The organism is Pseudoflavonifractor sp. BSD2780061688st1 E11 (genome assembly GCF_005844125.1).
Classification (GTDB): domain Bacteria; phylum Bacillota; class Clostridia; order Lachnospirales; family Lachnospiraceae; genus Sellimonas; species Sellimonas catena.
In genome coordinates this window covers 1-54,278 of sequence record NZ_SPHM01000025.1, presented here as the reverse complement: position 1 = coordinate 54,278, position 54,278 = coordinate 1, and the positions used below count along the sequence as shown (strand labels likewise).

Here is a 54,278-nt window from a genome sequence, read left to right as displayed (position 1 = left end):
AAAAACACATAAAAAGAAACCCCCAATTCCCCCATGAATGGGGGCTAGGGGGCTGAAGTGTCGAAGACACTTTTTTAGTGGAAATGCTGAACTTATAGAACTTATCGAAAAAATGTATAGAAAGATTGAATAAAAAAACTTGATAATTGTAAGACAAAATCATATAATAGGGATAAAGAACAAGAAAAAAGATAACAAAGTTTTTTTTTGACTTAAAGTTATCGCGATTACAAAGAAGGAGGGATTTACCTATGAAATTGGAATTAGGGAAGATTAAGATCGACGATATCCAATTTGCAGAAAAGACATATGTGAAAGACCATGTGCTCTATGTCAATAAGGAAGAAGTGGAAGCGCTTGTTCTGGAAGATGACAAATTGATCGGCTGCAGCCTTGACATCGCCCGTCCGGGTGACAGCACACGTATTACACCGGTGAAGGATGTAATCGAACCTAGAGTAAAAGTATCAGGCGGAGAGATTTTCCCTGGAGTTGTAGGGAAAGTAACACCGACAGTAGGCGAAGGAAGAACACATGCGCTGGACGGATGCTGCGTAGTTACCGTTGGACGGATTGTTGGTTTCCAGGAAGGTGTTATCGACATGAGCGGACCGGCAGCAGATTACTGTCCGTTTTCCAAGACTGTAAATCTCTGTGTTGTAATCGAACCTCAGGAAGGGCTTGAGACCCACGTATATGAAAAAGCGGGAAGAATGGCAGGACTGAAAGTTGCAGCTTACCTTGGAGAAGCAGGAAGAAACATTGAACCGGATACACTGGAAACATATGAGACGAAGCCGATTTTTGAGCAGGCCGCAATGTATCCTGATCTTCCGAAAGTAGGATATATCCACATGCTTCAGTCACAGGGACTCCTCCACGATACATATTACTATGGAGTTGACGCAAAACAGTTCGTACCGACATTCATGTATCCGACAGAGATCATGGACGGCGCGATCGTATCCGGAAACTGTGTAGCTCCGTGTGACAAGGTTACGACCTATCACCACTTCCACAACCCGGTTATCGAGGACTGCTATAAGCATCACGGAAAAGACATCAACTTTATGGGTGTCATCCTTACGAATGAAAACGTATTCCTTGCTGATAAAGAGAGACATTCTGACATGGTTGCAAAACTGGCAGAATGGATGGGACTTGATGGCGTACTGATCACAGAGGAAGGATACGGAAATCCGGATACCGACCTGATGATGAACTGCCGTAAAGTAGAACGCAAAGGCGTGAAAGTAGTTCTGATCACAGACGAATTCCCGGGAAAAGACGGAAAATCCCAGTCTCTGGCAGATACATGCGATGAGGCGGATGCACTTTCCTCCTGTGGACAGGGAAATGCGACATTACAGTTCCCGGCTATGGACAAAGTGATCGGTACTATGGATTACATCGAAAGCCAGATCGGCGGATGGGCAGGATGTGTCAATGAAGACGGTTCCTTTGAGGCAGAGCTTCAGATCATCATTGCATCTACGATCGCAAACGGCTTTAACCACCTTGCAGCAAGGGGATATTAAGATTTGGAAGGAGGATCCAAAATGGCAAAATATAAAATTGTTCATTATATTAACCAGTTCTTTGCCGGTATCGGCGGTGAGGAAAAGGCAGATTACAAACCGGAAGTAAGAGAAGAGGCTCTTGGACCAGGAGCAGCTCTTGCACAGGCTCTTGGTGAAGATTATGAAATCGTAGCTACAGTAATCTGCGGTGACAACTATTTCGGAGAAAATCTGGATGAAGCAACCGATACGATTATCGACATGGTAAAGAAATATGAACCGGACGTCTTCTTTGCAGGACCGGCATTCAACGCAGGACGTTACGGCGTTGCATGTGGAACGATCTGTAAAGCAGTGGAAGAAAGACTCGGTATTCCGGTGCTGACAGCAGCCTATGAGGAGAACCCTGGTGTTGATATGTTCCGCAAGGACGTGATCATAGTAAAGACAGGAAACTCCGCAGCTACAATGAGAAAAGTACTTCCGTCCATCGTAAATCTGATCAAGAAGATGGCAACAGGCGAAGAGATTCTTGGACCGAATGAAGAAAATTATCACGAAAGAGGAATCCGTGTCAACTACTTCGCGGAAGAAAGAGGATCCGAACGTGCCATCAAGATGCTTGTAAAGAAGATGAAAGGCGAGCCGTTTGAGACAGACCTTCCGATGCCGAAATTTGACAGGGTACCGCCTGCACCGGCAATCAAGGATATCAAACATGCGAAGATCGCGGTTGTTACTTCCGGTGGTGTTGTTCCGGTTGGAAACCCGGATCATATCGAATCTTCCAATGCAACGAAGTTCGGAATCTACTCCATCGAAGGAAAAGATTCTATGAGCCCGGAAGAGTTTACAACAATCCATGGTGGATATGACCGTCAGTTCGTTATGGCAAATCCGAACCTGGTAGTTCCGCTTGATGTACTTCGTGAAATGGAAAGAGACGGAGAGTTCGGTGAACTCGTAAACTTCTTCTGTACAACAACAGGTACAGGAACTGCGACAGGATCTGCAGCAAAATTTGGTGATGAGATCGGTAAGATCCTCACAGAACAGGAGCATGTTGACGGGGTTATCCTCGTCAGCACATGAGGTACCTGTACTCGTTGCGGTGCAACGATGGTTAAAGGAATCGAAAAATATGGGGTTCCGGTAGTACATATGGCAACGGTAGTTCCGATTTCCCTGACAATCGGCGCCAACAGAATTATCCCAGGTGTTGGTATTCCGTATCCGCTTGGTGATCCAACCCAGGGCGAAGTGGATTCCAAGAAGATCCGTAAGAGAATGGTACGCCGGGCGCTCAAAGCACTTCAGACTGAAGTAACCGAGCAGACCGTATTTGAAAAAGACAATTTCTAAAGAAAGATAACTAAAAAATAATAACAGAATCCGGGTACAGTACAGATCTGTACTGTACCCGTTTTTTAATTTTTGATGGATAGGAGGGGACTCTATGGGCAAAGAGAACGGCGCAGTGAACTGGAAGAGAGTTCTGATTCTGGCAGGAGCGGTAATCGCGTTTACCATCGGATCCGGATTTGCGACAGGCCAGGAGATCATTCAATACTATACAGCATATGGCTGGCAGTCAATTCTGGTTATTCTTGGCTTTGCGGTCATGTTTCTGTATTACAATTTTAACTTTGCGAAAGCAGGCGCTGAACAGAAGTTTGAACACGGAAATGATGTTTACAAATATTTTTGCGGAAAATATGTAGGAACATTTTGTGACTATTATTCTACGATTTTCTGCTATATGTCATTTTGGGTTATGATCGGCGGTGCGGCATCTACATTGAATCAGGAGTACGGACTTCCGAACTGGGCAGGTGCAGTCATCCTTACAATCCTTACGACAATTACAGTAGTCGGCGGACTGAATTCTCTCGTTGATGCCATTGGTGTCGTAGGGCCGATTATCGTTGTACTTTGTATTTTTATCGGTCTTGTTACGGTGATTCAGGATGCAGGCAATATTCCGGCAGGACTGGAAGTTATCCGGACAGGTGCCTATGCAGGAGCAGCAGAGGGAGAAACGATCAAAAATGCAGGTGCGAACTGGTTTATTTCAGCAGCTTCCTATGCAGGATTTGTTCTTCTGTGGTTTGCAAGTTTTACGGCAGCGCTGGGATCCAAGAACAAGAAAAAAGATCTTAACTATGGTATCGTAGGCGGCACGGTTGCTGTGTGTGTTGCAATTGCTTTGATCTCTTTCGGCCAGATTGCCAATATCAATACTCCGCTTGAGGACGGAAGCGCTTATGTATGGAATGCAGATATTCCGAACCTGATTCTTGCCATGAAGATCTGGAAACCGTTTTCTGCTATTTTTGCAATTGTTGTATTTGCAGGTATTTATACGACAGCTGTTCCGCTGCTCTATAATCCGGCATCCCGTTTCGCAAAAGAAGGAACTTCCCGTTTTAAAATTTTGACAGTTGTTCTTGCGGTTGTAGGGCTGATCGTCGGGCTGTTCCTTCCATTCAGAACACTCGTTAATGTTATTTATGTTCTGAATGGTTATGTCGGAGCAGTGTTAATTCTGTTTATGATTAAGAAAAATATTACAGATTTCCTTGCTAAAAGGAAAAAAGCATAGCTATTTGCAGAAATTATCTGTCTGTAAAAAACAGCAATCGAAACGGTTGCTGTTTTTTGTGTGGAGTGCGGGCAGGCTCAACCACAATTGTAAGAAATTTGTAAAAGAAGAGGAATTCTTTTAGAAAAGGGATGAAAAATCGATTATTATTTGCTAGAATAGGAAAGTGCTTAAGAAAGAAAAAAGAAAGTGGAGTGAGGTAGAAGGATGGACTACAACAGAATTATTGAAGGCATCCTGGATATCGGAGAAGAGATGCTGAAAAGCGGAGCGGAAAATTTCCGGTTGGAGGATGCCCTTTACAGAATGCTGAAAAGTTATGGATTTGTCAGATATGATGTATTTGTTATTCCAAGCAACATTCAGGTGACAGCGAAGACGCCGGAAGGAGAGTTTATCACTCAGGTAAGGCATATCGAGACATCGGAGAATGATTTTGACCGGCTGGACTATCTGAACAATCTTTCCAGATATGTCTGTGCCCATAAGCCGGATGCGGATCAGCTGAAGATCAAGTTTGAGGAAGTGATGAACCGGCCGGAACAGCCGGAAATTCTCCGGTATGTGGCGGGAGTCATGGGAGGTGCCGGATTTGCCGTATTCTTCGGGTGCGGATTTATGGATGCGATTGTTGCTGCGGTTGTTTCACTGATGATTGTATTTGTTGGAAAATGGCTGAGCACAAGGGAAGGAAATCTGATGATTTATAATCTGATCCTTGCCTTTTTATCTGAGATCATTATTATCCTGGCGACCAGAAATGGAATCGGAACACATCCCGACAGAATCATGATCGGGATTGTCATGCTGCTGATCAGTGGACTTGGTACAACCAATGGATTCCGCGAGTTACTGCAGCGGGACTTTATATCCGGGTCCATTAATATTTTAAATTCCATTCTCGGGGCAACAGGAATTGCTCTTGGGATCGCGCTTGCCATGATGGTCTTTCATGCAAGATCCATGGAAGGATTTATGCTGACACCAAGTGTTCCGATGCAGCTTGTTTCCTGTACGATTGCCTGTATCGGTTTTGCCATATGGTTTAAAGTCCGGGGACGTCAGGTATTCTACTCGGGAGTTGGTGCGTTTATTACATGGGGAATTTATGCTCTCGTATTTGCCATTGAACCGAGCAACTTTCTTGCTACATTGATTGCAGCGGTATTTGTCGGATTTTATGCATTTATCATGTCCAGAGTCAATAAGGCACCATCGACGATTTTCCTGACAGCATCTGTATTTCCTTTGATTCCGGGACCAAATCTGTACTATATGATGTACGGTTTTGTAAGCAATGATTCCGCGCTCATTTCCAGTGAAGGAATCCTTCTAGCCACCACATGTCTTGCGATTGCCTTTGGATTCAATATCGTGGATGTAGCATCCAGAGTCATTATGAGCGCGCTGAAACGGGAATACCGCGTCGGCAAGAGTTCTTAAAAAGATAGAAAAGCATTGATTTTTATAACAATGTCTAGTAGAATTACTGATAGAATGCAGGAGGTAGAAGCATGGCAGAATACACGAAAGTGGCGCTCGACGCCATGGGAGGGGATAATGCCCCGGTGGAAATCATTAAAGGCGCTGTTGACGCAGTAAATAAGCGCAGGGATATTCAGGTATTGATTGTCGGGAAAGAAGACATCATAAAAGAAGAGCTTGCCAAATATACTTACGACAAAGAGCAGATTGAGATCAAGGGCGCCAGTGAAGTGATTGAGACCGCGGAGCCGCCGGTAATGGCAATCCGCAGAAAAAAGGATTCTTCGATTGTCGTAGCGATGAATATGGTTAAAAAAGGAGAGGCCGACGCGTTTGTATCGGCAGGAAGCTCCGGAGCCATTCTCGTTGGAGGACAGGTCATTGTAGGGAGAATCAAAGGAGTGGAGAGGCCGCCCCTTGCGCCGCTTTTACCGACCAAAAAGGGATTTTCGCTTTTGATCGACTGCGGAGCAAACGTAGATGCCAGACCGTCCCATCTGGTGCAGTTTGCAAAAATGGGCTCGATCTATATGGAGCATGTCATGGGCGTGAAGAATCCGAAAGTGGCGATTGTCAATATCGGTGCTGAGGAGGAGAAGGGCAACGCCCTTGTGAAAGAGACGTTCCCGATGCTGAAGGCATGCCCGGATATTAATTTTACCGGGAGCATCGAGGCGCGCAATATTCCGTATGGTGACGCGGATGTCATTGTCTGCGAGGCTTTCGCGGGCAATATTATCCTGAAACTTTATGAGGGCGTCGGAGGGGTGCTGGTTGATAAGATCAAGGAAGGCATGATGAAGAGCCTCAGGACAAAAATCGGAGCACTGCTTGTAAAACCGGCGCTGAAGGAGACGATGAAGGGATTTGACGCAAGCGAGTACGGCGGAGCACCGCTGCTTGGTCTCAATGGCCTGGTTGTAAAGACACACGGCAACTCAAAGGCACGTGAGGTCTGCAACTCCATTATTCAGTGCGTGACCTTCAAAGAGCAGAAGATTAATGAGAAAATCAGAGAATGCATTCAGAAAGAGAAAGAATAAACTTTTAAGGAAGGAATGTAACTATGGAATTTGAAAAATTACAGGGGATTATCGCAGATGTATTAAATGTGGATGCCTCAGACATCACAATGGAGACTACATTTGTAGACGATTTGGGAGCAGATTCTTTGGACATTTTCCAGATTATCATGGGAATCGAGGAAGAATTCGATATCGAGATTGATAATGATGATGCGGAAAAAATCGTGACAGTGGGAGACGCAGTAGAGCAGATCAGAACGGCAACAAATAATTAAAACATAAATGCGGAAAAGCCCGTCAGGGCTTTTTCGTGCTAATTGGGGGTTTTATGAGAAAGATCAAAGAACTAGAAAGAACAATTGATTATCAGTTCCGGAATCCGGAACTTCTGCGTCATGCTTTGAGACACAGCTCCTATGTGAACGAAAAGCACATGAAGAAATATGAATGTAATGAGCGGCTGGAGTTTCTGGGCGATGCAGTACTTGAAGTTGTATCCAGCGAATTTCTTTTTTTTGAGTATGAGACAATGCCGGAAGGTGAACTGACCAAAAAGAGGGCAAGTATGGTATGTGAACCGGCGCTTGCTTTTTGTGCCAGAGATATCAAACTGGGGGAATATCTGATGCTCGGAAAAGGTGAAGAGGCAACGGGCGGAAGAAAACGGGATTCGGTTACATCTGACGCGATGGAAGCGCTGATTGGAGCGATTTATCTGGACGGTGGGTTTGCTAGCGCAAAAGAGTTCATTCACCGGTTTATCCTCAATGACCTGGAAAACAAGAAGCTCTTTTTTGATAGCAAGACTATCCTGCAGGAAATTGTACAGGGAAATTCTGATGATCAGGTTTCCTATGAACTGATCCGGGAGGAAGGACCGGACCACAATAAAAGTTTCTGTACGGAAGTCAGGATCGGAGAACAGATCTACGGGGAAGGCGAAGGAAGGACCAAAAAAGCATCTGAACAGCAGGCTGCATATCAGGCGATTTTGAAATTACAGGAGAAACGATAGGAGAGCTATGTATTTAAAAAGCATTGAAGTACAGGGATTTAAATCTTTTGCAAATAAAATCGTCTTTCAGTTTCATAATGGAATCACCGGCATTGTAGGGCCGAATGGAAGTGGAAAGAGCAACGTCGCGGACGCGGTCCGGTGGGTATTAGGAGAGCAGAGGGCGAAGCAGCTTCGCGGAGGCAACATGCAGGATGTCATTTTTTCAGGAACTGAGAACCGAAAGCCTCTAAGCTACGCCTCGGTCGGGATCACGCTGGACAACTCCGACCACAAGCTGCCGATTGATTTTGAGGAAGTCACTGTGACAAGAAAGCTTTATCGCTCCGGTGAGTCAGAGTACCTGATTAATGGAAGCAGCTGCAGATTGAAAGATATCAACGAGCTGTTTTATGATACCGGAATCGGGAAAGAGGGATATTCAATCATCGGACAGGGTCAGATCGATAAGATCTTAAGCGGAAAACCCGAAGACCGGAGGGAGTTGTTCGATGAGGCTGCGGGAATTGTCAAATTCAAGCGGAGAAAAAATACATCCTTGAAGAAGCTGGAAGAAGAGCAGCAGAATCTGGTACGTGTAACAGACATCCTTTCGGAGCTGGAAAAGCAGTACGGACCGCTTAAAAAGCAGTCTGAGACGGCGAGAGAGTATCTGAAGAAACGGGAAGAAATGAAAAAGCTGGACGTCAATCTGTTCCTCGTTCAGACAGAAAAGTTAAAAGCGGAAGAAAAGGAAACAGAAGAGGCTCTGGCACGTGCGCAGGAAGAGCTTGATGAATCGAGAAAGCGGTATGACGCCATGAAAGAGGAGTATGCCGAAGTAGAAAACCGGATCGGGGAGATTGACCTTCAGACGGAGACCGCGAGAAAGCAGCTGAATGATACAAGACTGATCCGGCAGCAGTATGAGAACAGCATTGACCTTCTCAAAGAGCAGATCAACAGCGTGCGGATGAACGACGCCCATTATCTGGAGCGGAAAAAGACTGTTGAGGAAGAGATCCGGAAACGGGAGACCGAGCTTGAAGAACTGAAAAGCCGGCGCGCAGATCTGGAAGCCCAGATGAGGGAGAAGGAAGCGCAGAGCGAGAAAGAAAAAGAGAATCTGACGAGCCTTCAGGAGGAGATGGCCAGGATCAGTCTTTCCAGCGAGGAAAAGAAAAACGAGATTATGAAGATTCTTTCCGTGCGGGCTTCGACAAAGGCTGAACTGCAGCGTTTTCATACGATGAAAGAGCAGATCAGGGTTCAGAAGACAGGACTTGCGCAGCAGCTCTTAACGATTACCCAGGAAACGGAAGTATACCGGACAGAATATGAAAAGTATGAAAGTGAATGGAAAGAGCTTTCCGCCCAGATCCGTACTTGTTCGGAAACGATTGCGCAGTATGAAAGTGAAATTGTAAGACTTCAGGAAGAAATTACAAAAGAAAATGGACTGATTCAGACTGGACAGAGTGCGTATCACAGAGAGCAGTCCAGACTGGAATCTTTGAAAAATATGACCGAGCGCTACGAAGGATACGGTAACAGTATCCGGAGAGTCATGGAGCAGAAAAACCGGGAGCAGGGCATCCTTGGAGTTGTGGCGGATCTGATCCGTGTAGAGAAAAAGTACGAGACTGCGGTGGAGACTGCACTCGGCGGAAGCATCCAGAATATCGTAACGAGGGATGAAGAGACCGCGAAAAGAATGATTACTTATCTGAAACAGCATAAATTCGGGCGGGCAACGTTCCTTCCTCTGACCAGCGTGAAGGGTTCCGAGTTCCCAAAGCCGGAAGTGCTCAGAGAAGACGGCGTCATCGGACTTGCCCATACGCTTGTGGAGACAGATGAAGAATTCAAAAGTCTTATGAAGAACCTTCTTGGCCGTACCGTGGTAGTGGAAAATATTGACGTGGGTATCCGTCTTGCAAGGAAATACCGCCAAACTGTCCGGATGGTGACACCGGAGGGAGAGCTTCTCAATCCGGGTGGATCCATGACAGGAGGGGCTTTTAAAAATTCCAGCAGTCTGTTAAGCAGACGGCGTGAGATTGAGGAATTTGAAAAGACCGTACAGATGCTCAAAAAGGACCTGGAGCAGACGAGGGAGTCTTTGGAGCGTCATAAAGAAGAGCGTGCCGGATATTATGCGAAAATGGACAGCCTCAAAGATGAGATGCAGAAGATATACGTCCGGCAGAATACCGCAAAGATGAATCTTTCTCAGGTACAAAGCAGGCAGAAGTCGATCCTTGACCGAAAGGCAGAGCTTTTAAAAGAAAACGAAAGCTATGAAAACCAGCTCCGGGAACTTCAGGAGAATCAGGAATCCATTGAAATCGAACTGGGAACTTCCGAAGAACTGGAAGAAAGGCTGAAAAAGGAGACGGAAGAAGAACAGAAAGAGCTGGAGAAAAAGAAGGAAGAGGAACAGATTTTACAGAAACGTGCCGAGGACGCACATCTTGTTTTTGCGGAACTTGGACAAAAAGAAATCTTCCTGAATGAAAATCAGGAACGTATCTGGCAGGAGTATACGAAGTATACACAGGAAAAGAAACTGCTGGAGGAAAACCAGGGAGACAATAAGAAAGCGATTGCTGAAAAAGAGCAGGAGATGGAACGGGCCGGACAAAAGATCCGGGAAGCCGGAGAACTGATCGAAGAGATCGAACAGGAGATCGGGCAGTATGCCGGGGAAAAGGAAACACTTTCCCGCAGACATAAGGAATTCCTTGGAAAGCGCGATGCCATCTCGGAACAGATTTCCGATCTTGATAAAGAAACCTTCCGGCTTGGCGGAAAGAAGGACGGGCTGGAGGAGACGATGGAAAAGCAAATGAATTATATGTGGGAAGAATACGAGATCACCTATAATCATGCGCAGCAGTACCGGGATGAAAGTATTGGAGATCTGGGTTTCATGAAGAAAGAGATTCAGCGGCTTCGCTCAGAGATTCGCAGCCTTGGCAATGTCAATGTCAATGCCATTGAAGATTTTAAAAATCTGGAAGAACGGTATCTCTTTTTGAAAAACCAGCATGAAGACCTGATTGAAGCGGAGGCAACCTTAAAACAGATTATTGAAGAACTGGATACCGCCATGAGAAGGCAGTTTGAGGAACAGTTCGCAAGGATAAAAGAAGAGTTCCATAATGTTTTCCGCCAGCTCTTTGGAGGCGGAAAAGGGACACTCGAGCTTCTGGAGGACGAGGATATTCTGGAAGCGGGAATCCGGATCATTGCACAGCCGCCGGGAAAGAAGCTTCAGAATATGATGCAGCTCTCCGGTGGAGAAAAAGCGCTGACGGCGATCGCGCTTCTCTTTGCGATTCAGAATCTGAAACCGTCGCCGTTCTGTCTGCTGGACGAGATCGAAGCAGCCCTGGACGATTCCAATGTTACAAGGTTTGCGCAGTATCTTCACAGACTGACGAAAAATACGCAGTTTATTGTTATTACCCACCGGAGAGGAACAATGACAGCAGCGGACAGACTGTATGGAATTACGATGCAGGAGAAGGGAGTTTCTACGCTGGTTTCAGTAGATCTGCTTGAAAACCAGCTCAGCAAATAAAAAATAAAGGAGTAGAAGAGACTATGGCAGAGGAAAAAAAGGGATTTTTCCGGCGGCTTGTGTCAGGCCTGACAAAAACAAGGCAGAATATAGTTTCCGGCCTTGACAGCCTGTTCAGCGGGTTTTCCAAAATTGATGAAGACTTTTATGAAGAGCTGGAAGAGATCCTGATTATGGGAGATCTCGGCGTCAAGGCGACCTATTCGATCCTTGATGACCTTAGAGAAAAGGTGAAAGAACAGCATATCAAGGATCCGGCTGACTGCAAACAGCTTCTGATTGACAGTATCAAGGAGCAGATGCAGATCGGGGAGACAGCATATGAGTTTGAAAATCAGAAATCCGTAGTACTGGTGATTGGAGTTAACGGGGTAGGAAAAACGACGACCATCGGTAAGCTTGCAGGGAAGCTTCGCGGTGAAGGGAAAAAAGTTGTGATCGCAGCGGCGGACACATTCCGTGCCGCGGCGGGAGAACAGCTGAAAGAATGGGCAGACCGGGCAAATGCAGAGTTTATCGGGGGACAGGAAGGCTCTGATCCGGCAGCTGTCGTGTACGATGCGGTTGCGGCCGCAAAGGCAAGGAAGGCGGATGTTCTGCTGTGTGATACGGCGGGGCGTCTTCATAATAAAAAGAATCTGATGGAAGAGCTGAAAAAGATCAATCGTGTCATTGAGAGAGAGTACGCTGACGCGTACAGAGAAACCCTGGTGGTTCTGGATGGAACAACAGGGCAGAACGCACTTTCGCAGGCAAAACAGTTTGCGGAGGCGGCAGACATTACGGGAATCGTTCTGACAAAAATGGATGGAACCGCAAAAGGGGGAATTGTGGTAGCAATTCAGTCGGAACTTGGCATTCCGGTCAAATATATCGGAGTCGGAGAAAGTATCGATGATCTGCAGAAATTTGATTCCGATGATTTTGTCAATGCCCTGTTTACGACAGAGGAGCATCCGGAGGAAGAAACAGAATAAACATGACACAGAGGAAAGAAGGTTACAGACATGATGACATTGGAAAAATTTGAAGAAGCAAGTGAGCTTGTAAAAAAAGTCACAAATCCGACAAAACTGGTCTACAGTGAATACCTGAGCGAGGAAACAGGAGGAAAGATTTATCTGAAGCCGGAAAACATGCAGCATACGGGCGCGTACAAAATCCGCGGCGCTTATTATAAGATCAGTACGCTGTCCGAGGAGGAAAAGCAGAAAGGACTGATCACGGCTTCCGCAGGAAATCATGCCCAGGGCGTTGCCTACGCGGCAAAGATGTTCGGATGCAAGGCAACAATCGTTATGCCGACCGTTACGCCGCTGATCAAGGTAAACCGAACAAAGAATCTGGGAGCGGATGTCGTTCTTTACGGAGATGTTTATGATGATGCCTGTGACAAGGCCTACGAGCTTGCCGAAGAGCATGGATACACATTCGTCCATCCGTTCGACGACCTGGATGTAGCGACGGGCCAGGGAAGTATCGCCATGGAGATCGTTCAGGAGCTTCCGACTGTTGATTATATCTTTGTCCCGGTAGGCGGAGGCGGACTGATTGCAGGTGTAGCAACCCTTGCAAAGATGCTTAATCCGAAGATCAAAGTCATCGGCGTGGAGCCTTCAGAAGCAGCCAGTATGAAAGCAGCTCTGAAAGCAGGAGAACCGGTAACCCTTCCAAGCGCCAATACGATTGCGGACGGTACTGCGGTAAAACGCGTGGGAAGCCAGACCTTTGAGTATGTACAGAAAAATGTGGATCAGATACTGACAGTCGATGATGATGACCTGATCGGCGTTTTCCTGGATATGGTAGAGAATCACAAGATGGTTGTGGAAAATTCCGGTCTGCTTTCTGTAGCAGCGCTCAGACAGATGAATCTGGAAGGGAAAAAGGCAGTCTGCATCCTGAGCGGAGGAAACATGGATGTGATCACCATGGCTTCCATCGTACAGCACGGACTGATCCAGAGAGACCGGATCTTTTCTGTTTCTGTTCTGCTTCCGGATAAGCCGGGCGAACTGGTACGCGTGGCAAAGACTATTGCGGACGCACAGGGCAATGTCATCAAGCTGGAACACAACCAGTTTGTAAGCACAAACAGAAATGCGGCTGTAGAGCTGAGAGTAACCATGGAAGCATTTGGAACAGAGCACAAGCATGAAATTCTGCAGGCTCTGGAAAACAACGGATTCCGTCCGAAACTGGTTACAACAAAACTGTATTAAAGAAAAGGAGGGAGCAGATTGCCGGGAAAACTGCCTGAAACAGGTTTCTTATACACCGATCAGCAGGGCACGATCTACCGTTTCATCGGCACGTCCAGACACTGGCAGACGATGGAAGAGCTTTTGATTTTTCAAGAGGAGGAAGAGAAGACCCTCTATGCTGTTCCGGTTCCTGATTTTACAAAAGAATTCCAAAAAGCAGAAAACGGGCATACATCGGATCTGCTTCTCCGATTTCTGGAGGCAGATTCCAATGAAGAAAAGCTCTCGATTCTTCAGAAAAACCGTCCGGAAGTAACAGAAGACCTGCTGGAGGCTGCCGCCCAGAGCATGGACTACGCCCTGAGCGGAGAAAGTGAAGAAATGCAGTTTCTGGATTTTGAGAACTATCTTCGGACAAAAATCAAATATGAACGTAAGAGAAGGTAACTACTTTTAAACTGGAAAGAGATCCTGCATGGCGCAGGATCCTTTTTGTTTATCAGAAAACTTCGCTGGTTATAAAAATATCAAACTTCGGGTTGACATGCTTTGTATAATTGTATACAATTATACAAAGCGAAAAGGAGTGTATAAAATGGATAATAGAAAAGTTTACATGAACCATCACAATAATTTACTGCAGCTCGAAGAACATATGTATCCGCTGGTGGACGTAGATAAGCCGAATATATTCCGGAATCTGTTTCCATATGACGAAGTTCCGAAAATCGCGTTCAACGATCGAATCGTACCGCATTCAATGCCGGACGAGATCTGGATTACGGATACAACATTCCGTGACGGGCAGCAGTCCAGAGCGCCGTATACGACAGAGCAGATTGTGACGATTTATGACTACCTGCACCGTCTGGGCGGTCCAAAGGGAAAGATCCGTCAGAGTGAATTTTTCCTTTACAGTAAAAAAGACAGGGATGCTGTTTACCAGTGTCTGGAGAAAGGATATGAGTTTCCGGAAGTTACAAGCTGGATCCGGGCAAATAAGAAGGACTTTGAGCTGGTAAAAGAGATCGGACTGAAAGAGACAGGGATTCTTGTAAGCTGTTCCGATTATCACATTTTCTATAAACTCAAGATGACAAGGCGGGAGGCGCTTAACCATTATCTTTCGATTATCCGTCAGTGTCTGGAAATCGGGATCAGCCCGAGATGCCATCTGGAGGATATTACAAGATCAGACATTTACGGTTTCGTGATTCCGTTTTGTCTGGAACTGATGAATCTGATGGAAGAATATCAGATTCCGATTAAAATCCGTGTCTGTGACACGATGGGATACGGAGTCAACTATCCGGGAGCGGTGATTCCGCGGTCTATTCCGGGTATCATCTACGGATTGATGATCCATGCCGGAGTACCGAGTGAACTCATCGAGTTCCACGGGCACAATGACTTTTACAAGGCAGTCAGCAATGCAACGACCGCATGGCTTTATGGAGCAAGCGGCGTAAACTGTTCTCTCTTTGGAATCGGAGAACGTACAGGAAATACACCACTGGAAGCAATGGTATTTGAATATGCGCAGCTTCGGGGAACACTGGACGGCATGGAGACGACTGTCATCACAGAGCTTGCCGAGTACTATGAAAAGGAGATCGGCTACCATATTCCGGAGCACACGCCGTTTGTGGGAAAGAACTTTAATGTGACAAGGGCCGGAATCCATGCGGACGGACTTCTGAAAAACGAAGAGATCTACAATATTTTTGACACCGGAAAGTTTCTGAACCGGCCGGCCGTAGTATCAGTGTCCAACACATCCGGCATCGCAGGAATTGCCCACTGGATCAATACCTACTACAAGCTTCCGGAGGACAGAAAAGTCGGAAAAGACTCCGAGCTGGTTGTGGCAGTGAAGGAATGGGTGGATAAGCAGTATGACGACGGACGTGTAACTGTGATGACGGACGAAGAAATGGTTCAGAAGATCACGGAAATCTGCCGTGAGAAGTCAATCATTCTTTAATAGAAGGAAGTAACAGTCATGGAAGAATATCAAGATTATTCTTTGAGCGGAAAGGTGTTTCGGACACTGAGTGAACAGATCCTTTCCGGGAAATATCAAAAAGGAGACGAACTCCGGGAAGTGACCGTGGGAAAAGAGCTGGGAGTCAGCAGGACTCCGGTCAGAGAAGCCTTCAGGAAGCTGGAACTGGAAGGACTGGTGACCAGTATTCCAAACAAAGGCACGTATGTCAACGGCATTTCCAGGGAGGACGTTCAGGATATCTATATGATCCGGTCCAGGCTGGAAGGGCTTGCGGCCCGGCTTGCGACAAGACGGATTACGAAGGAGCAGATTGACGAGATGGAAGAGATGATTCTTCTCTCCGAATTTTATCTGAAAAAGGGGATGACCGAACAGCTTTCCACTCTGGACGGAAAGTTCCACTTTATCCTTTATGAAGCCTGCGGAAGCAGGATGTTGAAAAATGTACTGACGGATTTCCACCGCTATGTCCAGATGGCGAGGAGGATGTCCGTTAAAGTGGAAAACCGTGCGGAAAAATCCATCAGGGAACATTCGGAGATCCTCTCGGCAATCCGGGACAAGGATGAAGACAGGGCGGAGAAACTGATGGAAGAGCATATCCGCCATGTTGTTCAGAATTTACATCTGGAAGAAATCTAATAAAGAAAAAGAAAGGGATGGTATGATGGCAAAGATACAGATGCAGACACCAATCGTTGAGATGGATGGAGACGAGATGACAAGAATTCTCTGGAAGATGATCAAGGATCATCTGCTCCTGCCTTTTATTGATCTGAATACGGAGTATTACGATCTTGGGCTGGAACACCGTAATGAGACTGATGACCAGGTGACGATTGACAGTGCGCTTGCAACGAAAAAGTATAAAGTGGCCGTAAAATGTGCGACCATCACCCCAAATGCAGCGCGGATGGAAGAATATGATTTGAAAGAGATGTGGAAGAGCCCGAACGGGACGATCCGTGCGATTCTGGATGGAACCGTATTCCGTGCACCGATTGTCGTAAAAGGAATTGAGCCGTGCGTCAGAAACTGGAAAAAACCGATCACCATTGCAAGACATGCTTACGGGGATGTGTATAAAGGAACGGAAATGAAAATCCCTGGAAAAGGAAAGGCAGAGCTTGTCTACACCGCTGAGGACGGAAGCGAGACAAGAGAACTGATCCATGAGTTTGACGGACCCGGCATCATTCAGGGAATGCACAATATCAACAAGTCCATCGAAAGTTTTGCAAGGAGCTGTTTCCACTATGCACTGGACACGAAACAGGATCTCTGGTTTGCAACGAAAGATACGATTTCAAAGAAATACGACCATACATTCAAGGATATCTTTCAGGAGATCTTTGACGCGGAATTTAAAGAGCAGTTTGAACAGGCGGGAATTACGTATTTCTACACACTGATTGACGACGCGGTGGCACGTGTAATGAAATCAGAAGGCGGATATATCTGGGCATGCAAAAACTATGACGGAGATGTTATGAGTGATATGATTTCCTCCGCATTCGGCTCCCTTGCCATGATGACGTCCGTTCTTGTCTCACCGGATGGATACTATGAGTACGAGGCAGCTCATGGAACAGTTCAGAGACATTATTATAAACACCTGAAAGGGGAGGAGACATCCACCAACTCCGTGGCAACGATCTTTGCATGGAGCGGGGCTCTCAGAAAGCGCGGAGAACTGGATGGAAACAAGGAGCTTCAGGAGTTTGCGGACCGGCTTGAAAAAGCGACTATCGATACCATCGAAGCGGGCGAAATGACAAAAGACCTGGCGCTGATAACGACTTTGAAAGATCCGGTTGTATTAAACAGCGAAGACTTTATCAAAGCCATCGCAAAACGACTTGCATAAAAAGAAGTTAAAATCAAAGAGAGCATAGAAAAAGAGGCAGACCCGTGTTGTAAACGGGCTTCGGCCTCTTTTCTGTTGCTCTTATTCCGCGAGAGATTCCCACTGTTCATAGAGAGTCTCAAGCTCTGCTGTGATGTTGTCCTTTTCTTTTGCCAGCTCCTGGCACCGGACGGAATTGGAATATACATCTTCGTGGGTCATCAGTTCATCGATCTCACCGCACCGGGTTTCCAGAGTCTCAATCCGCTCTTCGGTCCGCTTCAGATCGTTCTGGCGTTTCCTCTCCTTCGCCTGCGCTTCCTTCTGAGCCTTCCAGTCCAGCTTTCCGGCCGAAGCCTGAGTGTCTGTGGAAGACGGCGTATCTGCTGCGGCAGGAGCAGCGTAAACAGCGGTAAGTTCTTCTTTCTTTTCAAGATAATAATCATAATTTCCGATGTAGTTGACAAATTTCTGATTGACCAGTTCCAGAATTCTTGTGGCGGTTTCATTGATAAAATACCGGTCATGGGAAACATAAAGTACCGTGCCGGTGTAATCATTCAATGCGTGCTCCAGGATTTCTTTGGATGCAACATCAAGATGGTTGGTCGGCTCGTCGAGAATGAGGAAATTGGCCTCGGAAAGCATCAATTTTGCAAGTGAGACACGTCCACGTTCCCCGCCGCTCAAGTCTCCGATCAGCTTGTAGACATCATCCCCGGTGAAGAGAAAGGCTGCAAGCATATTCCGGATCTGGGTATTCGTAAGGGACGGATAATCGTCCGATATCTCATCAAAAACCGTTTTGTCCATGTGAAGGACATGGTGTTCCTGGTCGTAGTAACCGATAGTGACATTGGAGCCAAGGGTGAAAGTTCCGGAATCCGCAGGAATGACTTCATTCAGGATTTTCAGAAGTGTCGTCTTTCCGGTACCATTGTCCCCGATAATCGCAACGTGTTCTCCACGTTTGATTTCAAAGCTGATGTCTTCAAAGAGCGTCTGATTCGGGAAAGCTTTGCTGAGGTGATCAACACGGAGCACATCATTTCCGCTGACAACAGAAGGCTCCAGCTTTAAATGCATATCTGAAGCAAGTTCCACCGGCTTTTCAATCCGCTCAATCTTTGCAAGCATCTTTTCCCGGCTCTCGGCCCGTTTGATGGATTTTTCCCGGTTGAAGGAACGAAGTTTTTCAATGACCGCTTCCTGATGCTTGATTTCCTGCTGCTGGTTAAGGTATTCTTTCAGCCTTGCATCCCGGAGCATCTGTTTTTTCTTCGCAAACTCCTGATAGTTACCAAGATACATAGTGAGCGTGCCGGCTTCGATTTCAATGATCTTTGTAACGACCCTGTTCAAAAAATACCGGTCGTGGGAGACAATCAGGACCGCTCCGGGGTAGTTCAGAAGATAGGTCTCAAGCCATGCAATCGAATGCAGATCAAGATGATTGGTCGGCTCATCCAGAAGCAGAATATCCGGTTTGGTAAGCAGAAGTTTTCCCAGAGAAACACGGGTTCGCTGCCCTCCGGAAAGGGAAGCGACCGGCTTTTCAAAATCTTCTTCTGTAAATCCCAGTCCCTTCAGGACTCCGGTGATTTCACTTTGATAGGCATAGCCGTTTTCCCGTTCAAACCGGGAAGTCAGATTGTGATAAGCGGCAAGCCTGTCCTCCAGATGAGATCCGGATAAAGTCTGAAGCTCCGCCTCAATTTTGCGGATCTGGCTTTCCATATCGATCAGATACTGTTTGGAAGTCTGCATTTCCTCATAGACTGTACGTGTGCTGTCCGTCATGGGATGCTGGGAAAGATACCCGAGCTGTTTCCCTTTTGCGAGAATAATATCCCCGGAATCTGCCGGAATCTCTCCGGTAATCATTTTCAAAATGGTAGATTTTCCGGCACCGTTTAAACCTGTCAGAGCCGCTTTCTCGTGATCCTCTATATGAAAAGAGCCATGTCTTACAATGACCTGGTCCCCAAACGATTTTTCCAGATTGTGACATGCAAGTATCATAGTATCCTCCTCTGATAAAACAAAAGTACCGTATTCATTATAACGGAATTTGTACAAAATACAACATAAAATCCCATAATAAGTTTGACTTTATTTCAAGTATTACATATAATAAAAGTATTGAAAAGAACAGGAAGGTGCTAAAAGTGGAAGGAAGAGGAATTTCTCAGGCAGTTATCAGAAGACTGCCTCGATACTACAGATACTTGGGAGAATTACTGGAAGACGGTGTAGAGCGCATTTCCTCCAACGACTTGAGCAAACGCATGAAAGTCACTGCTTCCCAGATCCGCCAGGATTTGAATAATTTCGGCGGTTTTGGTCAGCAGGGGTATGGATATAATGTGAAATATTTGCACTCGGAGATTGGAAAGATCCTGGGGCTGGACAGAGAACATAATATGATTATTATCGGAGCCGGAAACCTTGGACAGGCGCTGGCAAACTATACCGCTTTTGAGCGCAGCGGATTTATGCTGAAGGGTCTGTTTGATGTCAACCCGACTTTGGCAGGTGTTACGGTCCGCGGAATCGAGATCCGTATGATGGACGAGCTGAAAAGTTTCATCAGGAATAATGACATTGAAATTGCGATTCTGACGATACCGAAGACGAAGGCGGTGGCAGTAGCCAATATGCTCGTGGAAAACGGTATCCGTGCAATCTGGAATTTTGCGCATACGGATCTGAATCTTCCGGATAATGTTGTTGTGGAAAACGTACATCTTTCCGAGAGTCTGATGCGGCTCTCCTACAATGTACTCCGCTATGAGGAAAAACATCAGAAGAAAAAATAAGAGAAAAGAAGGACGTGAGAGATTCGTACAACAGATGCGGGATTCCGCGTCTTTTTTCTGTATCCCGGAATGAAAGCGGGGAAAGGAGCGGTAAAGATGAAATATATCATTGATGGCAGGACAATGAAAGCAGCGGATGCATACACGATCGGGACGATCGGGATTCCGTCTCTTGTCCTGATGGAACGGGCGGCTCTGAAAGTGGTAGAGGCAGCCGAAAGGGAGAGGCTTAACCTGTCGAAAAGCCTGATTGTGTGCGGAAGCGGAAACAACGGGGGCGACGGGTTTGCAGTGGGAAGACTGCTTCTGGAAAAAGGATACGGAGTGACTGCCGTACTGGTTGGGAATCCGGACCATTGTACCGAAGAGACAAAGACACAGATTCAGATTTTCAAGGCGGTCGGAGGAACCGTAAAACGGGAAATCCCGGAGGGAAGGTACACGGCTGTATTTGATGCTGTATTTGGAATCGGACTGAGCAGGCCGGTTGAGGGCAGGTATGCCGGAATTCTGGAACAGATGAACAGTCTGGACGCCGCAAAGATTGCGGTGGACATTCCTTCCGGAATTGATGCGGGGAACGGAGAGATTCTGGGGACGGCATTTCGCGCGGATCTGACGGTGACATTTGCATACCAGAAGGCAGGGATGGTTCTGTATCCGGGAGCTTTCTGCGCCGGAAAGGTCTGTGTGGAAGATATCGGAATTTATCTGCGCGGCGGCATGGAAGGAACACGGTATCTGACTTATGAAAGAAAGGACGTAGGAAGGCTCTGTCCGCAGCGAAAAGACGATGCACATAAAGGAACTTACGGAAAAGTGCTGATGATTACCGGAAGCCAGGGCATGGCAGGCGCCGCGATTCTTTCCGCGAAGGCGGCATACCGGATGGGAAGCGGACTGGTACGTATACTGACGCCGGAATCCAACCGGGAAGTACTTCAGGCAACCCTGCCGGAAGCAGTCATAACGCCTTACGGAGAGGATCTGGAAAACCAGCTGGAGGAACTTCTGAACTGGGCGGATGTGATCTGCGCCGGATGTGGACTGGGGACGGATATACAGGCCGGTATGATAATAGAACATCTGCTCGTGTATCTGGGCACGCACAGAAAATACTGCGTGATGGATGCGGATGGCCTGAATCTAATTTCCGGAATGGAAGAAGAAAGAAGAAACACATATCTAAAAGCAGCGGGAAGCAGCCTGATCTTTACGCCTCACATCAGGGAATTCGCGCGTCTTCTTGGGAAAACGACGGAAGAAACGAAAAAAAACAGGATTGGACTTGCGCAAGAGTATGCCAAAACCTATAATATAATACTAACAGCAAAAGATGCCAGAACAGTTGTGGCAGGAGAAGGCAGGATTCCATATCTGAATACATCCGGGAACGGTGCGATGGCAAAAGCAGGTTCCGGGGATGTACTTGCAGGTATGATTACAGGCTGCCTGGCCCTTGGAATGGACCGCTTTGACGCTGCGGCGCTTGGTGTATTTATACACGGGCTGTGCGGAGACGAGGCAAGGGAAAAACTCGGGGCGCACAGCGTGCTTGCCGGGGACCTGATCGAGATGGCATCAGCTGTTTTACAGGAAATCGAGCGAAGAAAGGTTCAGTCAAAATGAAAAAGTACAGCAGAGTATGCGCAAAAATCAATTTGAATCATATTACATATAATATAGAGCAGATGAGGAAACATATCTCACCGGATACGAAGATGATTCTGGTAGTAAAAGCGGACGGTTACGGCCACGGGGCATCACGGATCGCAAAAGAGACTCAGAATCTGGACTGTGTCTGGGGATACGCGACCGCAACGCTTGACGAGGCGGTGCTTCTGAGAAAGGCAGGAATTGAGAAACCGGTTCTTGTTCTCGGATGTACTTTTCCGGAGCAGTATGAGGAGGCGGTGGAAAACGAGATACGCATGACAGTCTACACTGAAGAGTCTGCGAAAGCGATCTCCGCCCTGGCATCCGTAAAGCAGAAAAAAGCATGGATTCACGTCAAGCTGGACACGGGGATGTCAAGACTCGGATTTCAGACAGGTGAAGATTCTCTGGATGCCATCGAACGGATTTTTCATCTTCCGGATCTTGAGATGGAAGGTATTTTTACTCATTTTGCAAAAGCAGACGAGGCAGATAAGTCCTTTACAAACAAGCAGATGGAACAATATATCTGGATGACAGACCGGTTAAAGGATAGAGGCATCGAGCCGAAATACCGCCACTGCTCCAACAGTGCCGGAATTATCGATCATCCGGAGGCCAATCTGGATCTTGTACGGGCGGGTATTGCTCTTTACGGGCTCTATCCATCTGACGAGGTGAAGAAAGACCGTCTGGATCTGAAGCCGGCACTGTCGCTGGTAAGCAGTATTGTACATATCAAATGGATCGAGCCCGGAGCTGTTGTAAGTTACGGCGGGTGCTTCCGGGCCGGGAAACGGACCCGCGTGGCAACGATCCCTGTCGGATATGCGGACGGATACCCGAGGAGTCTCTCGGACAAGGGCTATGTCCTGATCCGGGGAAAGAGGGCTCCGATTCTTGGCAGAGTCTGCATGGATCAGATGATGGCAGATGTGACAGAGATCGAAGATGCAGATTTCCTGGATGAAGTCGTACTGGTAGGGAAAAGCGGCGGGGAACAGATTGCAGTGGAAGATTTAAGTGCACTGTCCGGAAGGTTTAACTATGAGTTTCTCTGCGATCTCGACAAGAGGATACCAAGAGAATATATCAAAGACGGAAAAGTCATCGAACAGATTGACTATTTTGCATAAAAAAGACGGCCGGCTTTTGGAATACTTCAAAGTAAAGGTGGAAATACTCACTATATCTTAGAAAATGGAGTGTGAAGAAAGTGCAGCAGGTTCATCGTGGAGATATTTTTTATGCGGATTTAAGTCCGGTGGTTGGTTCCGAACAGGGAGGCATCCGCCCGGTTCTTGTTATACAGAACGAGATGGGGAACAAACACAGCCCGACGGTAATCTGCGCGGCGATCACGTCACGGATGCATAAGTCAAAGCTCCCGACCCACGTGGAGATCGACGCAAGAAGATATGGTGTAGTAAAAAATTCGGTTGTTCTACTGGAGCAGATCCGTACAATCGATAAACAAAGATTAAAGGAAAGTGTGTGCCACCTGGATCAGGAAATCATGAAAAAAGTGGATGAGGCACTGAAGATCAGTATTGCACTTTCTACATAGAAGGAGAAAATATGGACCAACGGGATACAATTAGAAAAGAGGTTCTGGAAAATCTCAAAGAAGGGGAAAAGGACGGCAGTATTCAGGAGATGGAGTACCGGATGATCCGTAATGTCTTTTCGTTCCTGGATAAAGATGCAAAGGAAGTCATGACTCACAGGAAAAATATTGTCGCATTAAACTGCAATGATATTTTGGAAGAGGTGGCAGCTTTTGCATCCAGGGCAAAATATTCCAGATTTCCTGTCTATGAAGAGGAAATCGACAATATACTTGGCATCATTCATATCCGGGATATTATGAAGCTCTATCTGAATCCCGAAATGAGGGGCAAGAAACTTGGAGAAATCCGGGACGCGTTCATGCCGGTATGTTTTATTCCGGAAACGAGGAAGATCAGCCGCCTTTTCATGCAGATGAAGGCAAAACAGATCCATTTGTGCGTTGTGATTGACGAGTACGGTCAGACAGCAGGACTCGTCGCCATGGAAGATATTATTGAAGAAATTATGGGAAATATCCGGGACGAATACGATGAGGAAGAAGAGATGATCCGAAAAAACGAGGACGGTTCCTACGAGGTGAACGGTCTGTGCGGGCTTACCGAACTCTCGGACGTACTTGGTATTGTTTTTCAGGATGAAGACGAGGACAATGAGTATGAGACATTAAATGGATTTCTGATTGTAAAGCTTGAGAGGATTCCTGCAGAAGACGAGCTGTGCAGTGTTTCCTACGAGGGCTATCTGTTTGAGATCAAGGAAGTGGACAACAATATTATCCAAAAGGTGAAGATTACAAAAACGGAACTTGTCACGGAATCGAAAGAATGATAAAATTAAGAACATGAGTTTTCCTGAAGAAGGAAGAGAGATTACATACGAAGAGAGGTAGAGAACATGTCAGGACATTCCAAATTCGCAAATATTAAGCATAAAAAGGAAAAAAATGATGCTGCAAAGGGAAAGATTTTCACAAAGATCGGGCGTGAGATCGCTGTAGCAGTTAAAGAAGGAGGCGGAGCGGATCCTGCGAACAACAGCAGACTCCGCGATGTGATTGCGAAGGCAAAAGCAAACAACATGCCAAACGACAATATTGAGCGAAGCATTAAAAAGGCAGCCGGAGACGCGGATGCCAACAATTACGAAAGAGTCGTATATGAAGGATATGGGCCGAACGGAACAGCTATTATTGTAGAGGCGCTGACCGACAATAAAAACCGTACAGCTTCCAATGTCAGAAGTGCATTTACAAAAGGAAACGGAAATATCGGGACACCAGGATGCGTATCCTTTATGTTTGACAAGAAGGGACAGATTCTGATCGACAGGGAAGAGTTTGAGATGGACGCGGATGAGCTGATGATGCTGGCGCTTGACGCGGGAGCCGAGGATTTCGCGGAAGAGGAGGACAGCTTTGAGATTATCACAGATCCGGACAGCTTTTCCGAGGTACGTGAGAAGCTGGAAGCAGCAGGCATCCCTATGATGGAAGCCTCTGTGACCATGATTCCTCAGACATATGTAGAGCTGACAGACGAGACGGATATCAAAAACATTCAGAAAACACTGGATCTTCTCGATGACGATGATGATGTGCAGGAAGTATACCATAACTGGGAAGAGTAAAGCGTTTTGGAATATACTGTAAGGGAGGGGTCCTATGCAGGCAGGACCAGAAAAACGGATGATTTCCATGTTCAACGAGGCCATGGAACTGTCGGGGCGCTTTCGAAAGAATACATATGAACCGGCCTTCCGTGAGTTTTTCAGGAGACGCAGTACAGATCTTGAAGAACTCCTCAGCGAGATCCGGGGGACGGAAGAAAAAAGTCAGGAAGAGATGATTGCCCGGGCCGGAAAAAGCGTTCCGGATTATGTGGATGAAAAGCTTGAAGAGATCGCAGGAAAACGGAAAAGGGAGAATCAGGTTATGGATTATAATCTTGCACTTGTAACCTTTTTCATTCCGCTTCTGTTACACAGCAGGGAACCGGAACTGGAAGCTGTGGCAGACCAGACAATTAAGAACTGGAATCAGCTTAAGAATGTGACCATGAAGATCGGAAAGTCTACTTTTGAAGAGATCAACGGCGGATTCCGAAACCGGCTTTGTTATGTGACAACAGCCGTCTGCCGTTCACTGGATAAACCGGACGGGTGTTATGAGCTGAAAACTCTTCGGGACTACCGGGATCGATATCTGGCATCTTCTCCGGGAGGCAGGGAGACAATCCGCGAGTATTACAATATTGCACCGACGATTGTAAAAAGAATCGAACGGCAGAAAAATGCGGATGAGATTTACCGAAAGATCTGGAAAGAATATCTGGAGCGGTGCATCAGACTGATCGAAACCGGTAAGATGGAAGAATGCAGAGAAGTATATACAAAGATGGTACACGAACTGGAACGGGAATATTTGTTTTCCTGATCCGGTAAAGAAAATACAGGAGGAGCAAGGGTATGAGTGAACAGTTTAATATCGAAACAAAATGTATCCAGTCAGGCTGGAAACCAAAAAAGGGAGAACCGAGAATCCTTCCGATTTATCAGAGTACGACATTTAAGTACGATACAAGCGAACAGATGGGACGTCTGTTTGACCTGGAAGACAGCGGATATTTCTACACAAGACTGCAGAATCCGACAAATGATGCAGTAGCGGAAAAGATCTGCGAACTGGAAGGCGGTTATGCCGCCATGCTGACATCGTCCGGACAGGCAGCAAATTTTTATGCTGTTATGAACATTGCAGAGGAAGGAGACCATATCGTATGTTCGTCTGCTCTCTATGGAGGCACCTATAATCTGTATGCACACACCATCCGTAAAATGGGTGTGGAAGCTACTTTTGTGGATCCGGACTGTTCGGAAGAAGAGTTAAACGCAGCATTCCGTGAAAATACGAAGGCTGTAGTCGGTGAGACGATCGCCAATCCTGCACTGACAGTACTGGACATTGAGAAATTTGCAAAGGCGGCACATGCACACGGTGTTCCGCTGATTGTGGATAATACATTTGCGACTCCGATCAACTGCCGCCCGTTTGAGTGGGGAGCAGACATTGTCACCCATTCTACAACAAAATACATGGATGGACATGCCATGACAGTCGGCGGGGCAATCGTAGACAGCGGAAACTTCGACTGGAGTGCCCATTCGGATAAATTCCCGGGACTGACACAGCCGGACGAAACATACCATGGAATTGTCTATACGGAAAAATTCGGAAAAGGAGCATACATCACCAAGGCGACAGCACAGCTGATGCGTGACCTGGGATCGATTCAGTCTCCTCAGAATGCATTCCTTTTAAATATCGGTCTGGAGACTCTGCACCTGAGAATGCCGCGCCACTGCGAGAATGCAAAGAAAGTCGCTTCTTATCTGAAAGGACATGATAAAGTTGCCTGGGTAAACTGCGCGATGCTGGAAGGGGATAAATACCATGATCTGGCAGCGAAATACATGCCAAACGGTACCTGCGGTGTGATTACGTTCGGTTTAAAAGGCGGAAGAGATGCGTCTGTAAAAATGATGGACAATCTGAAGCTTGCGGCCATCGTTACCCATGTGGCAGATGCCAGAACATGCGTACTTCACCCGGCAAGTCATACACACCGGCAGATGAATGATCAGGAACTACTGGAAGCAGGAGTACAGCCGGATCTGATCCGTTTCAGCGTTGGCATTGAAAATGCTGACGATATTATTGCGGATCTGGAACAGGCACTTGCGCTCGTTTAATGCATATTTCAAAAAACACCTCCGCATACTAAGCAGAAAATGTGGAGGTGTTTTTTATGGAAAATCAGGAAAAACAGGAAAAAGAAACCGAACAGATCAAAGAAACCGGAAGCCTGGAACTGGAAGGCAGACACGGAAACTACAAGGTCTATCTGCTTACCATTATCGGTGAGATTGAAGGGCATGAAGCGGTATCCGGAAATACGAAAGCAACCAAATATGAGCATCTTCTTCCGAAACTTGCGGAGATTGAGTCAAATGACGAGATTGAAGGAGTACTGATCCTGCTCAATACTCTGGGAGGGGACGTGGAGGCCGGACTTGCCATTGCGGAGATGATTTCATCTTTGAGCAAACCGACCGTATCCCTTGTTCTTGGAGGAAGTCACTCGATCGGAGGACCGCTTGCCGTATCGGCAGACTATTCCTTTATTGTGCCGAGCGGAACGATGATCGTGCATCCTGTCCGGTCCAACGGTATGTTTATCGGAGTGATTCAGAGTTACCGCAATATGGAACGAACCCAGGACAGGATTACCAGATTTATTTCCGGACATTCCAGAATCACACAGGAAAGGCTTGAGGAACTGATGCTGGATTCTTCACAGCTTGTCAAAGATGTAGGAACACTCCTCGAGGGAGAAGATGCCGTCAGAGAGGGCATTATTGATGAAGTCGGGGGAATACGGGAAGCATTTGCAAAAATCTATGAACTGATCGAGAAGCGTTCAGATGAAAAGAAAACAGAAAAACACAGCGGGAATGCCGTTGAAAATAGATAATGACATCATATTTTAAAAATGCTATAATGAAACATAAGCGAAAAACCCGCAAAAAGCGGGAAAGCAGCAAGGGGGATCTTTCATGGCCCAAAAGACGCCACAGACAAAGAAGAAAAAAACAACAGCAAAGAAGACAGGGACAAAATCCACCCGGACCAGGGCAAAATCCAGCCGGTCCAGACGTCCAACCAAGGCAGAGCTTGAAAAAGAGGTCATTGTCAGAGAAGAGATCGTCATACTGGCGGCACTGGCAGTTTCGATTTTTCTTCTGATCAGTAATTTTGGACTTGGAGGGGCTGTAGGCAGAGTTGTTGCGGATTTTATGGAAGGAATTTTTGGACAGCTCTCCTATATTTTTCCGTTCCTTTTCTTCGCGGGCATCGCGTTTTTTATCTCCAACAGAGGGAACACAAAGGCATATACGAAACTGGGAGCGGCAGTGGTGCTTGTCATTCTGACCTGTTCATTTCTGGAGCTTGTCAACCGGGCAGGAGGAAGCATCGGCGCGGTGATTGCGGGGCTGATGGTACCAGCGCTTGGAGTTGTGGGTTCCTATGTAGTAATTGTGATTCTGATGCTGATCTGTCTGATTCTGATCACACAGCGTTCCTTTCTGAAGAGTATGCAGAGAGCCGGACAGACCATTCAGACAAAGGCAAAATCCGGAAGAGAGCGGCACAAGGCACAGCGTGAGGAGAAGAAAAAGGAAAAGGCAGTAAAACGCCAGGAGCACAAAGTGGAAGGTGTCTCTTTTGATACGACACTGGAAAGACGAAATCCGGAGATCCAGGAACTTGTGATCAAAGAGGACAAAAAAGAAAAGAAAAAGGCAGCAAAAGCTGAGAAACATAAAAAAGCAGAAGCGGAATCTGTCAAGACTCCGGAAGAAGCGGCAGAGGAGCTTATCATTACAAGAGAAGAGCCGTACGGAACAGAAGACGTTATTTCGTCAGAGGCTTATGAGGCAGTTCCGGATCTTTCCGAGCTTCCGGAGGAAGGAATCACCTTTATGAAAGAACCGGCTGCATCTAAGACTGCTTCGAGACAGGTTGCGGTACCGGCTGCACCGGTATTCCAGGCGGAAGAGCAGAAGAACAGAGCTGCCGAGAAAGCACTGGAGGCAGAGGCACGTAAGAATGTAACAGCAGAGATTGAGAAATCGATTGCAAAACCGGTTCCGGTCTATCACGCTCCGCCGATGAGCCTGTTAAAGCACGGCACAAAGGGAGCCGGAGATTCGGATGCCCATCTTCGGGAGACCGCGGCAAAGCTTCAGCAGACATTAAAGACATTTGGCGTCAACGTGACCGTGACGAATGTCAGCTGCGGACCGTCAGTGACCCGTTATGAGGTACAGCCGGAAATGGGAGTCAAGGTCAGCAAGATTGTAGGACTTGCAGATGACCTGAAACTGAATTTGGCGGCGGCGGACATCCGGATCGAGGCTCCGATACCGGGGAAAGCTGCGGTCGGTATTGAAGTGCCGAATAAGGGGAATTCGACAGTACAGCTGAGAGATCTTCTTGAGACTGAGGAATTCCGGACCGCGAAATCCAAAATCAGTTTCGCTGTCGGAAAAGATATCAGCGGACGTACGGTGGTGTCGGATATCGCAAAAATGCCGCATCTTCTTGTGGCAGGCGCGACCGGCTCCGGAAAGTCTGTCTGCATCAACACACTGATTATGAGTATTCTGTTCAAGGCTTCCCCGCAGGAAGTCAAACTGATCATGATCGATCCGAAGGTTGTAGAGCTCAGTGTCTATAATGGAATTCCGCATCTTCTGATTCCGGTCGTGACCGATCCGAAAAAGGCGGCCGGAGCACTGAACTGGGCTGTGGCGGAGATGATGAAGCGTTATCAGCTCTTTGAACAGTATAAAGTGCGGGACATGGAAGGATTCAACGCAAAGGTGGAAAGTGTTCAGCATATTGAAACAAATGAGGAAAAACCGGAAAAGATGCCGCAGATCGTTATTATCGTAGACGAGCTTGCGGATCTGATGATGGTGGCACCGGGCGATGTGGAAGAGTCGATCTGCCGTCTTGCACAGCTTGCGAGAGCGGCAGGAATCCATCTTGTACTTGCAACCCAGAGACCATCCGTAAATGTCATTACAGGTCTGATTAAGGCCAATATGCCGTCCAGAATTGCCTTTTCGGTGTCATCCGGAGTGGACTCCAGGACGATCATCGATATGAACGGGGCAGAAAAGCTTCTTGGAAAGGGAGATATGCTGTTCTACCCGGCAGGCTATCAGAAGCCGGTCCGGGTGCAGGGGGCATTTGTATCCGACAAGGAAGTTCAGGCGGTTGTAGATTATCTTGTGAAAAATAATGGAAATGCTTCTTATGATGAAGAGGTGCAGACGCATATGGTTAATGCGGCAAGCGGTGCTTCCGGTTCCGGACCGGGAGGATCCGGCGAGGAAAGAGATGTCTATTTCAAGGACGCAGGATACTTTATTATTGAAAAGGATAAAGCATCGATCGGCATGCTGCAGAGGGTATTCAAGATCGGATTCAACCGGGCAGCAAGGATCATGGACCAGCTTTATGAAGCAGGTGTCGTCGGGGAAGAAGAAGGCACCAAACCGAGAAAGGTTCTGATGTCAAAGGAACAGTTTGACCAGTACATAGAGGAACATGTTTAGGGGAAGAAATGGAGGAAGGAAAATGAAAACAGACATTCAGATTGCACAGGAAGCAACAATGGAGCCAATCAAAAATGTAGCCGCTTCAATCGGGATTGAAGAGGAAGATCTGGAGTTCTACGGCAAATACAAAGCAAAATTATCCGCAGAACTGTGGGATAAGGTGAAAGACCGTCCAAACGGAAAACTTGTCCTTGTAACGGCGATCAACCCGACACCGGCCGGAGAAGGCAAGACGACCGTGACAGTAGGATTGGGGGAGGCCATGGCGAAAATCGGCAAGAAAGCATTGATTGCCCTTCGTGAGCCATCCCTTGGGCCGTGTTTCGGAATCAAAGGAGGAGCAGCAGGTGGCGGATATGCCCAGGTTGTTCCGATGGAAGATCTGAATCTCCATTTTACCGGTGATTTCCACGCGATTACATCTGCAAACAACCTGCTGGCAGCACTTCTTGACAACCATATTCAGCAGGGCAACCAGCTGGGAATTGATCCAAGACAGGTTGTATGGAAACGCTGCGTGGACATGAATGACCGTGTCCTTAGAAATATCGTTGTAGGTCTTGGAAATAAAATGGACGGTATGGTAAGGGAAGATCACTTTGTTATCACCGTGGCTTCCGAGATTATGGCGATCCTCTGCCTTGCAGACAATCTCGCAGATCTGAAGAGACGTCTTGGAAAGATCATTGTTGCCTATACTTTCGACGGAAAACCGGTGACAGCAGATGATCTGCAGGCGACAGGCGCGATGGCAGCGCTTTTAAAGGATGCCATCAAGCCGAATATGATCCAGACTCTGGAGCATACACCGGCTCTTGTACACGGCGGACCATTTGCCAACATTGCTCACGGATGTAACAGTGTACAGGCAACCAAGATGGCGCTGAAAATGAGCGACATCACCATCACAGAGGCCGGATTCGGTGCAGATCTGGGCGCTGAGAAATTTATGGACATCAAATGCCGGATGAGCGGACTGAAACCAGACGCAGTTGTGCTCGTTGCAACCATCCGTGCACTGAAATATAACGGCGGCGTACCGAAGAATGAATTAAATGAAGAAAATCTGGACGCCCTGAAAAAGGGAATTGTCAACCTGGAAAAACACATCGAAAACCTGCAGAAATTCGGTGTGCCGGTTGTCGTTACACTGAATGCCTTCTCTGCAGATACAGATGCGGAAAAAGAATTTGTCAAAACATTCTGCGAAGAAAGAGACTGTGAATTTGCAATCGCAGATGTATGGGCAAAAGGCGGCGAAGGCGGTATTGAACTTGCCAATAAGGTTTTGAAGACTCTGGAGACAAAAGAGAGTCATTTCCATCCGCTTTATGCTGATGAGATGTCGCTGAAAGAAAAGATCGAGACAGTGGCAAAAGAAATTTACGGAGCTGACGGCGTCGATTACGATAAGGCCGCATTGAAACAGCTGGCCAAGATTGAAGAGCTTGGATTCGGCAATGTTCCGGTCTGCATGGCAAAGACCCAGTATTCTCTTTCCGATGACCAGACACTTCTTGGCCGTCCGGAAGGATTCCGCATTCACGTAAGAGAAGTCTATGTGAGCGCGGGTGCCGGATTTGTCGTAGTACTGACTGGCGCGGTAATGACGATGCCGGGACTTCCGAAAGTACCTGCAGCAAACAATATCGATGTGACAGACGACGGACAGATTACCGGATTGTTCTAAACATAAAGGAGACGAAACATGGCAGTATTGATAGACGGAAAAGCAATTTCCACTGAGATCAAAGAAGAATTGAAACAGGAAGTGGCAGAGTTAAAGGCACAGGGGATTACCCCGTGCCTGGCTGTCATACTGGTGGGAGACGACAGCGCATCTGCCATCTACGTGAGAAATAAAAAAAGAGCATGTGAATATATCGGAATCGAATCCCGTTCCTACGAGCTTCCAAAGGAGACGACAGAGCAGGAACTGGAAACTCTGATACAAGAGCTCAATGAAGATGAGGCCGTGGATGGAATCCTTGTACAGCTGCCCCTTCCGGAGCAGATTGACGAGGAGAAAATTACCGGGATGATTTCTCCGAAAAAAGATGTGGACGGATTTCTTCCGGAAAGCATCGGAGCACTCTGCATCGGAGCGGAGGGATTCCGGTCCTGCACACCGGCCGGGGTGCTGGAGCTGATTAAACGGTCCGGCTATACAATCGAGGGAAAAGAATGTGTGGTAGTCGGAAGGAGCAACCATGTCGGAAAACCGATGGCGCTTCTTCTTCTGGAGGAGAATGGAACCGTAACAATCGCACATTCCAGAACCAAAAACCTCAGTGAGGTAACAAAAAGAGCAGACATTCTCGTGGCTGCAGTGGGAATCCCGAAACTGATTCAGGCGGACGGCGTCAAGGAAGGTGCCGTTGTCATTGATGTCGGAATGAACCGGGATGAAAACGGAAAGCTGTGTGGGGATGTAGATTTTGAACATGTAAAAGACAAGGCGGAAGCGATCACGCCGGTACCCGGGGGAGTGGGACCGATGACGATTGCGATGCTGATGAGTAACTGTGTGGAGGCGGCACGGAAAAAGAGGAGAGAATAAGGGTACCATGCAAAGAATGACAAATCCAGGAGGCAGACTGTCAGAGGAAGAGATCAGAAGGCGGAGGAGAAGAGCAAAAGCGGAGCGGATGCGTCGCAAAAGACGGCTGAGGCGGATTCTGATTCTGGGAATGATCCTGATTTTAGCAGCGATCATCGGAATCGGAGTTCTGATCTATCGAAATACATATACCGGAGTGGTAAATCAGGGGAAAAGGGCCGAAGTAAACGGCAACAGTACAAAAGCGGAAGCGCTCTATCAGAGGGCGATTGAGAAAAACGGCGAAAAAGAAGATGCATATATCAGTCTTGCAAAGCTGTATCATAACCAGGATCAGGATGATCAGGCAGATTCCCTTTTACAGGATGCAGTGAATGACCATCCGGACAGTATTGGTGTATACCGCGCTGCGGTGGAGTTTTATGAAGATACGGAGCAGACGGGAAAGATCGCCTATATCATGAGCACCTGTACGAATGATCAGATCCTCACAGAACTCAAGGATTATGTGGCCAAAATTCCGGAATTCAGCCTGGATGAAGACAAGGTCTATGACAATGTGCAGGAATTGACACTGAGCAGCGAGGATAAGGGAACCATCTATTACACCCTGGACGGCAGTGAAGCGACAGTTGACAGCATAGAGTATAAGGAGCCGATCCAGCTGAACAAGGAGGGCGAGACGACAGTCCGTGCCATTTTTGTCAATAGAAAAGGGATTGCAAGCGTCGAGGTACAAAAGACATACACAATCCAGTTCCCGGTAGCAGATGCACCTGCAGTATCACCGACAACGGGACAGTATTCCGAAGCAGTCAGCGTCGAGATACAGGTGCCGGAGGGTTACACCGCATACTACACACTGGACGGAACCGAACCGTCGGATCAGTCTATTCAGTATACAGGAGCTTTCGCAGTTTACGAGGATACGGAGCTGAATGTCGTTCTGATTGACGGAAACGGAAAGAAAAGCGAAATGACGACAAGAAAATACCGCATCAGCAGTTGATTGTAATTATTTAAAGTGAATATAGTGAATTGAAATAAAGTCGAGGGATAATTTTATTCTTCGGCTTTTTTCTTTTGAAACCAAGATTTTACAATGAAAGATCTTTCAAACATTATGCAAAATGCACTATAAAAAGTCATGATTAAAAGGAAAAGATAGTTGAAATTGAAAATGGGTTGAAAAGATCTTCAAAACAGATCGGAAATATTGAAAGACTTTTCAATGATGATATACTTTGTTCAAGAGTGGAAATCGGAAAGGAGAGTACTATGGAAGAAAAACTAAAAAAACTCAAAGGACATCTGATCGTTTCCTGTCAGGCGCTGCCGCATGAGCCGCTTCATTCATCTTTTATTATGGGAAGAATGGCAAGAGCTGCAGCAGAGGGTGGGGCATTTGGTATCCGCGCCAATACACCGGAGGATATTACTGAAATCAGAAAAAACGTGAATCTCCCGGTGATTGGTATTGTGAAAAGAGATTATGAAGACAGCAGCGTGTATATTACCCCTACGATGAAGGAAATTGATGAACTGATGGTGGTAAAGCCGGAAATTATTGCGGTTGATGCTACAGAGTCAATCAGACCTGGAAATGTCACACTGGATGCATTTTACGATGCCGTACGCAGCAAGTATCCAAACCAGCTCCTTATGGCAGACTGTTCAACAGTAGAAGAAGCAGTTCATGCTGATCAGTTAGGATTTGACTTTATCGGGACAACCCTTGTCGGCTATACGGAACAAAGCAAAGGTGACAAGATTGAAGAGAATGACTTTGAAATTATCAAGAAAATTATAGCACAGGTCAAACATCATGTAATCGCAGAAGGAAATATCAACACACCGGAAAAAGCAAAACGGGTCATTGAGCTTGGATGCTACAGTGTTGTGGTAGGATCGATCATTACCCGTCCGCAGCTGATTACAAAATCGTTCACAGAGGAACTCGCAAAATTAGAAAAATAAGAGAAATCAGGAGGAATAAAATGAGTAAATTAGAAAAATACAGAGGAATTATCCCGGCTTTTTATGCATGTTATGATGAAGAAGGAAATGTAAGTCCGGAAAGAGTGCGTGCCCTTACACAGTATTTTATCGATAAAGGTGTAAAGGGAGTTTACGTAAATGGTTCTTCAGGAGAATGCATCTATCAGGGGGTAGAAGAAAGAAAAATCATCATCGAAAATGTGATGGCAGTTGCAAAAGGAAAACTTACAGTAATCAACCATGTGGCATGCAACAATACAAAGGACAGCGTTGAACTTGCAAAACACTCAGAAAGTGTAGGCGTAGACGCAATCGCTTCTATTCCTCCGATTTATTTCAGACTTCCGGAATATTCAATCGCTGCATACTGGAATGCAATCAGCGAAGCTGCCCCGGATACAGACTTCGTAATCTACAATATCCCGCAGCTTGCAGGCACTGCACTGACGATGAGCCTGTTTGCGGAAATGATGAAAAATCCAAGAGTGATCGCAGTAAAGAATTCTTCCATGCCGACACAGGATATTCAGATGTTCAAAGCAGCAGGAAAAGCAGCAAAAGGAGAATTTGTTGTCTTTAACGGACCGGACGAACAGTTTGTTGCAGGACGTGCAATCGGCGCAGATGGAGGAATTGGCGGTACATATGGCGTCATGCCGGAACTCTTCCTGAAACTGAATGAGCTGATCATTTCAGGGGAAAGAGAAAAAGCGACGGAATTACAGTATGATATCAATGAAATCATTTATAAGATGTGCTCCAGCCATGCAAATATGTATGCAGTTGCAAAAGAAATGCTTCGTGTAAATGAAGGACTTGATATCGGAGGTGTGCGTCTCCCTCTGGAAAACCTTCAGGAAGCAGACAAAGCAATTGCAAAAGAAGCTGCTGAAATGGTTTGCGCAGCAAAAGAGAAATATTTATAAACACGATTCGAAGAGGGAGGTAGCATATGCAGGGTTTTACTGTGATTGATTTGGTTATTTTGATTCTTTACCTGGCAGCAGTATTGTTTGCAGGTCTTCATTTCGCCAAAAAAGAAATGAAAGGGAAGGAATACTTTAAAGGAGATGGAACGGTACCGTGGTGGGTAACATCCGTATCAATTTTTGCCACATTATTAAGTCCGATTTCATTTTTGTCTTTGGCCGGAAACTCTTATGCGGGGACATGGATCATGTGGTTTGCACAGCTTGGCATGCTGCTCGCAATTCCGGTAACGATCCGCTTTTTCCTGCCGATTTATAGCAAGCTGGATATCGATACAGCATATCACTATCTGGAACTTAGATTCAACAGTAAAGGTCTTCGTGTCCTTGGTGCGGTAATGTTTATCATTTATCAGGTAGGTCGTATGTCTATCATTATGTATCTTCCATGCATGGTATTATCCAGCCTCATGGGAATCAATGTAAATATTCTGATTATCATTATGGGTATTATCGCAATCATTTATTCCTACACAGGAGGATTAAAATCTGTTCTTTGGACAGACTTCATCCAGGGATCCGTACTTTTGATCGGGGTTACATGCGGCTTGATTTTCCTGTTATGCAACATTGACGGTGGACTTGGAGCTGTTTTCCACGAATTTACGGAAGGACACAAATTTCTTGCAGAAAATCAGCCGATTTTCGATGCGAATATTTTGAAAGACAGCGTATTTCTGTTAATTGTCGGTGCAGGATTCAACACGATGGGATCGTATGTATCCAGCCAGGATATTGTACAGAGATTTACAACAACGACAGATACAAAGAAACTGAACAAGATGATGCTTGCAAACGGAGGACTTTCTATTTTTATCGCAACAGTATTCTATCTCATCGGAACAGCTTTGTACGTATTTTATCAGGTACAGGGGAATCCGCTTCCGCCGGCAGCGCAGCAGGATCAGATTTTTGCATCCTGGATTGCGTTTGAACTTCCGGTTGGTGTGACAGGATTGCTTCTTGCAGCGATTTATGCGGCGGCACAGTCCACATTGTCAACGGGATTAAATTCTGTGGCTTCCAGCTGGACATTGGATATTCAGGAACGTTTGTCCAAAAAACAATTGAGCTTTGAAAAACAGACAAAGATTGGACAGTATGTATCGCTTATCGTCGGAATTTTCTCTATCGTTGTTGCCATAGTTCTGGCTAACGGAGGCGTGCAGTCCGCTTATGAGTGGTTCAATGGATTTATGGGACTTGTACTTGGTATTCTGATCGGAACTTTTATCCTTGGTGCATTTACAAAAGTAGCAAATACGTTTGGTGCAGTGCTTGCCTTTATTGCAGCTTCTGCAGTTATGATTTTTATCAAATATGGTGTGCCGGTTGTGGCTCCGGATGTGACGATTTCCATTTGGTCTTACTCCATCATCTCCATTATCGTATCGTTGGTAGTGGGGATTCCGGCAAGTATCATCTGGAGAAATATAAAAGGAGACAAGTCTCAGCCAGCTCCAAACACAACGATTTACAGCAAATAAGCGATTATCAAAACAGGGGGAACGGATATGGTATTCGGTAATATAAGAGATCTGAAAGATTATGGATTTCTGGAAGAAGATATATTAAAATGTTTTATATATGCAAAAGAACATGATCTTTTGGCATATGAAAAAGGAAGCCATGAAATTGATGGCGAGGATCTTTTTGTCAATATCGTAGAATATGAAACGACAGATCAGGAAAAGAGATTCTGGGAAGCGCATCGGTATTATCTGGATCTGCATTTGATGCTGGACGGAACGGAAAGGATTGATGTAAACTTTATAGATAATCTGGAACAAAAAGAGTTTGTGGAAAAAGATGATTTCCTTCCAATGGAAGGCGAAGCAAATGGATGTGTAGTTCTGGAAAAGGGAGACTTTCTGTTATGCTATCCGAAAGATGCGCATCGGACAGCAGTAAAGGTAGAAAATCCGGCTAAGATCAAAAAGGCAATTTTCAAAATTCGTCTGAAGTAATGCCATATGGCCAAGAAAGAAAAGGAGCATCGGAATGAAACAGTATATCTGCATTGATATCGGAGGGACTTCGATTAAGCACGGAGTGATCACAGAAAATGAGGAGTTCTGCGAGAGTAATGAAATGCTGACAGAAGCAATGAAAGATGGCGGACCTGGAATTCTGAAGAAAATTTTCCAGATTACAGAGGAGTATTTAAAAACATATGCGGTACAGGGAATCTGTGTTTCCACGGCGGGAATGGTGGACTGTGAGCAGGGAAAGATTCTTTATGCAGCGCCATTGATTCCGGATTATACAGGAACTGAAATCAAGAAAAGCATGGAAGAAAAGTTTGGTATCCCTTGCGAAGTGGAAAATGATGTCAATTGCGCAGGGCTTGCAGAGCATTATTCCGGGGCGGCCAGAGGCAGCAGCATCAGTGTCTGTCTTACCGTCGGAACCGGAATAGGAGGTGCAATCATTATAGACGGAAAGGTATTCCACGGGTTTTCGGGAAGTGGATGTGAGGTGGGATACATGCATCTTCCGGGCGGTGAGTTTCAGAACCTGGGGGCAAGCAGTGTCCTTGTCAGAAACACAGCTTTGTATAAAAATATCGATGCTTCAGCTATTGATGGAAAATACGTTTTTGAACATGCAAAAAAAGGGGATGAAGACTGTATCCGGGCGATTGACGAGATGGTGGACATTCTGGGGATGGGAATTGCAAACATTTGTTACGTAATCAACCCGGAGGTTGTGGTTCTTGGAGGCGGAATTATGGCACAGAAGGATTTTCTGGAAAGCCGTCTCAAACAGAGTCTGAAGAAATATCTGATTCCATCTGTTGCAGAGCATACGAGGCTTGCATTTGCGGAAAATCAAAATCAGGCTGGTATGCTGGGTGCATTTTACAATTTTAAGGGAAGACATTAGTCTTCCCTTTTGGCAGTTTAAAAATGTCAGGGAGGAAACTGAAATGGCAGAATACGAAAGAAATATTATACCTCATATTGAGGCGATCTATGACACGTTTACGACTTTGGAAAAAACGATAGCAGACTATTTTATTCACTATGACGGAAAGGCGGATCTCGTATCCAAAAATGTAGCAAAAAGACTGTTTGTTTCGGAAGCATCTCTTTCCAGATTCGCAAAAAAATGTGGATACACAGGATATCGGGAATTCCTCTTCAGTTATCAGCAGGGGCAGACAGCCGCCCCTCATTCCAGTGCCAGCGGTCATATCAAAAAGGTACTGAACAGCTATCAAGAGCTGCTGAACAAAAGCTATTCCCTGATGGATGAAGCTCAGATTGAGCGGATCGTCAAAATACTTTCCGAAAAGAAAAGGATCTATGTTTACGGGAAGGGAAGTTCAGGGCTGGCGGCAATGGAAATGAAACTGCGTTTTATGAGAATCGGAGAAAATATTGAGGCCATTACCGATGAACATATTATGAAAATGAATTCTGCCCTTCTGGATGAGGAATGCGTTGTAATTGGAATCAGTGTCAGCGGAAAAACCGAAGCAGTCATCGAATCTTTAAAGATAGCCAGAAACTGCGGAGCGAAAGTCGTTTTGATGACGGCTTATACAAGAAGAAAATTTCTGGAATTCTGTGATGAGGTAATGCTCTTTGCGTTGAAAGAAAATCTGGAACAGGGGAAGGCGATTTCGCCACAGTTTCCAATTTTAATCATGGTAGATATGCTGTACTCCCGAATGATTCAGATGGATGAATACAGAAGGGAAACGCTTCACGAGTATACATTAGAGGCCCTGGATGAAAGATAATTTCTGCACAAAATATCCATTGTAAAATTATTCGACAATTTTGTAAAAAAAATTTAAAATCTATTGAAATTCGAGAAAAACAGGAGTATACTAACGATAGTTAAAAATTTATCAATGGAAGAAAAGGAGAGACAAGCAATGAGCAGATTTTGTTTACCAAGAGATATTTATCATGGCAAGGGCTGTTTGGAAGAGCTGAAAAACCTGAAAGGAAAGAAAGCCATCCTGGTAGTCGGAGGCGGTTCCATGAAACGTCAGGGATTCCTCGACAGAGCAGTGGATTACCTGAAAGAGGCAGGCATGGAAGTACAGCTCTTTGAAGGAGTTGAGCCGGACCCGTCCGTTGAAACAGTTATGAAAGGCGCAGAAGCCATGAGAGCATTCGAGCCTGACTGGATCGTTGCTATGGGCGGCGGATCACCGATCGATGCTGCAAAAGCAATGTGGGCATTCTATGAATATCCGGATACGACATTCGAAGATCTGTGCACACCGTTCAACTTCCCGGAATTAAGACAGAAAGCGAAATTTGCAGCAATTCCATCTACATCCGGTACAGCTACAGAGGTTACTGCGTTCTCCGTTATCACAAACTATCAGACAGGAGTAAAATATCCGCTTGCTGACTTCAACATCACACCGGATATCGCTATTGTAGACCCGGATCTTGTTGCAGGACTTCCAGTAAAACAGGTTGCCTACACAGGAATGGACGCTCTTACCCATGCAATCGAAGCTTATGTTTCCACACTGAACGGACCATTTACAGATCCGCTTGCACTGCAGGCAATCGAGATGGTACTGGATTATCTGCCGGCATCCTATCATTGTGATATGGACGCAAGAGAGCAGATGCACTACGCACAGTGCCTGGCCGGAATGGCATTCTCCAACGCACTGCTTGGTATTGTACACTCCATGGCTCATAAGACAGGAGCTGCATTCTCCACAGGACATATTCCGCACGGATGCGCAAATGCAATTTATCTTCCATATGTTATCAAATACAATGCAAAAGATCCTGTAGCAGCAAAACGCTACGCAGAGATCGCACGCAGAATGGGACTTCCGGGAACATCTGAAAAAGCATTAATCAACAGCCTTGTTGCAAAGATTGATGCATTCAATGTAGAACTTGGAATTCCGAAAACATTAAAAGAATTCGGAATCAACGAAGATGAATTCAAAGAAAAACTTTCCAATATCGCAGAACTTGCAGTCGGCGATGCATGTACAGGATCCAACCCGAGAAGCATCACACCTGCAGAGATGGAAAAACTTCTCACATGTACATATTACGGAACAGAAGTGGACTTCTAAATACCGTATGGCCGCCGCTTTTTCGAAAGCGGCGGTTTCCTTTTAGCGAAATTGTGAATTCTTTATCGAAAAAATCAATTTCCCTGTAAGAATTTACTTGATATTTTATGAACAATATCTTATGATAATTAAAGTATAACAATTAGGAGGCATGGGAGATGTACAAAATTTTAAAAGCAAAAGACCTTGCAGAAAATATTTTTCTCATGGATGTTGAAGCTCCTCGTGTTGCGCGTCACTGCGAGCCGGGGCAGTTTGTTATTGTAAAAATGGACGAAAAAGGTGAGAGAATCCCGCTTACAATTTGTGACTACGATAGGGAAAAGGGAACGATCACGATTGTAGTGCAGGTGGTTGGAGCATCCACTAAGAGAATGGCAGAGTATAAAGAAGGAGAATATTTCCGTGATTTCACAGGACCGCTTGGACGTCCGTCCGAGTTCATTTCTGAAGATCCGGAGACATTAAAGAATAAAAAAATCCTGTTCGTAGCAGGAGGCCTTGGAACTGCTCCTGTATACCCGCAGGTAAAATGGCTGCATGAGCACGGCGTTGACGCAGATGTCATCATCGGTGCAAAGACAAAAGATCTCGTAATCATGGAAGAAGAGATGAAGGCAGTAGCAGGTAATGTCTATGTCTGCACAGACGATGGAAGCTACGGACATGCCGGCATGGTTACATCCATGGTAGAGAAGCTTGTAAAAGAGGAAGGAAAGCATTATGACGTCTGTGTTGCAATCGGACCGATGATCATGATGAAATTCACATGCCTCATGACAAAGGATCTGGGAATCCCAACGATCGTCAGCATGAACCCGATCATGGTTGACGGTACTGGAATGTGCGGTGCATGCCGTCTGCACGTAGGCGACGAAGTGAAGTTCGCATGCGTAGACGGTCCGGAATTTGATGGTCATCTTGTAGACTTTGACGAAGCGATGAAGAGACAGCAGATGTACAGAACAGAAGAAGGAAGAGCAATGCTGAGACTGCAGGAAGGCAATACACATCACGGCGGATGTGGAAATTGTGGAGGTGACAATTAAAATGGGAGACGTATTAAAGAAAGTACCGGTCCGTGAACAGGATCCAAAGGTGAGAGCTACAAACTTTGAAGAAGTATGTTTAGGATATAATGCAGAAGAAGCCATGGAAGAAGCTTCCCGCTGCATCAACTGCAAAAATGCGAAATGTATTCAGGGATGCCCGGTAGCAATCAATATCCCGGCATTCATCAAAGAAGTAAAAGAAGGCGATTTTGAGGGCGCATATAAGACAATCGGTCTTTCATCGGCACTTCCGGCTATCTGCGGACGTGTATGTCCTCAGGAGACACAGTGCGAAGGAAAATGTATCCGCGGTATCAAAGGCGAGCCGGTTTCCATCGGTAAACTGGAGAGATTTGTTGCGGACTACGCTCTGGAACATGACATCAAACCGGTTGGAGCAGAAGTGAAAAACGGACACAAAGTTGCCGTAATCGGTTCCGGCCCGGCCGGCCTGACATGCGCAGGCGACCTTGCTAAGATGGGATACGATGTGACTGTATTCGAAGCACTCCATGAACTGGGCGGTGTACTTGTATACGGTATTCCGGAATTCCGTCTTCCAAAACAGAAAGTTGTTGCAAAAGAGATCGAGAAAGTAAAAGAACTCGGTGTTAAATTTGAAACAAACGTTGTAATCGGTAAATCCACAACGATTGATATGCTGATCGAAGAAGAAGGATTTGAGGCCGTATTTATCGGGTCCGGTGCAGGACTTCCGAAATTTATGGGTATTCCGGGTGAGACAGCAAACGGTGTCTTCTCCGCAAATGAGTACCTGACAAGAAGCAACCTGATGAAAGCTTTCGATGACAGCTACGATACTCCGATTGTTGCAGGAAAGAAAGTAGCCGTAATCGGTGGTGGAAACGTTGCAATGGATGCAGCGAGAACAGCACTTCGTCTTGGAGCAGAAGTACACATTGTGTACAGAAGAAGTGAAGAAGAGCTTCCAGCCCGTGTGGAAGAAGTTCATCATGCAAAAGAAGAAGGAGTCATCTTTGACCTTCTGACAAACCCGACTGAAATCGTGACAGAAGACGGATGGGTAAAAGGTATGAAGTGTGTAAGAATGGAACTCGGTGAGCCGGACGCATCCGGAAGAAGACGCCCGGTTGTCATTGAAGGATCTGAATTTGAGATGGATGTTGATACTGTCATCATGTCTCTTGGAACTTCCCCGAACCCGCTGATTTCTTCTACAACAGAAGGCCTGGAAGTCAACAAGTGGCAGTGCATCGTTGCAGACGAAGAGTTCGGTAAGACATCTAAAGAAGGTGTTTATGCCGGTGGAGATGCTGTAACAGGTGCGGCAACGGTTATCCTTGCCATGGGTGCAGGAAAAGCCGGAGCAAAAGGTATCCACGAATACTTAAAAGACAAATAAAACCGACAGAAATAGAGAAGCGAAGATAGCAATGGGGCTGTAGATATGAATCTGCGGTCCCATTTTATCTTCTGCGTGGAAAACAGGAGGAAACGAGATGCTGACACAATTTAACCATTATCTTCCGGTCAATCTGATTTTTGGTGCCGGAAAGACAGAAGAGCTGGGAAAGGAGACTGCAAAATACGGGCGCAAGGCAATGATTGTTACAGGACAGAACAGTACAAAGCGAACCGGGCTTCTGGACCGGGCAAAGGCGCTTCTGGAAAAAGAGGGCCTGGAAGTCGTGATCTTTGACAAGGCGGAGCCAAATCCCCTTGCCTCTACAGCCATGAAGGGTGCAGCTGTTGCGAAAGAAGAAGGTTGTGATGTGATCGTCGGCCTGGGAGGCGGAAGCATTATGGACTGCAGTAAGGCAGTGGCATTTGCCGCCTGCAATGAAGGAAATATTTTTGACTATATTTACGGGATAAAAAAAGGAGAGAAAGCCCTTCCGCTGATTCTTGTTCCGACGACATGCGGAACCGGAAGCGAAGGAAACTGCTTTGCGGTTCTGACAGAGGATGAGACAAAAGACAAGAAGTCTCTTCGGGATAACGCGGTTATTGCAAAGGCATCCATCATTGATCCGGAACTGATGACGACAATGCCGGCTTCTGTTCTGGCATCCGTTGGCTTTGATGCACTCTGCCATTGTATGGAAGCTTATCTGAGCAAGATCTGTGACCCGATCACGGAAATTACTGCACTGGAAGGTATCCGACTGATCGGGAATAACCTGCTGACAATTTACGAGGAGAAAAAGCAGGGGATGACAGAACCGTCCAAAATGAATATGGATGCATGGAGCGCGGTTTCTCTTGCAAGTACCTATGGAGGCATGGTGATTCATCAGGCAGGAGTAACAGCACCGCATGGCCTGGAACATCCGGCAAGCGGTATGCGCAATATCACCCATGGAAGAGGACTTGCTGCTCTGACTCCTGTCATTTACCGCAGGACAATCGATGCGGCGCCGGAGAAATTTGCAGTGATTTCCAAATGCCTGGGAGGAACAAACGAGAATGACTGTGTGAGTGTGATTGAACATCTTCTGGATTGCCTCGATCTTCGCACGACCCTTTCCAGAGAAGGAGTGCTTGCGGAAGACGTGGAATGGATGACTAAAAATGCATTTAAAGTTTCCGCAGCCAGCATTCAGAATCATCCGAAAGTATTTACCGAGGAAGAGGTACGCCGGATTTATCTGGAGGCACTGTAGCAGGAAAAACAGAATGAGATGTAAAAGGAGACACGAAAGCTTGGAGGACAGCTGCAAACTTCCGTGTCTTTTTTGTTACTCTGCAAAGGACCGGAAGTTTCGGCCTTTTTTCTTGGAAAGAGAAAGAAAATAGGGTATAATAATAAGATACATATAATACAAGAGGTGGCTTGAATGATGGAAGAAAAAAAGATGATGATCGTCGGTATTGGAGGCGTAGGCGGATACCTCGCCGGGATGACCGGACAGAAATATAGTAACCTGACACTGATTGCAAGAGGAAAACGTGGAGAGGCTCTCAGAGAGCATGGAGTAGTGCTTCACAGTGATTATAACGGGGAAATGGTAACCAGAGCCGCAGCCGTCCTGGAGAGCGCGTCAGAAGCAGGAGCGGTACAGGATCTGATTTTTCTCTGTGTCAAGACCTATGCGCTGGAGGAAGTATGCAGCACTCTTGCTTCCTGTGTGGATGAACATACGATCATTGTGCCTGTGATGAACGGCGCGGACACCGCACAGAGGGTGCGGGAGTATCTGGGAAAAGGACTGGTCGTAGATTCCGTAATCTACACGACTGCCGCCGCAAATAAAGATTATTCCATCACACAGCTTGGACAATATACAAAAATTATCCTTGGAGCGTCTGATCCGCAGGAGAAGGAAGCAGCGCAGGAGGTTTTCAGAGTTCTCCGGACGGCAGGAATCGACTGCGAAGTATATGAGGATGTCAGACAGGCGGTGTGGGAGAAGTATATTTTTAATTGTGCTTACAACGTCATTACGGCGTATTATCTGGAAACTGTGGAGAATATCCGTGACCACGAAGACAGAAGAAGAGAATTTCATACATTACTTGAGGAGGCACTGGCTGTGGCAGAAGCAGCCGGAGTCCACATCAGGGAACATTATATTGATGAAGAATATACGAGATTTCTGGGGCTGAATGAAGGATCTACCAGTTCCCTGAAGCGGGATGTGGAAGCGGGGCGCCCATCCGAATTTGAGACATTCGGAGGATACCTGATTAAGACGGCAAAAGAGCTTGGAGTGCCGGTTCCGCTTTCAGAACAGTTTTATGATGGTTTAAAAGAAAAAATAAAAGGGAAGGCAGACTAGAGACTGAAATTAGTAAATGGGGTAGGAAACGTGACAGCAAAGAAGGAAACAACATTGGAAAGCATGAACTTTTTAGATGAAATCATAGAAAAACTGACAAAGAAAATTGCACAGATGGACGAGGAGATTACAGCCGGGCAGAAAGACATCGAGAGCATGCATGAATATTACTGGGAAAATTATACAGAGATGGACCAGTATGGCTACGAAGATTATGATAATCAGCAGGCTCTTCTTCAGCGTGTCAATGCGAATCAGGATTCTCTGCGTCTGAAGGCGAGATACGAAAAAATGTTGGATTCTCCTTTTTTCGGCAGAGTGGATTTCTGCTATGACGGAGACGACGAGCCGGAAGTATTTTACATCGGAATCGGGAATTTTGCAGAAGAAGCAGGAAAAGTTCCGTTGATTTATGATTGGAGAGCTCCGGTAAGCGGCCTGTTTTATGATTATGATAAAGGACCGGCCTTTTACGAAGCACCGGCAGGAAAGCTGGAGGGAGAAATCACATCCAAGTGGCAGTATAAGATCCGAAGAGGAAAACTGGTCTATGGATTTGAAAGCGATGTCAAAATCGATGATGAGATTCTAAAGCAGGAGCTTGGAACAAACAGCGATGTACAGCTGAAAAATATTGTCCGGACGATTCAGAAAGAGCAGAATGCGATTATCCGGAATACCAACGATAAGATCCTGGTGATTCAGGGAGCAGCCGGCAGCGGGAAAACGTCGGTGGCTCTCCACCGGATCGCCTATCTTTTATACCATGACCGGAAGCACCTGAAATCGTCAAGTATACTGGTGCTTTCACCGAACAGTGTATTTTCCGATTACATTTCCCATATCCTTCCGGAACTCGGAGAAGAGAATATCCGGGAAATGAGTCTGGATCTGTTTGCGTACCGGGAGCTGAAAAAGATTGTTCCGGACTGTGAAGACCGGTATCATCAGATCGAGCACCGGCTTGCAGGAATGGATGAAGCAGACTGGAAACGCTGTCAGTGGAAGCAGTCCAGAGACTGTATTGGAGCGATGGAAGGATTTCTGGCACAGCTGGAAGAATGGCTTGTCAATCTGAAGGGTGTTCATTTCCGTGGTCTGGAAAAGACAGAGGAAGAGATGATCCGTCTCTTTTATTTCAAATTCCAGGAAGTTCCTGTCCTTGCGAGGATGGGAGCAATCATGGAATATTTTGTAGATGAATACGAAACCAGATACAGTACGGAACTGTCGGAAGAAGAGGTGGAGAAGCTGCGGACGAAGTTTAATGCCATGTATACGACAGTGGATGTCTATAAGATCTATAACTGGTTTCTGGAAGAACAGGGACTTCCTCTGCTTCCGGATGTCCCGTATGACAGAAGATATCTTTCTTATGAGGATGTCTATCCGATGCTGTATTTAAAATACCGACTTGAAGGGGCCGGAAGACAGGACCAGATCCGGCATCTGGTAGTGGATGAAATGCAGGACTATTCCTACCTGCAGTATACGATTCTCTCCCTTCTATTTTCCTGTCCGATGACGATTTTGGGAGACCGGGCGCAGACGATGGAGGAAGAGCAAAATGATGTGACACAATTTCTTCCGCAGATCCTGGGAAAACACTTCAGAAAGATCGAGATGAACAAAAGCTACCGCAATACCGTGGAGATTGCCAGATATGCAGAAACACTCGGCGGCATCAAAGAGACAGATCTTCTGGACCGGCATGGAAAGGCGGTGGAAGAAGCAGAGTTCTCATCCGGGGAAGAACGTACCTCTCAGATTTTGAAACAGGTAAAAACCGGACCGGACGGCTATGAGACAGCGGCGGTGCTTACCATGACAGAACAGGAAGCAAAAGAGATTTATGAGAACATCCGGGAAAAGACAGATCAGGTTCATTATATTGACCGGGACAGCTCCAGATTCGGACGCGGTCTGACGGTTACAACGTTTTACATGGCCAAAGGTCTGGAATTTGACCAGGTATTTACTGCGGCTTGTAAGGAGCAGACGGGCCTGACCAGACAGGCAGAGTACATCTGCGCTACGAGAGCACTGCATGAGCTTTACGTGTACAGAGTCTGATTCCGGACGGAGGAAAAAGGAATGGGGAAAACACAACAGAAAAAACGATTATTGTATATTGATATTTTAAATATACTTGCATGTCTGTGCGTGATTTTTATGCATTGCAACGGGATTGCGCACCAGTATTCCGATACAGCCGCATGGAGACAGAGCATGGTGATTGAAACGATTGCATACTGGGCGGTTCCGGTCTATTTTATGATATCCGGAGCGACGCTTCTGGACTACCGGGATAAATATCTGACCAGAGTCTTCTTCAAAAAGAGGTTTTTGAAGACAGGGATTCCATTTGCCGCATGGACGCTGATCAGTCTGGCATACAAAATCCAGTTTCAACAGATGGAATTCGAGCCGGGTTTGTCCAGTATCGTCAGCCTGTTTACCAATACAACAGCCGAGAATGTGTACTGGTTTTTCATTCCGCTGTTTATGGTTTACCTTTCCATGCCGGTACTGTCGCTTTTGAAAGATTACAAGCATATTCTGCTTTATATGGCGGGGTTGGCGTTTTTGGTTTATTCTGTTTACCCGGTCTGCTGTATTGTGTTTCAGATCCCGATGAACGGATCAATACAGATCCCTGTGGCAGGCGGATATATTCTGTATGTCATTCTAGGGTATCTGCTTGCAACGACTGACATGACACGAAAGACAAGAATTCTTTTCTATATCCTTGGCCTTGCAGGGGCAGGAATCCGGTTTGGAAGTACGATTCTTGGATCATCAGAAAGCGCCGGACTGGATCAGACTTTCTGGGGATACATGAAATTTCCGGCGGTCTTTCTGGCAGTCGGAGTCTTTGTGGCAGCGAAGTACGGACCATGGGACAAGCTGGAAAATACTCCGAAGATCCGCCGGATTGTCACCACTCTTGCTGGAACCGGATTTGGTGTCTATCTGATGCATATGATCGTTTTCCGTATCCTCCAGGATGCGACGGGCCTCAGCATGGAGTCCGGGTGGTGGCGGCTTGTTATGCCGTTTGTGATCTATGGAATCTGTGTGGTACTGGTACTGATTTTGAAAAAGATTCCGGTATTGAAATACATCGTTCCGTAAATGGAGCATTGGAGTAAAAGAGAAAAAGGAGAACAAGGTGAAAATAACACTGATTACTGTAGGAAAAATCAAAGAGAAATATCTGAAAGATGCCATCGCAGAATACAGTAAGCGGCTTTCGCGATACTGCAAGCTGGAGATTGTTGAAGTGGCCGACGAGAAGACACCGGATCAGGCCAGTGAAGCGGTGGAAGAAAGCATCCGTGATAAAGAAGGGGAGCGGATCTTAAAGTACATTCGGGACGATATGTATGTGATTACGCTGGAAATCGCAGGGAAAATGCTGACATCGGAAGAATTTGCAAAAAAGATCGAACAGCTCGGGATACAGGGAACCAGCAGCATCGCCTTTGTGATCGGAGGCTCTATCGGACTGGGAAAAGACGTTCTGAGACGCTCAGACTATGCATTAAGTTTTTCAAAGATGACATTCCCGCATCAGCTCATGCGGGTGGTACTGCTGGAACAGATATACAGAGGATACCGGATTATCAATGGAGAGCCATATCACAAATAAGTGCGGTTTTCGCACTTGGGTGTGATATGGTGGGAAGTAATAAGGCATGTAAAGTATTCGGAAAAGGAGTGGACAGAGGTTGTTCTGCTCCTTTTTTGCATATGTAAGAAAGAAAATGACAGGGAAATAAACGAATGGTATAATGAAGAAAAGATTAGGCGGCAGATTGGAATTTATGAGCAAGAAGTCCTGATTGACCAGGTTGAAGAAATATTGAGGTGTTTCAAAATGAGAAAAATCAAAATAATTTTGTGTATATCATCCTTAATTGCAATCATATTATCAAGCTGTGGAAAGCAAGGGCCGAACATTGACCTGGCGAGTATTGACATATCCGATATCGATAGCGTTGAACATACAGGAACTACAGGCGGACAGAATGGTGGATATTCATACTCTTTTTCAGAAAGCGAAAGCAACGGATTTATTAAGCTGCTGAATAAAGTGGAACTCGGGAATGTTGTGAATGAAAGAGACGCATTGTCAAACGGATCAGTTTCTTATTATACCCTCTATTATACGGACGGAGAAACACTGACGATTAGTCCGGGACATTATTTTAAGATTGGAGACACTTATTACGAATTCAAGAATTATGATGAATTGTGGGACAAGTTTGTAGAATTTAACAGCATACATTAAAATAATGTGGGTTCTACACTACCGCAGTGGAAAATCAATACAAGAAATAGAAGAAGCAGAAAAATTACTCGGTATAAAATTTTCTAAACAATATCGAGATTTTAATGAGAAATATGGGTATCTGTCTTTTTTCGGTAATGAAATTGGGGGATAGATACGAATAATTTGAGTGGGCTGGAAAGAAATTTGAAAAGGAAGGACAAATTTATGAAACATTGTGGAACGAAAAGGTTAGAGACAAATAGATTGATTTTAAGAAGGTATGCGAATGAAGATGCTGCAGCGATGTATAAAAACTGGGCGTCAGATAAAGAGGTTACAAAATTTCTGATGTGGCCGGCTCATCCGAATCAAGAAGTAAGCCAAAGTGTAATAGAAGATTGGGTAAATCAATATTCTCATGAAAATTATTATCATTGGGCTATTGTTTTGAAAGAAAATGGAGATGAGCCGAGAAATCCAAATTCGGGGAAAGTGATGAAAAAATGTGGGATGAAATATGAGGGGACTTTACGTAGTGCTGATTGGAATAATCAAGGCATTTGTGATGCCTGCTATTATGCATTGTTAAAATTAGAACGCTAGCTTTATATACTCGCCGGAAGATGTAAAAAGCTTAAAATCTATAAGAAACGATAAATTAGAATTTGTGAAGGAGATATCCTTATGAGAGAATTAGGTTCAGAAGCTGAAAAAATTATGATGGAACGTTTTGGAAAAGATACAGTAATTGCATTAGCAACGGTGGAACATGGAGTACCGTATGTGCGGAAAGTAAATGCTTATTATGAGGATGGTTCATTTTATATTATTACATATGCGCTTTCTAACAAAATAAAGCAAATAGAAAAAAATCCAAATGTTGCAATAGCGGGGGACTGGTTTACGGCACACGGAAAGGGTAACAATTTAGGGTATTTTGGAAAAGAAGAAAATCGTATAATTGCCGAGAAACTGAAAAGCGTTTTTACCGAATGGATTGATAATGGGCATAACAATTTTGATGATGAAAACACTATAATTTTATGTGTGGAATTAACGGATGGAGTGTTGCTTTCACATGGAATAAGATATGAGTTTTAACCTTCAAATTCACGAATTGAAAGCTGGAGGAGGAAAATCAATGGACAGTTTAATTAAATTTCTGAAGAATAAAATTACTGATAAAATACCACTGGAAGAAATTGTAGATGTATTTGAGCAGATGTGCAGTATACCGCTTGAAGAAGATATGATTTTATTTGAAACAGGAACATTTATTACTTCTGCGTCCGAGCCAGTGTTTGAAATTTCGCTAGTTAGGCAATTTCCAAATGGTGAGGAAGAATTTTATCAAATCCATGTAGACATTTTATATAAGCCTACCAGTGAAAATAAAATATTTAGTGAAGCAACATGGGATGAAGATTTAAGTGAAAATATATTTGACTACATTAGAAGATCAGAAGTTTTTGCCTACGCAAAAAATAACGAATACATCAAAGTAGAAATATATTTGGATGAAACTTAAATTGCCAACTTCCAATTTATAGCAGGGGAAATAATATGGTATTACAGAATGATATATGTAAGGTAAATATCTCCATAGATACAACATACACTGTTGAATCAACGGACAATAAACCATATGATTTGGTGATAAATCCAAGGCACTTAAGACACAATGATATGTATAAGACTTTCTCTATACAAATAGATTTGTTCAGCAAAACAATCAGCATTGCATTGATAGGTGATTTTTATAGCTATGACAAAGATTGTGCAGTGCTTGAGGATGAAATTTTAACCATCTTACAAAATAATGCTATTGTTCAGTTGAATATAAATGATGGTACTATGATATATTTCAAAGAATTTGATTGCTTTGGCTGCAATTACGGAATATACAGGGTACAGAACGGTTATATCATTTATGGGGAAATAGAAATAATCATGTTAGACTTTAATTTCAATAAGAAATGGTCTTTTTCGGGTAAAGATACATTTGTATTTATGTCAGAGAAAAAGGCATTTGAGTTATGTGAGAATTCTATTAAGCTACATGATTTTGAAGGAAATTTTTATGAAATTGATTTTTCAGGAAAGCTAAAAAGTGAAGGATAACATATAGATAAATCCTGAATTGTTGAACGGAAAATTGCATTTTAGCAGAGGAGATGCATATGGGAGCATGGGTTGATTTTTCGAACCGAATAGAAATAGGGAATCGGTCATGGAGCAATGGGGCAATGCAGATATACGGATACGAAGAACTGACGGAGGAGTTCGTCAGAAATATTATCGCATCGCCTGGAATCAGGCATATCCAGATTACGGAAAATCTTCCGGAAAATGCATATAAAATGATTGACAGGATTTTGGAAGAGCGGGAAGATATGTATTTTCGTATTTACAGCATGGGAGAAAAAGAGCCTGTAGATCTGAACTGCCTGTGTGAAATGGAACATCTGAAGAACCTTCAGTTGGATGGATATCTGCGTGAGCGGCAGGAGATGTTTGATTTTCATATTCTCAGTAAGCTGAAGGGGCTGCGGGGACTGGGGCTGAACCTGTATGAATTAAGAGATTATAGTTTTCTAAGGGAGCTGTCCCCTTGTCTCGAGAGCCTCAGCGTTTCGGCGGAGACGTCAGGGAAAAGCATTGACTTTGACTGCGAATGGCTGCTGGATTACCCGCACCTGTCAAAACTTTATCTTGGAAAAAAAGCAAAAAAGAATATTCAGAAAATCGGTCTGATCCCGAAACTGACATCCCTTACACTTCAGGGGATCAAGGTGAAGGACTATGAATTCCTGAGAGACAGCTCCTGCCTTTCTGAACTTTCTATCCGCTGGAACGGGATGAACGACCTGAGTTCGCTGAGCGGGTTTGAACAGCTGCGGAAACTGGAACTTTGGCGGATAATGAAACTGGAGGATATTTCTTTTATCAGTACATTGACCGGTCTGCAGATACTGAAGCTGATTGACCTGAAGTGGATAAAGAGTCTGCCAGATCTTTCCGGGCTGAAGGACTTGAAAGAGATCGGCATAGATAATGTTCCGCTGGATATGGAGGGGATTCCGGATGAAATTCGGAAGTTGATCCGTCCGACATGGTTATGACAAACCTATACTTCACATTTTAAGGATCATCAAACTTTAAGAGGGTTCTTCCGTAGGGTTGGCAAAAAAAGAATAATTAAAGTATGTAGGCGCAGTGGTTCTCACTGCGCCTGTTGTGATGTGATTAACTTTTTTTCCTGTAGTGAATACAAGGTTACCGTTAAAATAAAGAAGAATTATTCAGAAAAATAGAAATATTTTTCGGTGTCGCGCGTCTATATTATAAAGGGCGAAAATAGAAAAGATAATTATGAACAAAAAAGGATCATAATCGTTCTTTTTATTTGGAAAATAATGGCAGAATTGCAAAAAAGTCATAATATTAAGAAGTATAAAGTTAAATAATTGACAAAATAGACAGTTATAGGTATGATGAATATAACATATCAAATAAAAGAGAGGCGGGAATTCCAATGGGAAAGGAAGTAATCGGAAAAAGTTAATCGGAATTCTTTTCAAAGGAAGGAGAGAAAAAGACGAAAAAATGGTTGCAGTTGTTGCGGTAATAATTAACAGAAACGGTACATAGAGTGAGACTAAAGAGTTGTCTCCAAGATAGGCAACTCTTTAAGAATAAGCAGGTGATTTTATGAAGATAAAAAAATATGTATGTATTGTATTAATTCCAATATTATTGAGCCTGCCATGTAGCGGTTGTAAAGACCAACAAAAAGCTAATAAATATACACTAACAATTTTAACAGAACAGGAGTTTGAAAGTCAGATAAAAATAGCCCGAAATTATTTAGCAGAGCAATCAACTAATGTGGATATACAAATTAAAACACTATCTACAAATCCTAGTACAAGAGAAATTGAAATTCAAAAATTAATAACACAGATCATGGCCGGAAAGGGGTATGATATTTATCTACTAAAACTTCCCACACCAATACGGTGTGTTGAACCTTGAAAATTCAATATTTCAGCCAATAAAAAAGGCATAAACC

At 45.3% G+C, this 54,278-nt stretch carries 49 protein-coding genes; 48 read left to right on the top strand and 1 reads right to left on the bottom strand.

The features are described from left to right. Positions 1–251 precede the first annotated feature (251 nt). From grdG to FGQ85_RS11780, 14 genes are all read left to right on the top strand, one after another. Positions 252–1,538 carry a sarcosine reductase complex component B subunit alpha gene (gene grdG / locus FGQ85_RS11845; RefSeq protein ID WP_087168030.1) on the top strand — a complete coding sequence of 429 codons (1,287 nt, stop codon included), beginning with the start codon at positions 252–254 and terminating at the stop codon, positions 1,536–1,538. Positions 1,539–1,559: 21 nt separating this feature from the next. Next, positions 1,560–2,882 carry a sarcosine reductase complex component B subunit beta gene (gene grdF, locus FGQ85_RS11840; protein WP_138373558.1) on the top strand — a complete coding sequence of 441 codons (1,323 nt, stop codon included), beginning with the start codon at positions 1,560–1,562 and terminating at the stop codon, positions 2,880–2,882. Positions 2,883–2,976: 94 nt separating this feature from the next. Further along, positions 2,977–4,122, top strand: coding sequence for a hypothetical protein (locus tag FGQ85_RS11835; protein WP_087168028.1), 1,146 nt, complete (start codon positions 2,977–2,979; stop codon positions 4,120–4,122). Positions 4,123–4,329: 207 nt separating this feature from the next. Then, a complete protein-coding gene (locus FGQ85_RS11830; protein ID WP_087252045.1) occupies positions 4,330–5,565 on the top strand; it encodes a threonine/serine exporter family protein in 1,236 nt (411 codons plus the stop codon). 71 nt (positions 5,566–5,636) lie between these two features. Then, positions 5,637–6,650, top strand: a complete 1,014-nt coding sequence (plsX, locus tag FGQ85_RS11825; protein WP_138373557.1) for a phosphate acyltransferase PlsX — start codon at positions 5,637–5,639, stop codon at positions 6,648–6,650. A gap of 23 nt (positions 6,651–6,673) precedes the next feature. Further along, complete coding sequence (gene acpP, locus FGQ85_RS11820; protein WP_087168025.1) at positions 6,674–6,907, top strand: acyl carrier protein; 234 nt, start codon at positions 6,674–6,676, stop codon at positions 6,905–6,907. 53 nt (positions 6,908–6,960) lie between these two features. Further along, a complete protein-coding gene (rnc, locus tag FGQ85_RS11815) occupies positions 6,961–7,647 on the top strand; it encodes a ribonuclease III (RefSeq protein ID WP_138373556.1) in 687 nt (228 codons plus the stop codon). A 7-nt stretch (positions 7,648–7,654) separates the two neighbouring features. After that, positions 7,655–11,212, top strand: coding sequence for a chromosome segregation protein SMC (gene smc, locus FGQ85_RS11810; protein WP_138373555.1), 3,558 nt, complete (start codon positions 7,655–7,657; stop codon positions 11,210–11,212). A gap of 23 nt (positions 11,213–11,235) precedes the next feature. Next, a complete protein-coding gene (gene ftsY, locus FGQ85_RS11805; RefSeq protein WP_087168022.1) occupies positions 11,236–12,189 on the top strand; it encodes a signal recognition particle-docking protein FtsY in 954 nt (317 codons plus the stop codon). A gap of 30 nt (positions 12,190–12,219) precedes the next feature. Continuing rightward, on the top strand, positions 12,220–13,434 hold the full coding sequence (gene ilvA, locus FGQ85_RS11800) for a threonine ammonia-lyase (protein ID WP_087168021.1): 1,215 nt from the start codon (positions 12,220–12,222) through the stop codon (positions 13,432–13,434). 18 nt (positions 13,435–13,452) lie between these two features. Then, positions 13,453–13,863 (top strand): hypothetical protein, encoded by a 411-nt coding sequence (locus tag FGQ85_RS11795; protein ID WP_087252042.1) that lies wholly within the window; start codon positions 13,453–13,455, stop codon positions 13,861–13,863. A gap of 148 nt (positions 13,864–14,011) precedes the next feature. Next, entirely contained in the window at positions 14,012–15,400 is a 1,389-nt protein-coding gene (locus FGQ85_RS11790; RefSeq protein WP_087168019.1) for a 2-isopropylmalate synthase, read from the top strand. Positions 15,401–15,418: 18 nt separating this feature from the next. After that, entirely contained in the window at positions 15,419–16,066 is a 648-nt protein-coding gene (locus tag FGQ85_RS11785; protein WP_087252041.1) for a GntR family transcriptional regulator, read from the top strand. Between the two features lie 25 nt (positions 16,067–16,091). Beyond that, the gene (locus tag FGQ85_RS11780; protein WP_087252096.1) at positions 16,092–17,291 is read left to right on the top strand and encodes an NADP-dependent isocitrate dehydrogenase; all 1,200 of its coding nucleotides are present in this window, start codon (positions 16,092–16,094) and stop codon (positions 17,289–17,291) included. An 81-nt stretch (positions 17,292–17,372) separates the two neighbouring features. Here FGQ85_RS11780 and abc-f read toward each other — a convergent pair whose 3' ends face one another. Continuing rightward, positions 17,373–19,292, bottom strand: coding sequence for a ribosomal protection-like ABC-F family protein (gene abc-f, locus FGQ85_RS11775; protein ID WP_087252040.1), 1,920 nt, complete (start codon positions 19,290–19,292; stop codon positions 17,373–17,375). 146 nt (positions 19,293–19,438) lie between these two features. Here abc-f and FGQ85_RS11770 point away from each other — a divergent pair, with 146 nt between their 5' ends. The 34 genes from FGQ85_RS11770 (at position 19,439) to FGQ85_RS11600 (ending at position 54,241) form a co-directional block, all read left to right on the top strand. Beyond that, positions 19,439–20,089, top strand: coding sequence for a redox-sensing transcriptional repressor Rex (locus FGQ85_RS11770; protein ID WP_087168016.1), 651 nt, complete (start codon positions 19,439–19,441; stop codon positions 20,087–20,089). Positions 20,090–20,185: 96 nt separating this feature from the next. Continuing rightward, positions 20,186–21,718, top strand: a complete 1,533-nt coding sequence (locus FGQ85_RS11765) for an NAD(P)H-hydrate dehydratase (protein ID WP_138373554.1) — start codon at positions 20,186–20,188, stop codon at positions 21,716–21,718. After that, positions 21,715–22,881 carry an alanine racemase gene (gene alr, locus FGQ85_RS11760; protein ID WP_138373553.1) on the top strand — a complete coding sequence of 389 codons (1,167 nt, stop codon included), beginning with the start codon at positions 21,715–21,717 and terminating at the stop codon, positions 22,879–22,881. The genes FGQ85_RS11765 and alr overlap by 4 nt, the downstream gene beginning before the upstream one ends. An 80-nt stretch (positions 22,882–22,961) precedes the next feature. Beyond that, a complete protein-coding gene (locus tag FGQ85_RS11755) occupies positions 22,962–23,312 on the top strand; it encodes a type II toxin-antitoxin system PemK/MazF family toxin (protein ID WP_087168067.1) in 351 nt (116 codons plus the stop codon). A gap of 11 nt (positions 23,313–23,323) precedes the next feature. After that, the gene (locus tag FGQ85_RS11750) at positions 23,324–24,145 is read left to right on the top strand and encodes a hemolysin family protein (protein ID WP_087168013.1); all 822 of its coding nucleotides are present in this window, start codon (positions 23,324–23,326) and stop codon (positions 24,143–24,145) included. A 66-nt stretch (positions 24,146–24,211) separates the two neighbouring features. Next, positions 24,212–24,943: a YebC/PmpR family DNA-binding transcriptional regulator gene (locus FGQ85_RS11745; protein WP_087168012.1), complete on the top strand. Its 732-nt coding sequence runs from the start codon at positions 24,212–24,214 to the stop codon at positions 24,941–24,943. 34 nt (positions 24,944–24,977) lie between these two features. Then, positions 24,978–25,748, top strand: coding sequence for a CFI-box-CTERM domain-containing protein (locus FGQ85_RS11740; RefSeq protein WP_138373552.1), 771 nt, complete (start codon positions 24,978–24,980; stop codon positions 25,746–25,748). Between the two features lie 32 nt (positions 25,749–25,780). Next, positions 25,781–27,064 (top strand): O-acetylhomoserine aminocarboxypropyltransferase/cysteine synthase family protein, encoded by a 1,284-nt coding sequence (locus tag FGQ85_RS11735; RefSeq protein WP_138373551.1) that lies wholly within the window; start codon positions 25,781–25,783, stop codon positions 27,062–27,064. A gap of 56 nt (positions 27,065–27,120) precedes the next feature. After that, on the top strand, positions 27,121–27,846 hold the full coding sequence (locus tag FGQ85_RS11730) for an ATP-dependent Clp protease proteolytic subunit (protein WP_087168009.1): 726 nt from the start codon (positions 27,121–27,123) through the stop codon (positions 27,844–27,846). A gap of 82 nt (positions 27,847–27,928) precedes the next feature. Beyond that, entirely contained in the window at positions 27,929–30,499 is a 2,571-nt protein-coding gene (locus FGQ85_RS11725) for a DNA translocase FtsK (RefSeq protein WP_138373550.1), read from the top strand. A gap of 22 nt (positions 30,500–30,521) precedes the next feature. Next, on the top strand, positions 30,522–32,192 hold the full coding sequence (locus FGQ85_RS11720) for a formate--tetrahydrofolate ligase (RefSeq protein WP_138373549.1): 1,671 nt from the start codon (positions 30,522–30,524) through the stop codon (positions 32,190–32,192). 18 nt (positions 32,193–32,210) lie between these two features. Next, a complete protein-coding gene (gene folD / locus FGQ85_RS11715) occupies positions 32,211–33,062 on the top strand; it encodes a bifunctional methylenetetrahydrofolate dehydrogenase/methenyltetrahydrofolate cyclohydrolase FolD (RefSeq protein WP_138373548.1) in 852 nt (283 codons plus the stop codon). A 7-nt stretch (positions 33,063–33,069) separates the two neighbouring features. Beyond that, on the top strand, positions 33,070–34,071 hold the full coding sequence (locus FGQ85_RS11710) for a chitobiase/beta-hexosaminidase C-terminal domain-containing protein (RefSeq protein ID WP_138373547.1): 1,002 nt from the start codon (positions 33,070–33,072) through the stop codon (positions 34,069–34,071). A 269-nt stretch (positions 34,072–34,340) separates the two neighbouring features. Then, positions 34,341–35,039: an N-acetylmannosamine-6-phosphate 2-epimerase gene (locus FGQ85_RS11705; RefSeq protein ID WP_138373546.1), complete on the top strand. Its 699-nt coding sequence runs from the start codon at positions 34,341–34,343 to the stop codon at positions 35,037–35,039. Positions 35,040–35,059: 20 nt separating this feature from the next. Then, on the top strand, positions 35,060–35,986 hold the full coding sequence (locus FGQ85_RS11700; protein WP_138373545.1) for a dihydrodipicolinate synthase family protein: 927 nt from the start codon (positions 35,060–35,062) through the stop codon (positions 35,984–35,986). 26 nt (positions 35,987–36,012) lie between these two features. Next, positions 36,013–37,536, top strand: a complete 1,524-nt coding sequence (locus tag FGQ85_RS11695; RefSeq protein ID WP_138373544.1) for a sodium:solute symporter — start codon at positions 36,013–36,015, stop codon at positions 37,534–37,536. Positions 37,537–37,563: 27 nt separating this feature from the next. Continuing rightward, positions 37,564–38,016, top strand: a complete 453-nt coding sequence (locus FGQ85_RS11690) for a YhcH/YjgK/YiaL family protein (RefSeq protein WP_138373543.1) — start codon at positions 37,564–37,566, stop codon at positions 38,014–38,016. 34 nt (positions 38,017–38,050) lie between these two features. Next, a complete protein-coding gene (locus FGQ85_RS11685) occupies positions 38,051–38,935 on the top strand; it encodes an ROK family protein (RefSeq protein WP_138373542.1) in 885 nt (294 codons plus the stop codon). Between the two features lie 43 nt (positions 38,936–38,978). Next, a complete protein-coding gene (locus tag FGQ85_RS11680; RefSeq protein WP_138373541.1) occupies positions 38,979–39,797 on the top strand; it encodes a MurR/RpiR family transcriptional regulator in 819 nt (272 codons plus the stop codon). 138 nt (positions 39,798–39,935) lie between these two features. Continuing rightward, on the top strand, positions 39,936–41,117 hold the full coding sequence (locus tag FGQ85_RS11675; RefSeq protein WP_138373540.1) for an iron-containing alcohol dehydrogenase: 1,182 nt from the start codon (positions 39,936–39,938) through the stop codon (positions 41,115–41,117). A gap of 158 nt (positions 41,118–41,275) precedes the next feature. Next, positions 41,276–42,166, top strand: coding sequence for a sulfide/dihydroorotate dehydrogenase-like FAD/NAD-binding protein (locus FGQ85_RS11670; RefSeq protein ID WP_138373539.1), 891 nt, complete (start codon positions 41,276–41,278; stop codon positions 42,164–42,166). A gap of 1 nt (position 42,167) precedes the next feature. Continuing rightward, positions 42,168–43,553, top strand: coding sequence for an NADPH-dependent glutamate synthase (gene gltA, locus FGQ85_RS11665; protein WP_087252034.1), 1,386 nt, complete (start codon positions 42,168–42,170; stop codon positions 43,551–43,553). Positions 43,554–43,650: 97 nt separating this feature from the next. Then, positions 43,651–44,814, top strand: coding sequence for an iron-containing alcohol dehydrogenase (locus tag FGQ85_RS11660; RefSeq protein WP_138373538.1), 1,164 nt, complete (start codon positions 43,651–43,653; stop codon positions 44,812–44,814). A gap of 174 nt (positions 44,815–44,988) precedes the next feature. Further along, positions 44,989–45,930 (top strand): 2-dehydropantoate 2-reductase, encoded by a 942-nt coding sequence (locus tag FGQ85_RS11655; RefSeq protein ID WP_087168000.1) that lies wholly within the window; start codon positions 44,989–44,991, stop codon positions 45,928–45,930. A 30-nt stretch (positions 45,931–45,960) separates the two neighbouring features. Beyond that, positions 45,961–48,003, top strand: coding sequence for a UvrD-helicase domain-containing protein (locus FGQ85_RS11650; protein ID WP_347563095.1), 2,043 nt, complete (start codon positions 45,961–45,963; stop codon positions 48,001–48,003). 21 nt (positions 48,004–48,024) lie between these two features. Continuing rightward, positions 48,025–49,065 carry an acyltransferase gene (locus FGQ85_RS11645; protein WP_118635579.1) on the top strand — a complete coding sequence of 347 codons (1,041 nt, stop codon included), beginning with the start codon at positions 48,025–48,027 and terminating at the stop codon, positions 49,063–49,065. Between the two features lie 37 nt (positions 49,066–49,102). Continuing rightward, a complete protein-coding gene (gene rlmH / locus FGQ85_RS11640; RefSeq protein WP_138373537.1) occupies positions 49,103–49,582 on the top strand; it encodes a 23S rRNA (pseudouridine(1915)-N(3))-methyltransferase RlmH in 480 nt (159 codons plus the stop codon). A gap of 15 nt (positions 49,583–49,597) precedes the next feature. After that, complete coding sequence (locus tag FGQ85_RS11635) at positions 49,598–50,224, top strand: hypothetical protein (RefSeq protein ID WP_243128548.1); 627 nt, start codon at positions 49,598–49,600, stop codon at positions 50,222–50,224. Between the two features lie 207 nt (positions 50,225–50,431). Next, positions 50,432–50,809, top strand: coding sequence for a GNAT family N-acetyltransferase (locus tag FGQ85_RS11625; RefSeq protein WP_138373536.1), 378 nt, complete (start codon positions 50,432–50,434; stop codon positions 50,807–50,809). Between the two features lie 81 nt (positions 50,810–50,890). Next, positions 50,891–51,307, top strand: coding sequence for a pyridoxamine 5'-phosphate oxidase family protein (locus FGQ85_RS11620; protein WP_087167990.1), 417 nt, complete (start codon positions 50,891–50,893; stop codon positions 51,305–51,307). A gap of 40 nt (positions 51,308–51,347) precedes the next feature. Then, positions 51,348–51,734 (top strand): hypothetical protein, encoded by a 387-nt coding sequence (locus tag FGQ85_RS11615; RefSeq protein WP_087167989.1) that lies wholly within the window; start codon positions 51,348–51,350, stop codon positions 51,732–51,734. A gap of 35 nt (positions 51,735–51,769) precedes the next feature. Next, on the top strand, positions 51,770–52,327 hold the full coding sequence (locus FGQ85_RS11610) for a hypothetical protein (RefSeq protein WP_087167988.1): 558 nt from the start codon (positions 51,770–51,772) through the stop codon (positions 52,325–52,327). Between the two features lie 59 nt (positions 52,328–52,386). Continuing rightward, the gene (locus tag FGQ85_RS11605) at positions 52,387–53,328 is read left to right on the top strand and encodes a hypothetical protein (protein WP_138373535.1); all 942 of its coding nucleotides are present in this window, start codon (positions 52,387–52,389) and stop codon (positions 53,326–53,328) included. A 589-nt stretch (positions 53,329–53,917) separates the two neighbouring features. After that, positions 53,918–54,241, top strand: a complete 324-nt coding sequence (locus FGQ85_RS11600) for a hypothetical protein (RefSeq protein WP_138373534.1) — start codon at positions 53,918–53,920, stop codon at positions 54,239–54,241. Positions 54,242–54,278 lie beyond the last annotated feature (37 nt).

What these genes read in the sequence shown, in the direction of transcription:
- FGQ85_RS11600 (WP_138373534.1), top strand. Translation starts at nt 53,918, where the DNA reads ATGAAGATAAAAAAATATGTATGTATTGTATTAATTCCAATATTATTG.
- FGQ85_RS11645 (WP_118635579.1), top strand. Translation starts at nt 48,025, where the DNA reads ATGGGGAAAACACAACAGAAAAAACGATTATTGTATATTGATATTTTA.
- grdG (WP_087168030.1), top strand. Translation starts at nt 252, where the DNA reads ATGAAATTGGAATTAGGGAAGATTAAGATCGACGATATCCAATTTGCA.
- FGQ85_RS11675 (WP_138373540.1), top strand. Translation starts at nt 39,936, where the DNA reads ATGAGCAGATTTTGTTTACCAAGAGATATTTATCATGGCAAGGGCTGT.
- FGQ85_RS11705 (WP_138373546.1), top strand. Translation starts at nt 34,341, where the DNA reads ATGGAAGAAAAACTAAAAAAACTCAAAGGACATCTGATCGTTTCCTGT.
- FGQ85_RS11835 (WP_087168028.1), top strand. Translation starts at nt 2,977, where the DNA reads ATGGGCAAAGAGAACGGCGCAGTGAACTGGAAGAGAGTTCTGATTCTG.
- ilvA (WP_087168021.1), top strand. Translation starts at nt 12,220, where the DNA reads ATGATGACATTGGAAAAATTTGAAGAAGCAAGTGAGCTTGTAAAAAAA.
- FGQ85_RS11740 (WP_138373552.1), top strand. Translation starts at nt 24,978, where the DNA reads ATGCAGGCAGGACCAGAAAAACGGATGATTTCCATGTTCAACGAGGCC.
- FGQ85_RS11660 (WP_138373538.1), top strand. Translation starts at nt 43,651, where the DNA reads ATGCTGACACAATTTAACCATTATCTTCCGGTCAATCTGATTTTTGGT.
- FGQ85_RS11655 (WP_087168000.1), top strand. Translation starts at nt 44,989, where the DNA reads ATGATGGAAGAAAAAAAGATGATGATCGTCGGTATTGGAGGCGTAGGC.
- gltA (WP_087252034.1), top strand. Translation starts at nt 42,168, where the DNA reads ATGGGAGACGTATTAAAGAAAGTACCGGTCCGTGAACAGGATCCAAAG.
- FGQ85_RS11620 (WP_087167990.1), top strand. Translation starts at nt 50,891, where the DNA reads ATGAGAGAATTAGGTTCAGAAGCTGAAAAAATTATGATGGAACGTTTT.
- FGQ85_RS11735 (WP_138373551.1), top strand. Translation starts at nt 25,781, where the DNA reads ATGAGTGAACAGTTTAATATCGAAACAAAATGTATCCAGTCAGGCTGG.
- FGQ85_RS11750 (WP_087168013.1), top strand. Translation starts at nt 23,324, where the DNA reads ATGGACCAACGGGATACAATTAGAAAAGAGGTTCTGGAAAATCTCAAA.
- plsX (WP_138373557.1), top strand. Translation starts at nt 5,637, where the DNA reads ATGGCAGAATACACGAAAGTGGCGCTCGACGCCATGGGAGGGGATAAT.
- FGQ85_RS11605 (WP_138373535.1), top strand. Translation starts at nt 52,387, where the DNA reads ATGGGAGCATGGGTTGATTTTTCGAACCGAATAGAAATAGGGAATCGG.
- FGQ85_RS11780 (WP_087252096.1), top strand. Translation starts at nt 16,092, where the DNA reads ATGGCAAAGATACAGATGCAGACACCAATCGTTGAGATGGATGGAGAC.
- alr (WP_138373553.1), top strand. Translation starts at nt 21,715, where the DNA reads ATGAAAAAGTACAGCAGAGTATGCGCAAAAATCAATTTGAATCATATT.
- FGQ85_RS11610 (WP_087167988.1), top strand. Translation starts at nt 51,770, where the DNA reads ATGGTATTACAGAATGATATATGTAAGGTAAATATCTCCATAGATACA.
- FGQ85_RS11700 (WP_138373545.1), top strand. Translation starts at nt 35,060, where the DNA reads ATGAGTAAATTAGAAAAATACAGAGGAATTATCCCGGCTTTTTATGCA.
- FGQ85_RS11670 (WP_138373539.1), top strand. Translation starts at nt 41,276, where the DNA reads ATGTACAAAATTTTAAAAGCAAAAGACCTTGCAGAAAATATTTTTCTC.
- FGQ85_RS11725 (WP_138373550.1), top strand. Translation starts at nt 27,929, where the DNA reads ATGGCCCAAAAGACGCCACAGACAAAGAAGAAAAAAACAACAGCAAAG.
- folD (WP_138373548.1), top strand. Translation starts at nt 32,211, where the DNA reads ATGGCAGTATTGATAGACGGAAAAGCAATTTCCACTGAGATCAAAGAA.
- FGQ85_RS11745 (WP_087168012.1), top strand. Translation starts at nt 24,212, where the DNA reads ATGTCAGGACATTCCAAATTCGCAAATATTAAGCATAAAAAGGAAAAA.
- FGQ85_RS11730 (WP_087168009.1), top strand. Translation starts at nt 27,121, where the DNA reads ATGGAAAATCAGGAAAAACAGGAAAAAGAAACCGAACAGATCAAAGAA.
- smc (WP_138373555.1), top strand. Translation starts at nt 7,655, where the DNA reads ATGTATTTAAAAAGCATTGAAGTACAGGGATTTAAATCTTTTGCAAAT.
- FGQ85_RS11765 (WP_138373554.1), top strand. Translation starts at nt 20,186, where the DNA reads ATGAAATATATCATTGATGGCAGGACAATGAAAGCAGCGGATGCATAC.
- acpP (WP_087168025.1), top strand. Translation starts at nt 6,674, where the DNA reads ATGGAATTTGAAAAATTACAGGGGATTATCGCAGATGTATTAAATGTG.
- FGQ85_RS11685 (WP_138373542.1), top strand. Translation starts at nt 38,051, where the DNA reads ATGAAACAGTATATCTGCATTGATATCGGAGGGACTTCGATTAAGCAC.
- rnc (WP_138373556.1), top strand. Translation starts at nt 6,961, where the DNA reads ATGAGAAAGATCAAAGAACTAGAAAGAACAATTGATTATCAGTTCCGG.
- FGQ85_RS11720 (WP_138373549.1), top strand. Translation starts at nt 30,522, where the DNA reads ATGAAAACAGACATTCAGATTGCACAGGAAGCAACAATGGAGCCAATC.
- FGQ85_RS11690 (WP_138373543.1), top strand. Translation starts at nt 37,564, where the DNA reads ATGGTATTCGGTAATATAAGAGATCTGAAAGATTATGGATTTCTGGAA.
- FGQ85_RS11790 (WP_087168019.1), top strand. Translation starts at nt 14,012, where the DNA reads ATGGATAATAGAAAAGTTTACATGAACCATCACAATAATTTACTGCAG.
- FGQ85_RS11785 (WP_087252041.1), top strand. Translation starts at nt 15,419, where the DNA reads ATGGAAGAATATCAAGATTATTCTTTGAGCGGAAAGGTGTTTCGGACA.
- abc-f (WP_087252040.1), bottom strand. Translation starts at nt 19,292, where the DNA reads ATGATACTTGCATGTCACAATCTGGAAAAATCGTTTGGGGACCAGGTC.
- ftsY (WP_087168022.1), top strand. Translation starts at nt 11,236, where the DNA reads ATGGCAGAGGAAAAAAAGGGATTTTTCCGGCGGCTTGTGTCAGGCCTG.
- FGQ85_RS11830 (WP_087252045.1), top strand. Translation starts at nt 4,330, where the DNA reads ATGGACTACAACAGAATTATTGAAGGCATCCTGGATATCGGAGAAGAG.
- FGQ85_RS11710 (WP_138373547.1), top strand. Translation starts at nt 33,070, where the DNA reads ATGCAAAGAATGACAAATCCAGGAGGCAGACTGTCAGAGGAAGAGATC.
- FGQ85_RS11680 (WP_138373541.1), top strand. Translation starts at nt 38,979, where the DNA reads ATGGCAGAATACGAAAGAAATATTATACCTCATATTGAGGCGATCTAT.
- FGQ85_RS11625 (WP_138373536.1), top strand. Translation starts at nt 50,432, where the DNA reads ATGAAACATTGTGGAACGAAAAGGTTAGAGACAAATAGATTGATTTTA.
- FGQ85_RS11615 (WP_087167989.1), top strand. Translation starts at nt 51,348, where the DNA reads ATGGACAGTTTAATTAAATTTCTGAAGAATAAAATTACTGATAAAATA.
- FGQ85_RS11695 (WP_138373544.1), top strand. Translation starts at nt 36,013, where the DNA reads ATGCAGGGTTTTACTGTGATTGATTTGGTTATTTTGATTCTTTACCTG.